39 protein-coding genes are annotated in these 47,034 nt (G+C 71.9%); 7 read left to right on the forward strand and 32 right to left on the reverse strand.

All coding sequences use genetic code 11. The features are described 5' to 3' along the window. The first annotated feature begins 415 nt into the window (after positions 1-415). Together AACH10_RS11465 and AACH10_RS11470 are read left to right on the forward strand one after the other, a co-directional pair. Positions 416-811 (forward strand): VOC family protein, encoded by a 396-nt coding sequence (locus tag AACH10_RS11465; RefSeq protein ID WP_341410548.1) that lies wholly within the window; start codon positions 416-418, stop codon positions 809-811. A 76-nt stretch (positions 812-887) separates the two neighbouring features. Beyond that, positions 888-1,274, forward strand: a complete 387-nt coding sequence (locus AACH10_RS11470) for a VOC family protein (RefSeq protein ID WP_341410549.1) — start codon at positions 888-890, stop codon at positions 1,272-1,274. 20 nt (positions 1,275-1,294) lie between these two features. On the opposite strand, the gene AACH10_RS11475 is transcribed toward AACH10_RS11470, so the two are convergent. The 5 genes from AACH10_RS11475 to AACH10_RS11495 all read right to left on the reverse strand — a co-directional run bounded on the left by AACH10_RS11475 (position 1,295) and on the right by AACH10_RS11495 (position 15,384). After that, a complete protein-coding gene (locus AACH10_RS11475) occupies positions 1,295-1,726 on the reverse strand; it encodes a hypothetical protein (protein WP_341410550.1) in 432 nt (143 codons plus the stop codon). Between the two features lie 141 nt (positions 1,727-1,867). Then, on the reverse strand, positions 1,868-2,680 hold the full coding sequence (locus AACH10_RS11480) for a hypothetical protein (protein WP_341410551.1): 813 nt from the start codon (positions 2,678-2,680) through the stop codon (positions 1,868-1,870). Between the two features lie 80 nt (positions 2,681-2,760). Further along, positions 2,761-4,287 carry a CHASE2 domain-containing protein gene (locus AACH10_RS11485; RefSeq protein ID WP_341410553.1) on the reverse strand — a complete coding sequence of 509 codons (1,527 nt, stop codon included), beginning with the start codon at positions 4,285-4,287 and terminating at the stop codon, positions 2,761-2,763. Then, entirely contained in the window at positions 4,268-13,627 is a 9,360-nt protein-coding gene (locus AACH10_RS11490) for a two-partner secretion domain-containing protein (RefSeq protein ID WP_341410554.1), read from the reverse strand. Before AACH10_RS11490 ends, AACH10_RS11485 begins: the two co-directional genes overlap by 20 nt. Before the next feature lie 23 nt (positions 13,628-13,650). Beyond that, entirely contained in the window at positions 13,651-15,384 is a 1,734-nt protein-coding gene (locus AACH10_RS11495) for a ShlB/FhaC/HecB family hemolysin secretion/activation protein (RefSeq protein WP_341410555.1), read from the reverse strand. A 217-nt stretch (positions 15,385-15,601) separates the two neighbouring features. Between AACH10_RS11495 and AACH10_RS11500 the strand changes: the two genes are divergently transcribed. Further along, positions 15,602-16,042: a gamma-glutamylcyclotransferase family protein gene (locus tag AACH10_RS11500; protein ID WP_341410556.1), complete on the forward strand. Its 441-nt coding sequence runs from the start codon at positions 15,602-15,604 to the stop codon at positions 16,040-16,042. A gap of 51 nt (positions 16,043-16,093) precedes the next feature. Further along, positions 16,094-16,732, forward strand: coding sequence for a hypothetical protein (locus AACH10_RS11505; RefSeq protein ID WP_341410557.1), 639 nt, complete (start codon positions 16,094-16,096; stop codon positions 16,730-16,732). Between the two features lie 24 nt (positions 16,733-16,756). Here the strand turns inward: AACH10_RS11505 and AACH10_RS11510 are convergent, their stop codons facing one another. From AACH10_RS11510 to AACH10_RS11630, 25 genes are all read right to left on the reverse strand, one after another. After that, positions 16,757-17,536 (reverse strand): SDR family oxidoreductase, encoded by a 780-nt coding sequence (locus AACH10_RS11510; RefSeq protein ID WP_341410558.1) that lies wholly within the window; start codon positions 17,534-17,536, stop codon positions 16,757-16,759. A 2-nt stretch (positions 17,537-17,538) separates the two neighbouring features. Next, the gene (locus tag AACH10_RS11515; protein ID WP_341410559.1) at positions 17,539-18,288 is read right to left on the reverse strand and encodes an SDR family oxidoreductase; all 750 of its coding nucleotides are present in this window, start codon (positions 18,286-18,288) and stop codon (positions 17,539-17,541) included. 26 nt (positions 18,289-18,314) lie between these two features. Continuing rightward, positions 18,315-19,751 carry an aldehyde dehydrogenase family protein gene (locus AACH10_RS11520; protein WP_341410560.1) on the reverse strand — a complete coding sequence of 479 codons (1,437 nt, stop codon included), beginning with the start codon at positions 19,749-19,751 and terminating at the stop codon, positions 18,315-18,317. A 26-nt stretch (positions 19,752-19,777) separates the two neighbouring features. Then, the gene (locus tag AACH10_RS11525) at positions 19,778-20,458 is read right to left on the reverse strand and encodes an ABC transporter ATP-binding protein (protein WP_341410561.1); all 681 of its coding nucleotides are present in this window, start codon (positions 20,456-20,458) and stop codon (positions 19,778-19,780) included. An 84-nt stretch (positions 20,459-20,542) separates the two neighbouring features. Beyond that, positions 20,543-21,295 carry an ABC transporter ATP-binding protein gene (locus AACH10_RS11530; protein ID WP_341410562.1) on the reverse strand — a complete coding sequence of 251 codons (753 nt, stop codon included), beginning with the start codon at positions 21,293-21,295 and terminating at the stop codon, positions 20,543-20,545. Next, positions 21,292-22,236 carry a branched-chain amino acid ABC transporter permease gene (locus tag AACH10_RS11535; RefSeq protein ID WP_341410563.1) on the reverse strand — a complete coding sequence of 315 codons (945 nt, stop codon included), beginning with the start codon at positions 22,234-22,236 and terminating at the stop codon, positions 21,292-21,294. The genes AACH10_RS11530 and AACH10_RS11535 overlap by 4 nt, the downstream gene beginning before the upstream one ends. A gap of 13 nt (positions 22,237-22,249) precedes the next feature. Next, positions 22,250-23,155 (reverse strand): branched-chain amino acid ABC transporter permease, encoded by a 906-nt coding sequence (locus tag AACH10_RS11540; protein ID WP_341410564.1) that lies wholly within the window; start codon positions 23,153-23,155, stop codon positions 22,250-22,252. A 39-nt stretch (positions 23,156-23,194) separates the two neighbouring features. Next, complete coding sequence (locus tag AACH10_RS11545; RefSeq protein WP_341410565.1) at positions 23,195-24,514, reverse strand: ABC transporter substrate-binding protein; 1,320 nt, start codon at positions 24,512-24,514, stop codon at positions 23,195-23,197. Positions 24,515-24,711: 197 nt separating this feature from the next. Then, complete coding sequence (locus AACH10_RS11550) at positions 24,712-25,536, reverse strand: M14 family metallopeptidase (RefSeq protein WP_341410566.1); 825 nt, start codon at positions 25,534-25,536, stop codon at positions 24,712-24,714. Then, complete coding sequence (locus AACH10_RS11555) at positions 25,533-26,096, reverse strand: hypothetical protein (protein WP_341410567.1); 564 nt, start codon at positions 26,094-26,096, stop codon at positions 25,533-25,535. The genes AACH10_RS11550 and AACH10_RS11555 overlap by 4 nt, the downstream gene beginning before the upstream one ends. A gap of 113 nt (positions 26,097-26,209) precedes the next feature. Then, positions 26,210-26,878, reverse strand: a complete 669-nt coding sequence (lepB, locus tag AACH10_RS11560; protein ID WP_341410568.1) for a signal peptidase I — start codon at positions 26,876-26,878, stop codon at positions 26,210-26,212. Positions 26,879-26,978: 100 nt separating this feature from the next. Continuing rightward, positions 26,979-27,563 (reverse strand): cysteine hydrolase family protein, encoded by a 585-nt coding sequence (locus AACH10_RS11565; protein WP_341410569.1) that lies wholly within the window; start codon positions 27,561-27,563, stop codon positions 26,979-26,981. 60 nt (positions 27,564-27,623) lie between these two features. Continuing rightward, the gene (gene xylB, locus AACH10_RS11570; RefSeq protein ID WP_341410570.1) at positions 27,624-29,114 is read right to left on the reverse strand and encodes a xylulokinase; all 1,491 of its coding nucleotides are present in this window, start codon (positions 29,112-29,114) and stop codon (positions 27,624-27,626) included. A 3-nt stretch (positions 29,115-29,117) separates the two neighbouring features. Next, positions 29,118-30,050 carry an AraC family transcriptional regulator gene (locus tag AACH10_RS11575; protein WP_341410571.1) on the reverse strand — a complete coding sequence of 311 codons (933 nt, stop codon included), beginning with the start codon at positions 30,048-30,050 and terminating at the stop codon, positions 29,118-29,120. Between the two features lie 14 nt (positions 30,051-30,064). Then, the gene (gene dalD / locus AACH10_RS11580) at positions 30,065-31,477 is read right to left on the reverse strand and encodes a D-arabinitol 4-dehydrogenase (protein ID WP_341410572.1); all 1,413 of its coding nucleotides are present in this window, start codon (positions 31,475-31,477) and stop codon (positions 30,065-30,067) included. Between the two features lie 40 nt (positions 31,478-31,517). Next, positions 31,518-32,252 (reverse strand): SDR family oxidoreductase, encoded by a 735-nt coding sequence (locus AACH10_RS11585; protein ID WP_341410573.1) that lies wholly within the window; start codon positions 32,250-32,252, stop codon positions 31,518-31,520. A gap of 13 nt (positions 32,253-32,265) precedes the next feature. Further along, a complete protein-coding gene (locus tag AACH10_RS11590) occupies positions 32,266-33,312 on the reverse strand; it encodes an ABC transporter ATP-binding protein (RefSeq protein ID WP_341410574.1) in 1,047 nt (348 codons plus the stop codon). A 14-nt stretch (positions 33,313-33,326) separates the two neighbouring features. Next, complete coding sequence (locus AACH10_RS11595; protein WP_341410575.1) at positions 33,327-34,160, reverse strand: carbohydrate ABC transporter permease; 834 nt, start codon at positions 34,158-34,160, stop codon at positions 33,327-33,329. A 15-nt stretch (positions 34,161-34,175) separates the two neighbouring features. Then, positions 34,176-35,060: a carbohydrate ABC transporter permease gene (locus AACH10_RS11600; protein ID WP_341410576.1), complete on the reverse strand. Its 885-nt coding sequence runs from the start codon at positions 35,058-35,060 to the stop codon at positions 34,176-34,178. A 95-nt stretch (positions 35,061-35,155) separates the two neighbouring features. Then, complete coding sequence (locus tag AACH10_RS11605) at positions 35,156-36,472, reverse strand: ABC transporter substrate-binding protein (protein WP_341410577.1); 1,317 nt, start codon at positions 36,470-36,472, stop codon at positions 35,156-35,158. A gap of 192 nt (positions 36,473-36,664) precedes the next feature. Beyond that, the gene (locus AACH10_RS11610) at positions 36,665-38,038 is read right to left on the reverse strand and encodes an ATP-binding protein (protein WP_341410578.1); all 1,374 of its coding nucleotides are present in this window, start codon (positions 38,036-38,038) and stop codon (positions 36,665-36,667) included. Beyond that, entirely contained in the window at positions 38,038-38,715 is a 678-nt protein-coding gene (locus AACH10_RS11615) for a response regulator (RefSeq protein ID WP_341410579.1), read from the reverse strand. Before AACH10_RS11615 ends, AACH10_RS11610 begins: the two co-directional genes overlap by 1 nt. Before the next feature lie 44 nt (positions 38,716-38,759). Then, a complete protein-coding gene (locus AACH10_RS11620; RefSeq protein WP_341410580.1) occupies positions 38,760-39,401 on the reverse strand; it encodes a cytochrome b/b6 domain-containing protein in 642 nt (213 codons plus the stop codon). 106 nt (positions 39,402-39,507) lie between these two features. Beyond that, positions 39,508-40,023, reverse strand: a complete 516-nt coding sequence (locus AACH10_RS11625) for a diheme cytochrome c (protein WP_341410581.1) — start codon at positions 40,021-40,023, stop codon at positions 39,508-39,510. Between the two features lie 16 nt (positions 40,024-40,039). Then, a complete protein-coding gene (locus AACH10_RS11630) occupies positions 40,040-40,447 on the reverse strand; it encodes a DUF1924 domain-containing protein (RefSeq protein WP_341410582.1) in 408 nt (135 codons plus the stop codon). A gap of 131 nt (positions 40,448-40,578) precedes the next feature. Between AACH10_RS11630 and AACH10_RS11635 the strand changes: the two genes are divergently transcribed. After that, complete coding sequence (locus AACH10_RS11635) at positions 40,579-40,962, forward strand: hypothetical protein (RefSeq protein WP_341410583.1); 384 nt, start codon at positions 40,579-40,581, stop codon at positions 40,960-40,962. 57 nt (positions 40,963-41,019) lie between these two features. On the opposite strand, the gene AACH10_RS11640 is transcribed toward AACH10_RS11635, so the two are convergent. Beyond that, positions 41,020-44,430 (reverse strand): AAA family ATPase, encoded by a 3,411-nt coding sequence (locus tag AACH10_RS11640; RefSeq protein ID WP_341410584.1) that lies wholly within the window; start codon positions 44,428-44,430, stop codon positions 41,020-41,022. A gap of 624 nt (positions 44,431-45,054) precedes the next feature. Here AACH10_RS11640 and AACH10_RS11645 point away from each other — a divergent pair. Further along, complete coding sequence (locus AACH10_RS11645; protein WP_341410585.1) at positions 45,055-45,825, forward strand: OmpA family protein; 771 nt, start codon at positions 45,055-45,057, stop codon at positions 45,823-45,825. 128 nt (positions 45,826-45,953) lie between these two features. Here the strand turns inward: AACH10_RS11645 and AACH10_RS11650 are convergent, their stop codons facing one another. Beyond that, complete coding sequence (locus tag AACH10_RS11650; RefSeq protein ID WP_341410586.1) at positions 45,954-46,115, reverse strand: hypothetical protein; 162 nt, start codon at positions 46,113-46,115, stop codon at positions 45,954-45,956. A gap of 278 nt (positions 46,116-46,393) precedes the next feature. On the opposite strand from AACH10_RS11650, the gene AACH10_RS11655 reads away from it, so the two are divergent. Further along, the coding region (locus AACH10_RS11655; RefSeq protein WP_341410587.1) for a hypothetical protein at positions 46,394-47,034 on the forward strand (641 nt) is incomplete at its 3' end.

Below are 47,034 nucleotides of genomic sequence, written 5' to 3' on the forward strand. Positions count from 1 at the left end.
AATCTTCGGCAGCGCCGCCGACTTCGCGGCGATCGCCGCGTTCTTCGCTCTCGTCTTGCTTGGCATACATGCTCCTGCTGGTCATGCTATGCCTCGCACACAAAATTTCGGACAGGCTCCCACGGGTGGCTGCAAGAGGCCACCGGTGGGCATTTCTGGCCACCGGTGGAAACGTCAAACTCCCGTTCTTGCCTTGCTGCTTTGTGTCGACTGGTGGCCCGTGTCGATTGACCGCCCTGCGCGCCGTCAATCGCCCGCCAGGCCGGCAGCCGTGTCTGGTCGCAAACCGGTGCCCTTGTTCGTCGTGCCCCGAGTCCCCGGCGTCCCCGCCGCAACCCAGGCGCCGCCGGCCGGCACATCGCCCGCCGCAACCGCCCTGCGCCACCCGTGAGCCCACACCGCAGAAAGCCCCGCCATGACCGACACCACCCGCCGCCTCAGCGCCATCAGCCTGTTCGTGGAAGACCTGCCCGCCGCCAAGGATTTCTATGCGCGGGTGTTCCAGGTGCCCATCGTGTACGAAGACGCCAACTCGGCCGTAGCCGGTTTCGAGAACCTGCTGGTCAACCTGCTGCAGGTGGATTGCGCGGGCGAGATCATTGCGCCGGGCAAGGTGGCAGCGCGCGGCGATGGCGCGCGCTTCCAGATCAGCATCTGGGTGGCCGATGTGGATGCCGTGTGCGCGCGGCTGCGGCGCGAGGGGGTGGAGATCCTCACCGGCCCGGTCAACCGGGCCTGGGGCATGCGCACCGCCAACTTCGTGGATCCGGCCGGCCACAGCTGGGAAGTGGCGCAGCAGCTGGCTGCCTGACGGCGCACCGCGCCTGGCGGGCGCCTCGGCGCCGTCGCATGATCGGCCATTTGGCCATCGGCCGCAGGAGAGAACCATGAAACGAGTGACGGGCATTGGCGGCATCTTCTTCAAGGCCAAGAACGCGCCGGCGCTGCAGGCCTGGTACCGCCAGCACCTGGGCATCGATGTGCAGCCCTGGGGCGGCACCGCCTTCCGCTGGGCCGATGCCGATGGCCAGCCGGTGGCGGGCAGCACCATCTGGTCCATCGGGCCCGATGTGGCCGAGGCTTTTGCGCCCAGCCCCGCGCCCTTCATGATCAATTACCGCGTGGAAGACGCGCGGGCGCTGGCGGCGGTGTTGAAGGCCGAGGGCTGCACGGTGCTGGAGAAGATCGAGGAGTCCGAGTACGGCGTGTTTGCCTGGGTCATCGACCCCGAAGGCAACAAGGTGGAGCTGTGGCAGCCGCCGGCCGGGCGGTAAGGCCTTGCCAGCGGTGCCACTCAGCGCGCGCGGCGCGGCTTGGCGGCCGAGGCTGCAGCTGCCGCCGCGGTGCGGGCCTCGCAGCTGCTGCGCAGCCAGCGCCCGCTCAGCTCCAGCTTTTGCAGCAGCGCGCGCTTGCCGCCCACGCGCACCACGGTGCCGTCCAGGGCCTGCGGCTTGGACGAGGTGAAGCGCGCGTGCACCTGGCTGCCGTCGTCACAGTGCAGCACGATGGCCCAGGCGCGGCGGCTGGCCTTGGCCGGGCCGGCCGGGCGGCAGGGGTCGTCCTCGATGGCGTCGGGGCCGCGCACCAGGTGCAGCAGGCTGCGCTCGGGCAGGCAGTGGGTTTCCACCACGGTGCGCCGGGGCTGGCTGATGCGGGTGGTGACTTCCCAGCTGCCGGTCTGGATGTCCAGGGCTTCAGCACGGCCAGCACCAGCGCCACGGTCCACAACGCGTCCATGGTTCGGGTGTTGGCTTGCGACAGGGCGCGCGCATTGTCACCGCTGGCATCGCACCCGCCAGCACCCGCCCAGCACCACGCGCCACCGGGCCCGGGCCGCGCGCGGCCGGTGACGGCGCGGGCGCGGCGCTCAGAACCCCGCGGCGCGGATCTGCTGCACCAGCAGGTCCATGTTCGGGCGCAGCTTCAGCTGCTCGTACAGCATGGCCTCCAGCATGGTGCGCTGCTGGGCGTCGGCCACCTCGGCGGCGATCTCGGCACGCCGCGCCTCCACCTCGGCGGCGGTGGCGGCCGTCACGGTGCGCCAGCGCCAGGCCTGCTCGGTGTCGCCGCGCTGCACCTGCAGGCGGTAGGTCTGGTCGGGCTGGAAGGCGCTGGCCGGCACGCGCACCGGCTGGCCGCCGGGCACAGTGATCTCGGCCACCACCTCGGTGCGCGGCTCGCCGCCTGCGGTGGCCGGCGCCACCTCGCGCAGCACACGCAGCCGCGCCTCGCTCTCGCCCACGCTGGGCAACGGCAAGCCATCGGCCGGCACGTGCACACGCAACGGGCGCTCGAAACCCACGCTGCGCATGTAGGCCGGCTGGGCCTGCTCGCGCCGGGTGCTCAGCTCGGACCACACCAGGTTCACCGAGCGCGTCTCGCTGCCCGGCTGCGGCGCACGGGCCACGCCCTGGGCCGTGATGGGCACCAGGTGCGGCTTGCCGTCGCTGCCGATCCAGCTGGCCCGCGCGGCGCCGGCCAGCAGGCGCAGCGCCTGGCAATCCTGCGTCGAGAACACCGGGCTGCGCTCGCCCTCCACGGCCTTGACGCGCGCGGTGGCGGGGCCCAGCACCATGCAGCTGACCGGCTGGGCCTGGGCGGCGGCACCGAGGGTCAGCGTGGCGGCCAACACGGCAGGAACAACATGGCGGCAGAGGAGCGAGAGCGGGTGCAGGGTCATGACGGTGCGTGACACGGTGATGGACGGGTTGAACAGCTGGGACGGATGACGATGCGGTGAGTCGGACGGGATGACTGCGTTCAGGCCGGGCGCAGCAGCAGCCAGACCAGGGCGGCCGCGGGGATCACGGTCTGCACGGCCAGGCTGGACAGCACCAGCGCCGCCTCGGCGGCATTGCGCCAGTGGGAGGGGCCTGGCGTGGCTGCGGCCGCCGGAGCGGACTCGGTGCCGGGCGCCGCAAGGCCGCGGGCCCGGTGCCAGCAGTCGCGCAGCGATTGCAGGTCACGGCGCAACGGATCCATGGCCGTGACCTCCCAGGCCTGTGACAGGCTGTTGAAGGTGCGCACCTTGTTCTGGCCCCAGCCCCAGCCCAGCGTGGTGCGCACCAGCACCAGCGCGGCGGCCGGCGCCGTGGCCACCCACAGGCCGGTGTGCGCATGGCACCAGGCCAGGGCCTCGGCCACCGCCAGCAGCCAGGCCAGCACCAGCAGCACCTGCACGCCCGGCCACAGGCGCTGGGCGGCAAAGGCATGGCCGGGCCAGCGCGCCTGCAGCGCCGGCTGCGTGCCCCAGGGGCCCAGGCGGGCCTCCATCAGACGTTGCAACAGTGCCAGCACCACCCCCAGCGCCGACAAGGCCAGCCAGCCGACGGTCAGCCGGCCGATCAAGCCCACGCTGCGCTCGCCGTCCAGCCCGCCCTGCAGGCCGGCGGCATGCACCATCAGGCCGTAGCGCAGGCCGGCCGGCGTGTCGATGCGGTCATGCGGGCCCCACATGCCGCCGATGACCACCCAGCGCGGCGGCTGCGCGGCCAGCAGCTGCACGCTGTCCTCCACTTCGCCCGAGAACGGCACCACCAGGCCCTGGCTCAGCGTCGTGATGGCCAGTGGCGCCGCCAGACGCGCAGGCATGCCGTCGGGCTGGCGCGCTGCCGCCGCACGCGCCTGCTGCCAGGCCTGGCAGCTGCCGCCGGCCGGTGCCGGCGCGGCCTGGCCGTCCACCGCCAGCGCCACCTGGGCCAGCGAGCCGCTGAACTGCCAGGCCCCGTCGGCATAGCCGAAGGCCGTGGGCACCAGCGGCAGGCCCAGGTACACGCCGGCGGCGCACAGCCGTGCGCGCCAGGCCTGGCGCAGCGGCGTGTCGTCGGCATCGCGCAGCACCGGATCGGCCAGCACCCAGCGGCCGGGGTGGCGCAGCAGCACGGCCAGCACCGGATCGGCCGGGTCGTCGCTCAGCGGCGCCAGGTCCAGGTCGATCAGGAAGCCGCGGGTCTGCGGCAGGGCCTCGTCCAGGGCCTGCAGCAAGGCCGCCAGCCGCGCGCGGTCAAGCGGCGAGCGCCCCCCGAACCAGCTCTCGTAGCCCGCATCGTCGATGCCCAGCACCGCCACCGCGGTGGGCGGCTGCGTGGCATGGGCGGCGGCGCGGCGCAGGTCGTGCGCATCGAAGCTGCTCTGGAAGTAGCGCCAGGCGCCCCAGTTGGCCAGCAGCGCGGCCACCACGCCCACCAGCAGCGACGCGCGCAGCGTGGTGGTCAGCGCCTCGTGCAGGAACTGGCCGGCCAACAGGCCGGCCAGCCGGCGCAGCCGCTCACTTCGCACGCTGGGCATCGGCCTGCGCCAGGGCGGCCGCCTGGGGTTCGAACACGAAGTCGGCGCCGCGCTCATGGCCGGCGTCGGCGGCGGCGCCGTACTGCGGCGTCTGCGGCAGCTCGCTCTGCACCGCGGTCTTCACCTTGGCGAAGATGCCGGCGCCCGAGGCCCAGCGGCCCAGGCCGCGCAGCCGCTCCACCAGGTTCCAGGCGAACACCGAATGCCCGTGGCGGCCGGTGTCGGCCACCGGCTCGTCGCCGCCCGAGGTCATCACCGTCACCGCCCGCTGCGCGCGCAGGCGCTGCGGGTCGTCGCCATCGCCAGCCGCGGGCTCGATGCGGCCGGTCTGCGCGAAGCGGCCCGAGAAGCAGCTGTCCGACACCACGGTGATCTGCCGGCTGGCGCTGGCCGCGAGGATCTTGTTGAGATCGCGGTTGGACACCCAGCCGCGCGGGTCGTCGGCACGGCCGTCGCGCGGGATCCAGTAGCCCAGGTCGGTGGTCTCCACCATCTCGCCATGGCCGGCGTAGTAGACCAGCAGGCTGTCCTGCGGCCGGGCCTGGCTGGCCAGCTGGTTGAGCGCGGCGAACACCTCGGGCTTGCGCGCATCGGTGACGCGCATCACGTCGTAGCCCAGGGCCTCGCGCAGCGTGCGGCTGACCAGATCGGCATCGGGCACCGCGCCCACCAGCTGCGGAATGCGGCGGTCGTCGTAGCGGTTGATGCCGATGACCACGGCCAGGCGGCGCGGCGGCGGCCCGGCATCGGCCACCGGCGGGGCGGCCGGCGTGGCGACCGGCGTGGAGGGGGCCGGAGCGGGGGCGGTTTCGGTCGGGGCCGCGGGGGACGCCGAGGTCGCCGAGGTCGCCGAGGTCGCCGAAGGCGCGGAGGCTGTCGGCGGCGTGGCCGGCGCATTGCCCAGCGCGGGTCGCACCGGCTGCCAGGCGCACTGGCCCTCGGCGCCGGAGACCCCCTGCGCGCACACCGGCAGATCGGCCAGGCCGGGCTGGCGTGCCAGCTGCTGCACGGCCTCGGCGAACAGCGCCTGCTTGTAGGCGCGGCGGGCGGCCAGCGTGTCGCGCAGCTCCTGCCCCGACATCTCGGCCACCGGCAGCACCCGCAGGTAGGTGCTGGCCATGTCGGCGGTGAGGAAGCGGTAGGCGGGCACGGTCGGCCGTGACGCCTCGGCCACGCCGTCGCTGCCGGCGGCCGGCGGCGCGCCCAGCTCGCGGCCGGCACGCGACTCGGCCAGGCTGAGTGCCGCGGCGTCGCCGCCGGTCGACGGCGACAGCGCCAGGTGGCTGAGGTCGAGGATGGCGGTGGACGCACCGGTCATGCGCCAGTTCTCGGGCGCCAGGCCCGCATCGGCAGGCAGCTCGGGCGCCGCCGCCGGGGCCGCGCCCGCCACGCGCACCCGCGCCACGGCGTCCTGGCTGGCCAGCACCAGGCCGGCCGTGACCGGCGCCGTCTGCGGGCCGGTGAGCGGGGCTGGCGCGGGGGTGGGCACGGGGGCGGGTGCGGGTGCCGGCGTTGGTGCCGGCGTTGGTGCCGGTGCCGGTGCCGGTGCCGGTGCCGGTGCCGGTGCCGGGACCGGTACAGGCGTGGGCGCAGGCGCCGGGCTGGGAACTGGGGCTGGGGCCGGAGCCGGCTCGGGCGCGGGTGCCGGCGTCGGTGCCGGCGCCGGGCCGGGCGCAGGAGCCGGCGCGGGAACAGGCGCTGGCTCCGGCGCAGGTGTGGGAACTGGCGCAGGCGCCGGGGCCGGTTCGGGTGCTGGCGCCGGGCTGGGCACAGGAGCCGGGGCCGGGGCCGGGGCAGGCTCCGGCGCTGGCGCTGGCGCTGGCGCTGGCGCAGGTGCAGGTGCAGGTGCAGGTGCAGGTGCAGGTGCAGGTGCAGGTGCAGGTGCAGGTGCAGGTGCAGGCTCGGGCGCTGGTGCAGGGGCCGGAGCCGGTTCTGGCGCAGGCGCAGGCGCAGGCGCAGGCGCAGGCGCGGGTGCGGGTGCAGGTGCCGGCGTAGGTGCCGGCGCGGGTGCGGGCTCCGGTGCAGGAGCTGGCGTCGGTGCAGGTGCGGGTGCCGGCTCGGGCACCGGCACGGCGGCCTGCAGGCTGGTGGCGCGCTGGCTCCAGCGCAGGTCCCAGCCGTCGGCTGCCGTGGGGGCCAGCAGGCTGGCGAAGCTGCCGCTGCTGCTGCCGTACTGCAGCAGCATGAAGGCATCGCCCGCGGCCGGCGTGAAGCCGCCGTAGGGCAGCAGCTGCAGCGCGCCGTCCAGCGTGGCCTGGCCGCTGACCTGCAGCGTGCTGTGGCCGGTGCCGGGCGTGGTGCCGCCCACGGCCAGGCGCAGCAGGCTGGCCGGGCTGAGCAACAGGTTGCCGTCGATGGCCAGGGCCCCGGGCGAATGGCCCGGCGCCACGGTGGCCGCGCCCACGCTGACCGAGCCGCTCACCGTGCCCGAGCCGCTGAGTTCACCGCCCAGCAGCGCATAGCCGCCGGCGCCCACGCGCAGCGCACCGGGCTGGCCCACGGCCGTGCCCAGGCGCAGCGCGCCGGCGGTCTGCTGCAGGCCGCCGTCCAGCGCCAGGCCGCTGCCCTCCACCTGGGCCGTGCCGGCCAGCGTGGAGAGGCCGCCCACGCGTGTGACCGCGCCGAGGCCCTGGTGCAGCGTGCCCCCGGCGTCGATGCCCAGCGTGCCGCCCAGGCTGGCGCTGCCGGCCTGCAGGTCGAGCAGGCCGCCCGCGGCCACCACCGTGGCGCCGCCGGTGCCCAGCGTGCCGCCGGTCTGCGTCAGCGTGCCGGCCAGGGCCAGCGCATCGGCCTGCAGGCTGCCGCGCAGCAGGCGCACCTGGGCACCAGCCTGCACCTGCAGCGCGCCGGTGAAGCTGCCGCCGTCCAGCGTCAGGCTGCGGCCGCTGGCCAGGGCGGTGGGGCTGGCCATGGCCATCGCGGCGCTGTCCTGCAGCAGCAGGTCGCCGTTGAGCGTGCCTGCGCCTTCGACGCTGCCGCCCTGCAGGCGGAAGCCGCCGGCATCGGCCTGCGCCTGCGCGCCAGCGGCCACGCTGAGCGCGCCGCCGCTCTGGCGGTAGCCGCCGGCAAACCGGGTCTGCCCGCCGGTGACGTTGACGTTGCCGCCCAGGTTGTCGAACGCGGCGCTGAACACCAGGCCATCGCCCGCCTGCAGCTCGCCGTGATTGCTCACCGCGTTGGGCAGGCTGCGGCCGGCCAGCAGCAACTGGCCGTGGTTGACCAGCGCGCCGCTGGCCAGCCATTGCGCGCTGCTGCCCGCCGGCAGCTCGATGCGGCCACCGGCCGCCACGTTCAGCGCGCCGCTGCCGTCGAACACGCCTGCGCCCAGGCCCAGCGTGCCGCCGATGCCCAGCGGCGCGTTGTTGAGCAGTTGCCCACCTTCCACCCACAGCGCGGCGCCCGACGGCAGCTGGTTGCCCGCGCCACCGGCGGTGGCCAGCGTCACGCGGCCGGCGCGCAGCACCAGCGAACCCGACGGCAAGGTCGCGTCGGTGAAGGTATAGGACAGGCCGGGGTTGTCGAGCACGCGGTTGCCGCTGCCGGCAAACACCAGGCTGGCGCCATCGGCAAAGCCCAGCGTGCCCTGGCCGCCGAGGGTGCCGCCCTGCCATTGCAGCGTGCCGCCCTGCTGGACCAGCTGCGCCCCATCGGCCAGCGTCACGCTGCCGCCCAGCAGTTGCGACGCGGCCCCCTGCGCCGTGAGCCGGCCATCGACCGTGAGCGTGCCCTGGTTCACCAGCCCGCCGCCCAGCACCGTGCCACCGCCCAGCTGGGCCTGGCCCTGGTTGGTGAAGCGGCCGGCCAGCGTGACGCCCTGGCCGCGCACCTGGCCGGTGTTGGTGAGGTTGCCGCTGCCGCCGAAGGCCAGCGCGGCCAGGTCCAGCGGCTGGGTGGTGCCCAGCAGCAGGCCGCTGCCCGCGCCGTCCAGCATCAGCTGCGCGCCGGGCTGGCGCGTGTAGTGGCCAGCACCGGTCCAGCGGCTGCCGTCGCCAAAGGTCTGTGTGCCGGCCGCAAAGTCCAGCGTGGCGCCAGCGGCCACATCGAAGCCGCCACTGTGGCGGCCGTCGCCTGCCAGCGCCAGCGTGCCCTCGCGCACGGCCAGCGTGCCCTGCACGTCGAGGGCCTGGGCGATGCTGGCGCTGCCGGTGCCGGTCTTCTCGGCCCGTGCCGTGCCGGCCAGCACCAGGCGGCCCGCGCCGCCGATCTGGCCGGACTGCAGGTCCAGCGGGCCCTGCAGCGTCAGCACGCCAGGGTTGTCCAGCGTGCCGCCGGCCAGCGTGACGCGCTGTTGCCAGGTGGTGTCGATGGCGGGCAGGCCCAGCGCGCCACCACTGGCGAGCACCAACGGCGCATCCAGCTGCAGGCTGGCCGGGGTGGCCACGGCGCTGTCCACCGTCACCGCCTGGCCGCTCACCACCACCGCCTCGTGCCCGCTGCCGGGCACGCCCCGCGTCCACAGGCCGGCATCGGCCCAATTGCCGGCCACGCCGGCCGTCCAGCGCGTGATCGAGCGCGTGGTGTCCAGGATGCCGGGGGCCCCATCGGCGTTGAAGCTGAAGGCCACGTCGGCGGCCCAGGCGCCCAGCACGCGCTGCGCATCGAAGCGGCCGGTGATGCCCACGGCGCCGTCGTTCACGCTCAGCAGGCGCGGGAAGGCGTCACCCAGGCCGGCGGCGAAGCCGCCCACCTCGGCCACCGCCAGCATGCCGGCCAGATCGGCCGTCAGCGCGATCGGCTGCGTGGCCGCGCCGACCGCGTCCTTCAACGCCAGGCGATCGTACTGGCCGGCGGCAGTGCCGGCCAGGTCGGCATGCAGCACGCTGCCCGGCAGCATCTGCAGGTGGCCACGCAGTGTGAGCGTGCCCACGGCGCCGGCGCCATCGCCGGGGTCGATGGTGCCGGCATTGCGCAGCGTGCCGGGCGGCAGGTCGGGGTTGCCGAACAGGCCTGCGGCATCGCCCAGGTCCAGTGTGCCGCCGCCGGTGACGGTGCCGCTGGCCTGGTTGACCAGGTCCTGCCCCAGCGTGGTGAGTGTTGAGCCCGCGGCCACCTGGATGGTGCCGGCATTGGCCGCCAGGCCGTTCACCGCCACCAGGCCCAGGCCGTTGCTGATGATCTGGCCCTCGTTGCGCCAGGCCGTGCCGGTGAGGCCCAGCGTGCCGCCCAGGCCGATCAGCGTGCCGCGGTTGAGCAGGCCGGTGTCGTCCTGCCCCACGCGGGCCATGCCGCTGAGCGGGCCGTAGACGGTGATGTCGCGGTCGATGGTGAGGGTGGCGCCGGGGGTGGTGGCGGCGATGGCTGCCGCGATGTTGGAGGCGTTGACGAAATAGACGTTCGCGCTGCCGGTCAGCAGCGGCGTGCCGCTGGGGCCGGTGAAATTCAGGCGGGCTTCCTCGTCCAGCGTGATCCAGCGGCCGTTCTGCACGTTCAGAGCACCGGGCACATTGGCCTGGCCGCGAATCAGCAGATCGGCATCCAGCGTCACGCCGTCCAGCGTGGCGGATCCACCCACCACCAGTTGGGCGTCATTGGTCGACCGTACCGTGCCACCCAGGATGCTGCCCCCCGCCAGCACCAGGCTGCCCATACCGTCGAGCGAGAGCGTCTGGCCTGCGTTGTCCAGCACGCCCGACAACTCGAACCAGCCCGCACCGGACTGGCTGGTGCGCCCCAGCGTGGCGGTGCGGGCCGTGCCCCTCAGCCAGACCGCCCCGCCCGAGGCCGCGAGCGTGCCAGACACGCCGTCCGCGACACCGGCGTAGTCGCCCTGGATCTCCACCACAGCGCCTGGCCGGGCCTCGATCAGGCCGGTGTTGCGCAGCCCTGGGCCGATGAACCGGCCCTGGCCGCTGTCCACGCGCCAGGTGCCGCGGTGCGTCAGTTCGGCATAGGGCGCGTACACCGCCGACACGCCGGTGCCGGCCAGCGTGATGCCGGCGCCGATCTCGTTGGACACCGAGCCGTTGAACTGCAGCTGCGCGCCACTGGCGGTCAACAGCCGGCCATCGCCCATCAGGCGCGCCTGACCCGAGGCGTCTTCGGCGATCGTGATGCGCGAGTTGCTGCCCATGGTGAGGGCATGTCCGCCGCTCAGCGTCAGCAGGCCGTTCTGGACCTGCAGGCCCGATCCGGCCGCCATGGTCAGGTCAGCCGCCAGGTCCACGCGGTCCAGGTAGGCCACGGCGTTGCTCCACAGGCGCAGGCCCTGGCCCCCGGTTCCCGCCTGCACCCGGCCGTTGCGCAGCGTGGCTTGGTCAATCCACAGCTCGCCGCTGCGGCCCAGGTCCAGCACGCCGCCCTGCATGTCGATCACGCCGCCCCATTCCAGCGTCACGCTGCCGGTGGCGCCGCGCTCCACCTGGTACAGGGTGGCCGGCGTGATCTCGCCCAGGAAGGTGAGCTGGCCGTTGCTGTTGACGGCCAGCGTGCCGTTGGCGGTATCGAGGGTGCCGCCGAGCGCGAGCACGCCGCCACGGGCCTCGAGCCGGCCCAGGTTGTGAACGGCGCGTGTTGAAAGCTGCAGCAGCCCGCTCTCCGAGCGGATCGTGCCTTCGTTGGTGATGGAGCTGCTGGCCCACAGCCGTGCCGAGCCCTCGCCCGCCGACTGGCCCAGCACGGTGATGCCGGCGCCCACGCTCAGGTGCGCGTTGCCGCTGTAGGGCTGATCGGCCACGATCTGCGTCACCTTGCTGTCCTCGACCACCAGCGTCACTGTGCCGTTGCCGCGCAAGGCCGGGGCCGTGCCGTCGCCAGTGAACTGCAGCGTCGATCCGCCCCGCAGCGTGAGGCTGCCGCCATCGCCCAGGGTCAGGGCCGCGGGCACGGTGACGGTGACGTCCTGCTCGACCTGGGCCGCCGCCTTCAGCGTGACGCCCTGCAGGCTGGGTGCGCCCAGGCGGTCGTTGCGCAGGCTGAGTTGCTGGCCGTTGGCGCTGGTGACGGTGAGATCGCGCAGCGTGCCGCCATGCAACGTCAGGCCGCCCATGGGGTCCAGATCCAGCACGCCGGTACCGGCGCCGGTGATCGTGCCGCCGCTGAGCATGAAATGGCCCGCACCGCTGCGCATCAGCGTGCCCAGCTCGCTGCTGAGCACGCTGCCGTTGATCTCGATGTCGCCGCCGTTCGCGGCGATCAGGCCGGTGCTGCTGAAGGCGCCGCCCAGCCGCACCGTGCCAGTCTGGCTGTCGACGGTGCCCTCGTTGCGCCAGCGTTCGGGGGCCACGATCAGTTCACCACCGCTGGCGCTCAGGCGCCCGCGGTTGACGAGGCTGGCGAGGGTGCCCGCAGTGACCATGTTGACGCCCGAGCGGGCCGTGATTTCGGCGCCGGCCGCGATCGTCAGGCTGGCGCCATCCCCCACCGACACCATGGCATTCGACAGCGCCACCGTGCCGACCGACAGTTGCGCGTCGCCGGCGCTGCCGTTGAAGTGCAGCGTGCCGCCGCTGACGCTCAGCGTACGCGACCGATCGTTGGCGCCCAGCGTCAGCGTGTCGTTCACCTCCAGGCGCTGGGCCTGGCCCACGGTGGTGTCCAGGTCCAGCGTCACCCCCTGCAGGATGCTGGTCTGCACGGCCACGTTGGCGCCGATGCGGTCGGGCAGGCGCAGGCCGTGGCCGTCGCTGCTGCGCAGGGTCAGGGCTTCCAGCCGGCCGCCCAGCAGCCAGGCATCGGCGCCCCGCACGTCCAGCACACCGCCGTTCAGCGCCACGCCGTCGTTCAGGCGGATCTCACCGCCATTGCCGCCCAGCGCGGCCTGCAGGCTGAGGTTCAGCGCGCCGCCGACGGTGTCGGCCGCGATCGGTGCGTTCAGCACGATGTGGCGGTCGGCCTGCAACGTGAGCGTGGGCGCGCCGGGGCCGGTGGGCGTGCCCACCAGGATGGGCGCGGTCACGGTGATGTCGCCCGCCTGCGGCGTGCCGGTGCCGCTGCCAGCGTAGCGGGTGGCCAGCGTGACGCTGGTGCCCTGGCGCAGCGCCTGCGTGATCTGGTCGGCGCCGACGGTGGCGTCCGGCCCCGTGGGTGTGAGGCTGCCCCCATCGCCCGCCACCACGGTGACATCGGCAATGTCGGTCACGCTGATGGCGATCGGATCAATCAACCACTCACCCGCCCGCCCGGCCGCCGCACTGGCGTTCGGCGTGCGGTACACCCGCAGGCCGCCGGTGGTGGAGGTCTCGATGAAGCCGCCATCGCCCTGCTGCGCGCCGCCGCGTGCGCTCAGCGTGCCCGTCATATTGAGCCGGGCATCGGCCGCGGGCACCTCGGGCGCCGCGGCCGTGGGCTGCGCGAACACCACGATGCGGCCGCCGTCGCCGCGGCCCAGGCCATCGGCCAGCAGTTCGCCGCTGGCGGGCACCGTCAGCAGCGGCGCGCGCGCGTCCACCGTGCCGGCGCGGCCGGCGGCGCTGGCGTCCACGCGGCCGGCGATGTCGAGCTGGCGGCCGGCGCTCAAGCGGATGTCACCGCCTGCCGCCTCGGTGCGGCTGCCGGCGGCCAGCGTCAACGTGTCGGCCGCCACCAGGGTGATGCGACCCTGCGCGTCCACGGCCAGGCCGCTGGCGCGCACACTGCCGCTCTGGTTGACTACCGCGCCCTGGACGTCCACCTGGCCGGCCTGCACTGTGCCGGCCTGCTGCACCTGGCCATCGGCCACCGGCACGCGCACGCGCACGAAGGGCGCGGCGGTGTCCACCAGGTCCAGTGTGCGGCCGCTGGCCAGCGCGGCCTGGCCACCCGGCGCGTCGATCAGGCCCTCGTTGCGCACCTGGCCGCCGGCCAGCAGCACCTGGCCGCCCCAGGGCGTGCGCAGCGTGCCCAGGTTCAGCACGCCGGCATCGGCCGGCGCACCATCGGCCGCGCTCAGCGTCCAGCGGCCGGCCAGGAAGTCGGCCGGGCGCAGGTCCAGCGTCGAGGCCACCAGGCCCGCCACGTCCACCCGCGCATCGCGGCCGAACAGCACGCCGTTGGGGTTGAGCAGCCACACGCGGCCATTGCTCTGCAGCGTGCCGAAGATCTGGCTCGGGTCCTGGCCCGTCACGCGGTTGAGCACCACGCTGCCGGCGCCGGGCTGGCGGAACACCACGCCCATGCCGGCGTCGATGGAGAAGCTGCGCCAGTCGAGCGCGGTGCGCTCGGTGCCGGTGGTGACGACCAGCGACTTCCCCTGCTGCGCCGCCTGGGCCTGGCCACCCACCACGCTCATGCCGGTGGGCAGGCGATCGGCCGCGCGGCCGGGCGCCGCGGCGGTGGCCGCAAAGCCGGCGGCCAGCGCCAGGGCCAGCGGACGCAGCCGGGCCTGCGGGACGGAACGGGTGACGATGGGGGTGCGGCGGTGCATGGTGGGTACTCCGGGGCGGCGGCTCAGAAGCTCTGCCGCAGGCTCAGGTGGCCGCGCCAGTGGCCGGCAGGGGCGTGGTCGGTGGCTTCGCCGGCGCGCGCCGCGTCCAGCCGCAGCTGGCGGTGCGCATCGGCCCACTGCAGGCCCAGGCCAACGCCCCAGGCGCCGCACTGGCTGTGGCCGGCGCGGCAGCTGGCGCCAGCGCGCTGCGCCACCAGGCCGCCGTCGATGAAGGCCGACAGCTGCCAGCGCTGCCAGCCGCTGTCGCCAGCGGCCGTGCCGGCGCTGCCGGCGCCCAGCAGCGTGGCCAGCCGCGTGCCCAGCTCCAGCGAGGCGCTGACGCCGCGGTCGCCGGCCAGCGCGCGCTCGCTGTAGCCGCGCACCGAGCCCGCACCGCCCAGGCCGAACTGCTCGGCCGAGACCAGCGCGTCATCGCTGAACTGCGCGCTGGCCCGCCATTGCAGGCTGACCTGGCGCGCCAGCAGCGCCTGGCCCGACGCGTCAACGCGCAGCAGCCGGTAGTGCGGCCGGGCGCCAGCGCGGGCGGCGTCGAAGGCCGCCGCATCGCCCGCACGGCCGGCGCCCAGGTTGGCCACGGCCTGCAGCATCAGCTGGGCCTGGCCGGGGCGCTGCAGCGACCAGCTCAGGGTCAGCGGCAGCACGTCCACCGGCGCGGCGGCGGTGCCGCAGCCCTCGGTGCCCAGATCGCCCACGGCGCAGTCGTTGCGGTAGCGGCGCGCCTCCACGCCCACCGCCAGCTGCTGCTTGGCCTCGGCCAGCGCGGCCAGGGTCCACAGCGCGCGGGCGCCCACCGATTCACCGCGGCCGGCAAATCGCAGCTCGCCGGCGGGCGTCTGACTGGGCGCGTTGCGGGTGTTCGAGCCCAGCGCGTTGAGCTCGATGAACAGCCGCGCCGCATACAGCGGCACGCGCAGCGAGGCGCTGGCCACCTGCACCCGCTCGGGCGCACTGGGCGAGGTGACGTAACGCAGGCCGCCCACGATGTCGCGGTCCAGCAGGTTGGCATGCTGCACATCGGCGGCCAGGCGCCAGGGCCCGGTGCCCTCGGAGCCGGTGTTGTCCAGCGCCAGGTGGGCGCGCAACGGCGGCTGCTCGTCCACCACCACCAGGGCCTCCACCTGGCCGCGCTGCTGGCCGGGCTGGAACACCACATGCGCCGACTTGGCCGGGTTCTCGTTGACCATCAGCAGCTCGGCGTCCAGCCGGTCCAGCCGCGGCGTGCGGCCGGCCTGCAGCGACGGCAGGCCGCGCAGCACGTTGTCGCGGCTGAAGCCCTGCGCACCGCTGACGCTGATCTGGCTGAGCCGGCCCTCGATCACCTCGATGCGCACCACGCCCTGCTGCGGCGCCTGCGCGGGCACCTGCACCACCACGGCACCGTAGCCGGCGGCTCGGTAGGCCTGCTGCAGCCGCTGTGCGGCCGCCTCGATGTCGGCCAGCCGGTGCTCGCCCGGCGGCAGGGCCAGCGCGGCCTGCACCGTGGCGTCGTCGAGCAGGCTGTTGCCATCCACCTGCAGGCGCTGCACCGCCAGGCGCAGCACCGGGGCGGCCATCGCAGCAGGCCCCGCGGCACCCGCGGCCGTCACGGCTGCCTGCGCCAGCGCCCCCATCGGCAGCGCCACCATCAGCGCACCGGCCACACCGGTCAGAACCGGCCGGCACGAAGCCTGTTTCCCCATCGGCCGGTGGGCGCGCATGGCCACCCCGGGCGTCTTGTTCTGTTCTTGACTGCTCATCCAACCCCGCCACCGCGTGTCGGCCACGTCGGCGTTCCCTCGCGTCGTCCCCCGCAGCGCGGGCCTTGTGGGCCCCGCCGCGCCTGATGCACCGAGGATAGCCATGGCAGCGCTTGCAAACGGTCGCAGGCGCCCCTGAATCCCCCCATCAAGGGGGATGCGAACGGACGGCAGCGCGGCGCCTGTCACACCCCGCGCCGCCTGCGATCATCCAGCCATGCCGATCCGTCTGTTCGTCTACGGCACCTTGAAGGCCGGCTTCCCCAACCACCACCTCAACACCGGCCGCCGGCTGCCGGGGCGCTACATCACCTGCCAGGCCTTTCCGCTCTATGTAGTGCGGCTGCCGGCCGAGGACCGCGCGCCCTGGCTGATGAACCTGCCCGGCCAGGGCCATTGCGTGACCGGCGAGGTGTACGAGGTGGACGCGGCCGACCTGCCAGCCATCGACCGGCTGGAAGAGGTGGGCCAGCCCACCGGCTACGAGCGCGTGTCCCTGGCACTGCGCAGCGCCGACGACCCCTCGGTGCAGCTGCAGGCCCAGGCCTACCTGAAGCCGGCCGCGCAATGGCCGCGTTGCCTGGCGCACGAGGGCCCGTATGCCGAGTACACGCTGGATCATGCGGTGGGCTACTACCTGATCCAGGACGGCTTCTGACGGCCCGCGGCCATGGCCGCCGTATGCTCAGCGGGCGCACTGGAGACCGCCATGACCCGAACGCCCGATCCGCAAGCCGACCGCCACTGCCGCCGGCCCGGGCGCCACCGCGCGCTGCGTGGCGCCTGCGCCGCGCTGGCGGCTGCCTGGCTGGGCACGATGGCCGCGGCAGGCGCACAGGCCCAGCCCGTGGCCGCGCTCGATGGCGAACGCCGCATCGTGCTGGTGGCGGCCGACGGCACGCGCACCGAGATCGGCACGGTGCGCTTCACGCCCACCGGCGACGGACCCACCTCGCGCGTGGCCGTGGCCCTGCACACCGAGCGCTTCACCGATCACTTTCTGTCGATGCGCGAGTTCAAGTGCCTGCCCGGTGGCACCGAGCTCAGCTGCCATGTGCCCTACCCCTATGCCAACCCCGGCACCGTGGCGCCGGGCCAGCTGGCCTGGCTGGAGCACCGGCTGCTGTTCTTCTTCAAGAAGCCGGCCGACTTCGGCGCCAAGTTGTGGAACGGCATCTACTGGCAGCTCAAGCCCACGCCCACCGGCTGGGTGGGCACGCCGCAGGCCATCGACCTGAACCGCATCGGCGCACCGCCCGACCAACCCAATGAACCGCCCTACCGCCCGGCACTGCGCGACGACCTGCCGGCCGATGCCCGCTGGTTCAGGCAACTGCTGATCGAGTGAGGCGCGGCGGCGTCACGGTGGTGATCAGCCGCGCCTGCCGAACTCCTCGCCGCCCACGTAGATGCGGTTCCACACCGGGCTGATCACCAGCTCGTTGATGCACACATGCGGCGGCAGCGTGGCGATGAAGCCGATGGTGCGACCCAGGTCGTCTTCCTGCAGCATGCGCGCCTTCTCGGCATCGCTGGGCTCCACCGGCCGGCTCTTCAGGATGGGCGTGGCCACCTCGCCGGGGCACAGCGCAGTGGCGCGCAGGCCGTGGCGGCCGTTCTCAATGTTGAAGTCGGCGGTCAGCGCGCGCATTGCGGCCTTGCTGGCGGTGTAGGCCGGGCCGGTGAGTGCGCTGTAGTGCCAGCCGGCGAACGACGACACATTGATCACCGTGCCCTGCCCGCGCGCGCGCATGCCCGGCAGCACGGCCATCGTGCACCAGGCTGCGCCGTTCAGGTTGACCGTGGTGACCTGGTCGAAGGCCTCGGGCGTCACCTGCTCCCAGGCACGCTGGCGCACATTGATGCCGGCCGAGTTGACCAGGATGTCCACACGGCCCAGGCGCTGCTGGATGTCGTCGGCCACGCGCGCCACGGCGGCGCGGTCGGCCACGTCCAGCGCGACGGCGCTCACGGTGCCATCGGGCGCGCCTTGCAGCGTGGCCTGCACCACGGCCGCCTGCAGCTTGGCCGCATCGCGCCCCGAGATCACCACCTGGGCGCCGGCCCGCGCCAGTTCGATGGCGCCGGCCAGGCCGATGCCGCTGCCGCCGCCGGTGATCCAGGCCACCTGGCCTGACAGCGCGCCGCTCATGGTCAGACCGTCCGCCCGCCGTCGACCGGGAACTCCACGCCGGTGATGAACTCGGCGTCGTCGCTGGCCAGGAACACAGCGGCCTTGGCGATGTCGAGCGGTGTGCTCAGGCGGCCCAGCGGGATGGTGGCCAGGAACTTGGCGCGGTTCTCGGGCGTGTCGGGCATGCCCATGAAGGCTTCGAGCAGGCCGGTCACGCCCATCACCGGGCAGATGGCGTTGACGCGGATGTTGTCGGGGCCCAACTCCACGGCCAGGCTCTTGCTCATCAGGTTCACGGCGCCCTTGGAGCTGTTGTACCAGGTGAGGCCCGGGCGCGGGCGGATGCCGGCGGTGGAGCCCACGTTCAGGATCACGCCGCTCTTCTGCGCGCGCATCTGCGGCACCACGGCATGCACCATGTGGAAGATGCTCTTGACGTTGATGGCGTAGACCTTGTCGAAGGTGTCTTCGTCGACGTTGAGCAGGGGCTGGTTCTTGTGCGTCCAGCCGGCGTTGTTGACGACGATGTCCACGCGGCCGAATGCCTCGGTGGTGGCCTTGACCAGGGCGTCGATGTCGGCACGCTTCGTCACGTCACAGGTCACGGCGATGGCGTTCGGGCCCAGTTCGGCCGCCACCTTCTTCGCGCCCTCGCCGTTGATGTCGGCCACGGCCACCTTGCCGCCTTCCGCCACGTACTGGCGAGCGATCTCGGCACCGAAGCCGCTGGCCGCGCCGGTGACGATGGCCACCTTGTTCTTGAGTCTCATGCTGTCGCTCCTTTCGTGTGCTGGGTTCATTGGCCGTGGTACTGCACCACGGTCTTGACGGTGCAGAACTCCTCCAGCGCCATGAAGCCCTTCTCGCGGCCGTGGCCGCTGCGCTTCACGCCGCCAAAGGGCAGCTCCACGCCACCGCCGGCGCCGTAGGTGTTGATGTAGACCTGGCCGCACTTCATGGCCTTGGCCACGCGGGTCTGGCGGCCGCCGTCGCGCGTCCAGATGCCGGCCAGCAGGCCGAAGTCGGTGGCGTTGGCCAGCGCGATGGCATCGGCCTCGTCGTCGAACGGGATGGCCGCCAGCACCGGGCCAAAAACCTCGTCGCAGGCCAGCTGGTGATCACGCGGCACCGGGCCGAACAGAGTGGGCGCCACGTAGTAGCCGCCCGGGTGCGTGCCCGCGGCCACCTGGCCCTGGGCCAGGATGGGAATGCCCGAATCGGTGGCGCGGCGGATGAAGCCCTCCACCCGCGCCTTCTGCGCCGCGTTGATCAGCGGGCCGCAGTCGCGGTCTTGCGCCGGGGTGCCGGCCGCGCTGGCCTGGAAGCGCTCGGCCACCGTGGCCATGAAGCGGTCGTAGATCGAGCGCTGCACCAGCAGCCGGCTGCCGGCCGAGCAGGTCTGGCCGGCGTTCTGCGTGATGGCCTTCAGGATGAAGGTGGCGGCGCGCTCCAGGTCGGCATCGTCGAACACGATCTGCGGGCTCTTGCCGCCGAGTTCCAGCACCACCTTCAGCGTGCGGTCGGCCGCGGCCTTCTGCACCAGCGTGCCCACCTCGGGGCTGCCGGTGAAGGTGACGAAGTCGATGTCGCGGTGCGCGGTGAGCGCGGCGCCGGCTTCCTCGCCCAGGCCGGTGACGACGTTCAGGGCGCCGTCGGGCAGGCCGGCCTCCTTGGCGATGTGGCAGAAGGCCAGCGGCGTCATGCAGGCGTCTTCGCTGGGCTTGAGCACCGCGGCATTGCCCATGGCCAGCGCCGGCACCACCGAGCGGCCGAACATCTGCGCCGGGTAGTTCCACGGCAGGATGTGGGCGGTGACGCCATAGGGCTCGCGCACCACCACCACGTGGAAGTCGTTCAGGTACGGGATCTGCTCGCCGTGCAGCTTGTCGGCCGCACCGCCGTAGAACTCGCAGTAGCGCGCGGCCACCGTGATGTCGTTGCGGGCTTGGCCGATGGGCTTGCCGGTGTCGCGTGATTCGAGCTGGGCCAGTTCTTCCGCGCGCTCCAGCATCAGCGCGCTCATGCGCAGCAGGATGCGGCCACGCTCGGTGGCGTTCAGCTTGCCCCAGGGGCCGCTGAGCGCGGCGCGGGCGGCGGCCACCGCGGCATCGATGTCGGGCGCCGTGCCGCGGGCCAGCGTGTCGAACACCTCGCCGGTGCTGGGGTCGATGACGGGCAGGGTTTCGCCGTTGGCGGCGGGCACCCATTGGCCGTTGATGAAGTGCTGGGCCAAGCGGGCCTCCTCGGGTTCCTGGGGGATCAGTGGATGGCGGCGGCGCGGGCCTCGTCGTGCACCAGCGCGCCGCGTTCGAGCACCAGGGTCTCGGTGGGGATGTCCTTGAGCAGGCTGCGGTTGGACTCGGTGATCACCACGCACAGCTCGGGCCGCACCTGGTGCAGCCGGTGCAGCGAGGCCGAGTACTGCTGCGCCAGCACCGGCGCCAGGCCCTGGAAGGGTTCGTCCAGCAGCACCAGGCGCTCGCCGGCCATCACGGCGCGGCCGAGTGCGGCCATCTTGCCCTGGCCGCCCGACAGCGCGGCGCCCGAGCGCGCCAGCATCGGCTGCAGCTCGGGCACGATGGTCAGCGTCTCGGCCAGGCGTTCATCGACGGCCTTGCGGCCCATGCCGATCACCTCGCAGGGGAAGCGCAGGTTCTCTTCCACCGTGAAGCTGGGGAACATCACGCGGTCTTCGGGCGCGTAGCCGATGCCCAGGCGCGCACGGTCGCGGGCGGGCACGCTGGCCAGGTCTTGCCCGTCGAGCAGGATGCGCCCGCCGTGGCCCGGCATGAAGCCCATGATGGTGCGCAGCAGCGTGGTCTTGCCGGCGCCATTGCGGCCCACCACGGCCACCGTGGCGCCGCGCGGCAGCGTGGCGCGGATGCCGCGCAGCACCGGGATGCCGGCGATGGTGGCGGAGACGTCTTCGAGGGTGAGCATGTCAGGCCTTTCGCCGGGCCGCCCCAAGGAAGGCCTGCGCCCCCTCGGGGGGCAGCGAACGGAGTGAGCGTGGGGGCGCCATCTCTACTCTCCGATCACGTTCTTGATCACGACCGGATCGCGCAGCACCTCGTCGGGCTTGCCATCGGCCGCGATGCGGCCCGCGATCCACGCCGCCAGCCGCGTGGCATAGCGGCGCACGATGTCGATGTCGTGCTCGACGAAGATGCTGGTCACCTGGCGTTCATCGAGCGCCTTCATCACCACCGCCATCAGGTCGTGCTTCTCGTCGCTGGACACGCCGCTGGTGGGCTCGTCCATGATCATCAGCTTGGGCCGCAGCACCAGGGCCATGGCCACGTCCAGCAGCTTGCGCTGGCCTTCGGGCAGGGCGCCCGACAGGTCGTGGGCGCGCGGCATCAGCTGCAGCAGTTCCAGCGTGGCGTCCACCTCGTCGGCGTTCACGGCTTGCGCCAGCGGCCGCCACAAACCGCCCGGCCTGCGGTGCACGGCCGAAGCGGCCAGCAGCAGGCATTCACGCACGGTGTGCTCGGTGAACACCTGCGGCAGCTGGAACGAGCGGCCCACGCCCAGGCGCGTGATGGCACGCGGGCTCTGTCCGGTGACGTCTGCGCCGTCGAAGAACACCTGGCCGCCATCGGCCTTCAGGTAGCCGGTGCAGATGTTGATGAAGGTGGTCTTGCCGGCGCCGTTCTGGCCCACCACGGCCAGGCGCTCGCCGGGCATCAGGTCGAAGTCGATGGCGTCGGCCGCGATCACGCCGCCGAACTTGAGCGACAGGCCACGCGTCGAAAGAAGTCCCTTCGGCGCGTTCATGCCTTCGCCCCCGCCGCCGGCAGCAGCCGCTTGGAGACCAGCCCGAAGATGCCCGTCGGCGCCACGAACACCATCACGATCAGCACCAGGCCCAGCGCCATCTGCCACGCACCGGTGAGCAGCGAAGCGGCATACAGCTTGACGAACTCGAACACGAAGGCGCCGATGAAGGCGCCCAGCGGATGCGCGCTGCCGCCCAGGATGGCGATGAACACCACCTCGCCCGAGCGCACCCAGTAGCCCATCTCCGGCGTGACCAGGCCTTGGGTCAGCGCAAACAGGCTGCCACCCAGGCCGCACAGCGCGGCCGACAGCAGGTAGCCGCCCCAGAACACGCGCTTGGCCGAGATGCCCAGATACTCCAGCCGCGTCTCGTTGGTCTTGATGGCCGCCAGCGCCTGGCCGTTGGCGCTGGCGAAGTAGCGCTGCACGGCCCAGCCGGCCGCAAGCGCCAGCAGCAGCGCCAGGCCCAGCAGCGCGGTCTCGAAGCCCTCGCGCTCCATGGCCACGAAGCCGAAGGTGGGCCGGTCGAAGCGCAGGCCATCGGTGCCGCCGGTGACGCCGCCGAACTTGCCCAGCACCGAGAACAGCACCATCGAGAACGCCAGGTTCAGCATGCCGAAGAAGATGCCGCGGTAGCGCACCATGAACACGCCGATCAGCGCGCCAGCCACCGTGGCCAGCAGCGTGCCGAGCGCGATCAGCAGCAGCGCATCCAGGTGCCAGGCGCGCGCCGTGAAGGCCACGGTGTAGCCGGCCAGGCACGCGAACATGGCATGGCCGAACGACACCTGGCCGGCGCGGATCAGCACGATGACACCGGCCACGCTCAGGCCGTTGGCCAGCGCCAGCAGCACCGGCGTCTTGAGCCAGGGGGCGGCGGCGGTGGCACCGGCCACGGCCAGCACCAGGGCCAGCACGACGAAGGAGAGACGACTCATTGCAGCCCCGCCGTCAGATACGGCGTGCAGCCGTGGTGGAGAACAGGCCTTCGGGCCGCAGCAGCAGCACGCCGACCATGATCAGGTAGGGCATCAGCACTTCCGCTTCAGGCAGCAGGTAGACGGCGAACGAGCGCGCCAGGCCGATCATCAGCGCCGCCAGCGCGGCGCCGCCGATCTGGCCCAGGCCGGCCGTGGCCACCACGGCAAAACTCAGCACCATCATGTCGGCGCCGATGCCGGGCGTGAAGCTGGTGGTGGGCGAGGCCAGCGCGCCGCCCAGCGCACCCAGCGCCCCGCCGATGGCAATCGTCAGCCAGGTGACGCGGTTCGTGTTGACGCCCATGGCCGTGGCCACCTCGCGGTGGTGCGTGACGGCCGTGACCTGGCGGCCCAGCGCCGTGCCACCGAGAAACCAGCGCAGCCCCAGGAAGGCCGCCACCGCCACCACCGGCAGCACCAGCAGCTGGTAGCGGGTGTAGGTGACACCCACCACCTCCAGCGTGCCCAGCTGCTCGACCACGGTGGACACGAACACCGGCTGCACGCCCCAGATCAGGCGCTGCAGGTCCTCCAGCACCATGAAGGCGGCGAAGGTGACCAGCAGCTGCAGGATCGGGTCCTTGTCGAGGATGCGGCGCAGCAGCGCGAACTCGAGCACCGTGCCCAGCAGTCCGCCGATGACCAGCGCCGCGGCGAACAGCGCCGGCAGCGCCAGCCAGGCCGGCAGCGCGAACTGCGCGATGCCCAGGCCCAGCGTGGCGGCGAAGTAGCCGCCCCAGGCATACAGGCTGCCGTGCGCGATGTTGAGGATGCGCATGACGCCGAAGATCAGCGTCAGCCCCAGCGCCACCAGGAACAGCAGTGCCGCATACGACACGCCGTCCATCAGCGCCAGCACGATCAGGTTGGCGTCCATCCGGGCGGCAACTCCTTCAAGCCTTGGGAACGCGCGACGTCACTTGAAATCGTGGGTCTTGAGCTGGTCGGACGTGAGCACCTTCAGCACCGCCGGGTTGATCGACTTCACCCAGTTCGGCGACTGCTGGCCCACCGGTGTGGTCACCAGCTCGGCCGGCACGATGACCATCTTGTCCATCACCGCGAACGGGTACTTGGGCGTGCGCTTGGTCACGCCCAGCAGCTGGGCTTCCAGGCCCTGGCCGTCCTCGCGCATCGTCACCTCGCGGCCGTAGGCCTTGAACTTCATCTTGCGCATGGCCTCGGCCACCTGCTCGGGGCTGGGCCACTTGCCGCCGTTGGCCTTGATCGCCGCCTCGTAGCCGGTCTTCAGGCCCACCAGGGCCTGGGCCATGTGGTAGGTGGGATAGATCGGGTAGGCGCCGGTCTTGGCCTTGAACTTGGCGATGAAGTCCTTGTGTGCCGGGTCGTTCTGGGTTTCGGGGTGCAGCCAGTAGTGGTCGCCGCGGGCGCCGACGATCACGCCCTCGGGCAGCGCATCGCCCAGGCGCTCGAAGCTGCTCTCGGCCAGCGGCAGCACGAACTGCGTGCCGCTCTTGAGCAGGCCGCGCTGCGCGGCCTGGCGCACGAAGGTGTCCAGATCACCGCCCCAGCTGGTGTTGAGCACCACGTCGGGCTTGAGCGCCTGCAGGCGCGAGATCTCGGTGGAGAAATCGGACGCGCCCAGCTTCGGGAACATCTCGGCCACCACCTTCACGTCGGGCTTCAGGGCCTTGAGCGTGTTGATGAAGATCTCCCAGCTGTCACGGCCCCAGGCGTAATCCTGGTTGACCACGGCCACGGTCTTGAACTCGGGCTTCATCTTCAGCAGGTACAGCACCGTGGCCACCATCTCGGTGGTGGCGTTGGCCTGGGTGCGCACCACGTACTTGAAGCGCTTGTTCTCGAGGATCTTCTCGGTGCCGCAGTCCCACATCACGTTCAGGACCTTCAGGTCCTCGGCCACCGGCGCCACGATGTTGCAGTTGCCGCTGCTGATGGCCGACAGCATCACCTTCACGCCCTGCTCCTGCACCAGGCGGCGGTACTCGCTGAGCATCTTGTCGCCGCCGATGCCTTCGTCGATGAAGGTGGGCACCACCTTGACGCCACCGATGCCGCCCTTGGCATTGATCTCGTCGATCAGCAGCTCGGCCGCGGCCTTGCCCGGCACGCCGAACACGCTGGCCGCGCCCGAGGTGAAGGTGGTGATGCCCACCTTCAGTTCAGCCGGCTTGTCCTGCGCGGCGGCGGGGGCCAGAACGGCGGCCGACAAGGCCAGCGCGGCCAGGGCCTGGGACAGGTGGGAAAGGCGCATCGGTGTCTCCTGCTTGTACGGGGAGCCGGGCGGCATCGGGGCCACGCACGGCGTTGCCTAGGCCCCTTGCCGGGGCTGGCCGGCGCAGTATGCAACCGGCCCCTGGCCGCACCCGTTCGCCTTTGTGGAAGCGCGCCTTTGCCCGGCCGGAAGGTGCCCGGCGGGCTGTCGCAGGCTGCGACAGCAGGCCCGGGGCCTCAGCCGGGCGCGCGCTGCGCCAGGAACTCCAGCACCATGGCCGCCTGGGCCTGGGTGCGGCGCGCGAAATCGGCCCGGCCCGGCGTCTCGATGCAGGCCGCCACGGCCGCGCCGCATTCGGTCATCCAGCATTCGAACGAGCCGTCGAAGTGGTTGTGGATCAGGCCACCGCGCACGGTGCAGCCATCCACGTCGCCATCGGGGGCCAGGGTAAACCAGCGGGCGCCGGCGGCCACCAGGCACTGGCTGAACGGGCCTGGCGTGGCCTGCGGCTCGAAGCTGTAGACATAGGCCCAGGGCCGCGTGAGGTCTTCGTGGCAGGCCAGCACGCCGTCGCGCGCAGCGGCGGCCAGGCGCTCGCCATGGCGCAGCAGCACCTCGCCCTCGGCCGAGGGCGCATGGGCACCGCCGTGGCCACCCATGCCGCGGTTGGGGTTCTGGCCCAGCGCGTTGAGCCGCCGGCCGGCGGTGAAGCCCGAACCGCTCACCAGGGGCAACAGGCTCAGGTGCACGCGCGCCAGCAGCGCCTGGGGCAGCAGGCGCAGCGCCAGCACCAGGCCCCAGGGGCCGGCCGACTCGTTGCCATGGAAGCCGCTGGCGATCAGCAGCCGGGGCGCGCCATCCGGCGCCGCATCGGCCGGGCGCTGCCACCGGGTGATGGCATGGCCCAGCGCGTCGCCCAGCCGCTCGGGTGCGAAGCCGCGCGCGGTAGCGATGGCGGCGAACTCGGCCTCGAAGGCCGCCAGGTCGTTGCTGGCGCCGCCCTCGGGCCGCGGCCACACATCGGGTGGCGGCAGCGTGCCGCCGTCGGGCGGCGCGCTCACCGGGCCACTCCGGGCGCCGAGGCCGCGGGCGCCGACGGCGGCGCCGGCACCGGGCAACCGCGCGCCTGCCGCAGGCCCTTCAGAAAGCCGCGCCGCACGCCGCCGGCGGCTATGGCCGCCGCCACCTGGCGCGAGCGGCGCTCGGCGCCGCTGAGCTTGCGCACCCAGCCCCGGAAGGGCACCACGCCCTCCACGGTGCGCTGCAGTGCGCCGAAGGCGGCGTCGGTGGCCAGCGTGGTGCCGCGCTCGATCAGGCCGGGGTTGTCGGGGTTGGGCGGCGCGTCCAGGTCGGGGCCCAGGGCCTCGTCCAGCGCGTCGATCTCGGCCTGCAGCGGCAGGCAGCCGCGCGCGTCGGCGCTGCCGGGCAGCGGGGCGTCGGGCGGGCCGTAGGGCGACTTCTGCGCCGCCTGCAGCACCTCGGGAATGATGGTCTGCATCAGGTTCAGGTCGACCAGCGGCGAGGTGGCCACGGCCTCGGCGCGCTGCGCCTCGCGCGAGGCGCAGCCGAGCAGGGCCAGGCTGCCGCCCACCAGCAAGGCGACGCGGGCGGCGCGCCTCATGCGCGCCGCGCCGCGCACAGGCGGGGTGGCGGCGGGGTCAGGGTGGGCAGAACAGGTACGGGCATCGGGCGGTCTCCAGGCCGGGCGGCGTGCCAGCGCACGGCCCGCCAGTGTCATTGCAACACCGACAGCGTACGCCCCAGGCGCGGCAGCCAGGATCCGGTGATGTCCGCAGACACCAGCACATGGTGGGCCCGGCCGATCAGCAGATGGCGCGGCACGGTGCCGATGTAGCGCGAATCCTCGCTGTTGTCGCGGTTGTCGCCCAGCACGAACACATGGTCGGCCGGCACCGTGACCGGCGCAAAGCTGCGCCGCGCGCCCACGCTGGGCAGGAACTGCACCGTGTGCTCGTGGCCGTCCAGCTGTTCGCGCGCCCGTGTGGCGGGCACGTGCACGGCCGGCGCCAGCGGCTCGCTGTGCTGCTGGAAGCCGGCATAGCGCGCGGGCTGGTGGTTCACGAACAGCACCTCGTCGCGCATCTCCACCACATCGCCCGGCAAGGCCACCACGCGCTTGATCAGCCGCGTGCCGTTGGCGGGCGAGCTGAAGGTGACGATGTCGCCGCGCCGCGGCTCGCCCAGGCGGGCCAGTGCCCGGTCGGTCAGCGGCAGCTTCAGGTCATAGGCCAGGCGGTTGACCAGCACCACATCGCCTTCGACGATGGTGGGCCGCATCGAGCCGGTGGGCACCGGGTTCCAGTCGGCCACCGCGGTGCGGAAGAAGCCGAAGCACAGCAGGAACACCAGGAACGCGCGGTTCTCGCGCAGCCATGTCGTCATTGCACACTCCCTCGTCGGTCTGGCGTGCCCCCCTTGGCCGCCCGCACGACAGACCCGGCTGGTGCGCGGAGGTTCCGCGGTCGGCAGCGGCTTCAGACGTTCAGCCCCAGCGCGCCCGCTGCGGCGGGCCGCTGAAGTCCAGCTGCGCCACCGGCACCGCCGCATTGGCGCGGCCGGGGTAGCGCAGCCAGGTGATCGCGGTGTTGAGGTCGCGCACCACGCCCTCGGCCTCGATGCGCTGGCCGTCGGGCAGGGCCAGGGTGTCGGTGCTGTGGGCGTCGCTCACCAGCGTGAGGTCATAGCCCCGGTCGAGCGCGCCATAGGCGGTGGCGCGGATGCACCAGCCCGTGGCGGCGCCGGCCAGCACCAGGTGCGTGGCGCCCAGCTCGGCCAGGCGCGCTTCCAGCGGCGTGTCCTCGAAGGCCGAGTTGTACTGTTTGGGGATCAGCGTCTCGCCGGCCGCCGGCACCAGCTCGGGCACCCACTGCCAGGCCGGCGTGCCCGGCTGCAGCTCGTCGTTGGCGTGCTGCACCCAGATCACCGGCACGCCCTGCGCACGCGCGCGGTCCACCGCGCGCGCCATGTTGGCGATCACCCGCGTCGCCTCCCAGGCCTGGGCCATCACGCCCACTTGCGCATCCACCACCAGCAGCACTGCCCGGTGCCCGTCACGCACGCTCGCCATGGTCACTCCCTGCAGCGGCGATGGCCCATGCCACCGGCCGTGCGCGCAGTGTGCCCGAGCTCAGCCTGCGCGGCCGTTCAGGCGGGGATACAGCGCCCTGAAGCGCGCGTACCGCGCCATCAGCCCGTCGCGCCAGGCCGGCACCGGCTCGAAGGCCTGCTTCACTGGCGCCGCAGCGCAGATGGCCGCCTCGTCGGCCTGCAGGCCCTGCTCGGCCAGCCAGCCCAGGCGTGCGGCGCCCAGCGCTGCGCCAGTCTCGCCCCCCTCGCGCAGCACCAGCGGGCGTTCGATCAGCGTGGCCAGCAGCCGCGCCCAGTGCGCGCTGCGTGCGCCGCCGCCCACCAGCGACAGCTGCTTCGCCAGCGCGCGCTCGTCGGCGTCCAGGGCCTGCCAGCCGTCCAGCAGACCGAAGCCCACGCCCTCCAGCACCGCCTGCGCCAGGTGGCCGCGGCCGTGGGCGTGGGTCAGGCCGATGAAGGCGGCCTGGGCCTCGGGGTTGTTGTACGGGGTGCGCTCACCGCCCAGGTAAGGCAGGAAGATCGGCGCGCGCTCGCGCTCGGCGGGGCTCAGGGCTTCGGCCTCGGCCACCAACTCGGCCTCGCTGGCCGCGCCGGTGGCCTCCTTGGCCCAGCGCAGCGCGCTGGCGGCCGAGAGCATCACGCTCATCTGGTGCCAGCGGCCCGGCAGCGCATGGCAGAAGGCATGCACCGCCGCCGGCGGGTTGGGCCGGTAGCGGCTGCCGGCCAGGAAGATGACGCCGCTGGTGCCCAGCGACACGAAGCCCTGGCCCGGCGCGGTGGCGCCGATGCCCACCGCGCTGGCGGCGTTGTCGCCCGCGCCACCGGCGATCGGGATGCCCGCCGGCAGGCCCCAGCGCGCGGCCAGCGCATCGCTCAGGTGGCCGGCCACGTCGCTGCCTTCCACCACGCGCGGCATCTGCGCCTCGCTCAGCCCGCAGGCGGCCAGCACGGTGGGGCTCCAGCGGCGCGCGGCCACATCGAGCCACAGCGTGCCGGAGGCGTCGCTGGCGTCCATGGCCTTCTCGCCCACCTGGCCGCCCCCGCTCAGCTCGAAGCGCAGCCAGTCCTTGGGCAGCAGCACGGTGGCCACGCGATCGAACAGCGCCGGCTCGTGCTTGCGCACCCACAGCAGCTTGGGCGCGGTGAAGCCGGGCATGGCCAAGTTGCCGGCGATCTGGTGCAGCGCCGGCACGGCCGCTTCCAGCTCGGCGCATTCGGCGCCGCAGCGGCCGTCGTTCCACAGGATGGCCGGGCGCAGCACCTGGCCCTGGGCATCCAGCAGCACGGCGCCATGCATCTGGCCCGACAGGCCGATGGCGCGCACCTGGGCCAGGGCCTGCGGCGCCTGGTGCTTCAACTGGGCCATCGCCGCATCCAGCGCCGCCCACCAGTCGGCCGGGTGCTGCTCGCTCCACAGCGGCTGCGGGCGCTGCAGCGTCAGCGGCGCACCGGTGGTGGCGACGATGCGGTGATCGTCGGCCAGCAGCAGCAGCTTGATCTCCGAGGTGCCGAGGTCGATGCCGAGGTACATGGATTAATTCGATCCCGCGAAGCGGTTGGCCGACTGCTTGCGGAAATCGCTGGGCGTCATGCCCTTGACTTCCAGGAAGCGGCGGTTGAAGTTGGCCACGTTGTTGAAACCCACCTCGTAGCAGATGTGGGTGATGAGGCGGTCGCTCTCCATCAGCAGCTGGCAGGCGCGGTGCACGCGCACGCGGTTGACGAAGTCGACAAAGGTGTTGCCGGTGGCGCGGCGGAAGAAACGCGAGAAGCGGCTTTCGCTCATGCCCAGCTCGGCCGCCACGTCGGCCAGCGTGATGGGGTCGGCGATGTGGTCGGTGATGCGGCTGACCACGGCGTGGATCTGCGCGATCGCCGCATCGTCGCCATCGCTTTGCAGCTGCACGCTGGACAGCAGGCGGTAGTCGGTGCAGGCAGCCAGGTCGGCCAGGTAGTCGCAGAAGGCGGTGATGCGGCGCAGGCCACGCGAGGCCTTGACGCGGCGCCAGTGCGCTTCAGCGCGATCGGACAGGCCGAAGAATTCGATGCCGTTCTTGGCCCGCTCCAGCAGCGGCAGCACCTCGCGCAGCTCGGGGATGGTGTCGGCCGCGCGGGCCAGCGGCTCATGCGAGAACTGGATCACCAGGTCGCGCTCTTCCACGCCGCCGGCGGGCATGTCCAGGCTCACCCAGTTGTGCGGCAGGCGCGGGCCGGTGAGCACCAGCTGCCCCGGCTGGAACGGCCCGATCCAGTCGCCCACGAACACCTTGCCGCTGGTGCTGGTGATCAGGTGCAGCTCGTACTCGTCGTGGTAGTGCCAGCGCGCCAGCGGCGTGGGAAAGCCGTGCGACAGGCAGCGCACGAAACCCACCTCGCTGGACGACTCGTAGCCCAGGTCGGGCGAGCGCGCGAGCTCATGCTCCAGCTCAGGCCGGATGTCGCGGGGCAGGCTGGGCTTGACCGACATGAAGGAACCGTTCTTCAGCCAGCCGTGCGGCGTGCAACGAAGTCCTGCACGCGGCCATCGGCCACGCGCAGCGCGTCCACCAGGCGCGCATCGCCGGCCAGTTCGCCCCACAGCGGGCGGTCGGCGGCGAAGGCCACCACCGGGTCGGCGGCCTCGCAGATGGCGTGGGCCACGGCCGGGTCCATGGCCTGGTCCTGGTAGGTGTACGGGATCTGGCCGCGGTGCCAGCGCTGCAGGTAGGCCAGGAACAGCGCCGGCAGCATGCTGACGCTGGCGATGCCCTCGCCGCGCGCCAGGCGCTCGCGGATCGTCGGCGCGATGAAGCCGGGGATCTTGCTGAAGCCGTCCATGGCCACGCGCTGGTTGGTGTCCTGGATGGCCGGGTTGCCGAAGCGGTCGAGCACCGTGTCGCGGTAAAGGGCCAAGTTCAGCGGGCACGGGTGCTCGGGCGTGTCGAGCACGGGAATCGTGTCGTCGGTGACGTAGTCGAACGCGAGCTGGCGGATCTCGGCGTCGTGCGTGCCTTCGTGGATGTAGAGCATGCCCGCCAGCGTGCCAGCCCAGGCGATGCAGCTGTGCGTGGCGTTGAGCAGGCGGATCTTGGCTTCTTCGTAGGCCTGCACCGAGGCCACCATCTCCACGCCCACGGTCTCCCATGCGGGCCGGCCGGCGATGAAGCGGTCTTCGATCACCCACTGGATGAAGCTCTCGCCCATCAGCGCGGCCGGGTCGTCCACGCCGGTGGCGGCCTTCACACGCGCCGCCACCTCGGGCGTGGGCCGCGGCGTGATGCGGTCGACCATGGCGTTGGGGCTGCTGGTGTGGGCCTCCACCCAGGCCTTCAGCGCGGCATCACCCAGCGCATCGATGAACTGCAGCAGGCCGCTGCGCGAGCGGTCGCCGTTGTGGCGCAGGTTGTCGCAGTTCAGCAGCGTGACGGCACCGGCGCCGTTGGCCATGCGCGCGCGCAGCAGGCGCACCAGGGCGCCGTAGATGGTGTGGCCACTGGCACTCACCGTACCGGCGCGCACGGCCTCCAGGTCGGCTTTCAGCTCAGGGAAGCCGGCCCAGTCGAGCTGGTTCTTCGCATCGAGGTAGTAGCCGGCCTCGGTGACGGTGAAGGACACGATGCGCGTGGCGGCATCGGCGCCCACGGCGATCAGCGGCGCCAGGTCGGGCTGGTAGCCGATGACGTGCTTGATCGAGGTGATGCGCGTGTAGCTGCGCTCGCCCTGCGGCGTCACCGTCTCCAGCGTGTAGGCGCCGCCTTGCGCCTGCAGCGCGGCGATGGTGTCGGCCATGTCGGGGCGCAGGTTGCCGCCGGCCAGTTGCCAGCGCGTATCACCCGCCTCGCGCAGCTGGTGGATGTAGAGGGCCTGGTGGGCGCGGTGGAACGAACCCAGGCCGAGGTGGAGCATCGTGAACATGGTCGGGCCTTGATGGTCAGGCAGGAAAGGGGAACAGCAATCAGAGGTCGAAGTTGGTCGGCATCATCACCACGTCGCGGATGGTCATGCCGCGTGGCCGGGTCAGCATGAACAGCACCACCTCGGCCACTTCAGCGGCCTCGACCAGGCTGCCATTGGCCTTGGCCTCGGCCAGCTTCTCGGCCGGCCAGTCGGCCAGCAGCGAGGTGATCACCGGGCCGGGCGAGATGGCGCCCACGCGGATGCCGTGCTTGAACACCTGGCGCCGCACGGTCTGCACGAAGCAGTCCACCGCCCATTTGGACGCGGCGTACACCGGCTCCCACGGCGTGGGGAAATGCGCCGCCAGCGAGCTGGTGACGATGATGTCGCCCCGGCCCTGGGCGATGAAGTGCGGCAGCACGTTGTGCACGTTCTTCATCACCACGTTGACGTTGAGCGTCAGCATGCGGTCGATGGCGTCGGGTTCGGCATCGACCAGGTCGCCGCCGATGTACAGGCCCGCATTGGCGTGCAGGATGTCCAGCCCGCCGGCCAGCGCCAGCACGCGCTGCAGCAGGGTCTTGCACTGGGCGGCGTCCAGCAGATCGAGCACCAGCGGCAGCGCGGCCTCGCCGATGCTGGCGCAGGCGCGGGCCAGCGCGGCCTCGTCGCGGTCGATCAGCACCACGCGGGCGCCGGCCGCGGCCAGGGCCGTGGCGCTGGCCAGGCCGATGCCCGAGGCTGCGCCGGTGACGGCGGCCACCTGGCCCTGCAGCTTGCCGAAGAAGGTCATCGCCGGCCCCCGCTCAGGCTGCGGCGCGGCCGGGCACCACGCGACCGGCGGTGTCGAACCAGTGCGCCTGGCGCGTGTCCAGCGTCAGGCTCACGCGCTCGCCGGGGCGCAGCGTGCTGCGGCTGTTCTGGCGCGCGGCGAACTGCGCGCCAGCCGAGGTGCGCACGTACACCAGGGTCTCGGCGCCCAGCGCCTCGATCAGCTCCACGCTGGCTTCCACCGGCGTGCTGCCGGCCGGCTGCACCACGATGCTCTCGGGCCGCAGGCCCACCGAGCCACCGGCCGCGCCGGCGGGTGCCTCGCTGCGCACCAGCGTGGGCGTCTGCTCCAGCGGCACCACGTTCATCTGCGGCGTGCCGATGAACTGGGCCACGAACCGGTTGGCCGGGCGGTCATAGAGCTCCAGCGGCGAGCCCACCTGCTCGATCAGGCCGTCCTTCAGCACCACCACGCGGTCGGCCAGGGTCATGGCCTCCACCTGGTCGTGCGTGACGTAGATGGTGGTGGCGCCCAGCTCGCGGTGCAGCTTGGCGATCTCCACGCGCGTCTGGCCGCGCAGCGCGGCGTCCAGGTTGGACAGCGGCTCGTCGAACAGGAACACCTTGGGCGAGCGCACGATGGCGCGGCCGATGGCCACGCGCTGGCGCTGGCCGCCCGACAGTTCCTTGGGCAGGCGCTTGAGGTAGGCGCCCAGGTTCAGGATCTCGGCGGCGCGGCCCACCTTCTGGCGGATCTCGGCCGGGTCGGCCTTGGCCAGGCGCAGCGCGAAGCTCATGTTGTCTTCCACCGTCATGTGCGGGTAGAGCGCATAGCTCTGGAAGACCATGGCCAGGTCGCGCTGGCTGCTGGGCACGTCGGTGATGTCGCGGCCGTCGAGCACCAGGCGGCCCTCGTCGATGCGCTCCAGCCCGGCAATCAGCCGCAGCAGCGTGCTCTTGCCGCAGCCCGAGGGGCCGACGAAGACCACGAACTCGCCGCGCTCGATCGTGAGGTCGACGCCCTTGATGGTGTGCACCGGGCCGAAGCGCTTGTGGATGCCCTGGAGTTGGAGGAATGCCATGGGTGTCTCCGGAATTACTTGACGGCGCCGAAGGTCAGACCTTGGACCAGTTGTTTCTGGCTGAACCAGCCGAACACGACGATGGGGGCGATGGCCATCAGCGAGGCCGCCGACAGCTTGGCCCAGAAGAGGCCCTCGGGGCTGGAGTAGCTGGCGATCAGCGCCGCCAGCGTGCCGGCGTTGGCCGCCGAGAGGTTCAGGCTCCAGAAGGCCTCGTTCCAGCTGAGCACCAGGCACAGCAGGCCGGTGGAGGCCAGACCGCCCATGCCCAGCGGCACCAGCACATGCCGGAACTCACCCCACAGGCCGGCACCGTCCATGCGCGCGGCTTCCAGGATCTCGTGCGGGATCTCCTTGAAGTGCGAGTACAGCATCCACACCATGATCGGCAGGTTGCTCAGTGCGAACACGATGGTCAGGCCCAGCGTGCTGTCGAGCAGGTGGGTCTTCTGCGCCATCACGTACACCGGCACCAGCGCGCCCACGGCGGGCATGAACTTGGTGGACAGCATCCACATCAGCACGTCCTTGGTGCGCTGGGTGGGGAAGAAGGCCATGGCATAGGCCGCCGGCGCGGCCAGCAGCAGGCCCAGCAGCGTGGAGCCGACGCTGGTGATGATGGAGTTCTTGGCGAACAGCAGGTAGTCGCTGCGCTCCTGCACTTCGTGGAAGGCCTCCAGCGTGGGCGTGAAGAACCACAGCGTGGGCACCTCGATGGCCTGCAGCTCGGTCTTGAAGGCCGTGACGAACAGGAAGATCAAGGGGAACACGTACAGCAGCGACACCAGCCAGGCGGCCACGGTGCGCAGCGCCTGCAGCCAGTCGAACGGGACGGGACGGGTGGACATGGTGGGGCTCACTGCTTACTTGTCGAGGCTCTTGCCGATCAGGCGCACCAGGAAGATGGCCACGATGTTGGCCAGCAGCACCGCGAACAGCGCCCCGGCGCTGGCCACGCCGGCGTCGAAGTTCAACAGCGCCTGCTTGAAGATCAGGAAGGCCACGTTGGTGCTGGCATCGCCCGGGCCGCCACCGGTGGTGGTGAAGATCTCGGCGAACACGCTCAGCAGGAAGATCATCTCGATCATCACCACCACCGCCACCGGCCGCGCCAGGTGCGGCAGCACCAGGTAGCGCAGCTGGGCGAACCAGGTGGCGCCGTCCATGCGTGCGGCCTCCATCTGCTCGCGGTCCAGGCTTTGCAGCGCGGTGATGAAGATCAGGCAGGCAAAGGGCAGCCACTGCCACGAGACCATGATGACCACCGCGGTCATCGGCCAGTCGGCCATGAAGTCGACGGGCGTGGCACCGAAGAACTGCGCGATCTGGGCGAACACGCCATAGATCGGGTTCATCATCATGTGCTTCCACATCAGCGCGTTGACCGTGGGCATCACGAAGAACGGGCTGATCAGCAGCATGCGCACGATGCCGCGGCCGGGAAACGGCTCGTTGACCAGCAGCGCCAGGGCGACGCCGCCCACCACGCTGATCGCGATCACGCTGCCGATCAGCAGCAGCGTGTTGACCACCGCCGTGCCGAAGGACGGATCGGTGATGAAGAACTCGTAGTTCGCCAGCCCGATGAAGCCGCTCTGGTCGGGCTGCATCAGGTTGTAGCGGATGGTGCTGAAGTACAGCGTCATCACCAGCGGCACGATCATCCACAGGAAGAGCGTGACCACGGCGGGCGCCTGCAGCAGACGCGGCACCAGACGGGGTGCGGCTTGGGCAGCGGTAGAAGACATCGGGCGACCCGGAAGAAGGAAAGGAGTCGGGCACAGCACCAGGCTGTGCCCGACGGCTCACAGGTGATCAGCGGGCGGCCGAGGCCGCCATCCGATCACTTGTAGTAGCCGGCTTTCTTCATTTCGCGGTCAGCGGTGGCCTGGCTGGCCTTCAGCGCGGCGTCCACCGTGCTCTTGCCCGACAGCGCGGCGCTCATCTGCTGGCCCACGGCCAGACCGATGGCCTGGAACTCGGGGATGGCGGCGAACTGCACGCCCACGTACGGGCTCTTGGGCAGGGTGCTGTCGTTCGGGTTGGCGCTGTCGATCGCGGCCTTCTCGGCGGCGGCGAACTTGGCGGCCTTCTGGAACTCAGGCGAGGCGTAGGTGCTCTTGCGCGTGCCGGTGGGCACGTTGGCCCAGCCATTGGTCTTGGCGACCAGCTGGATGTAGTCCTTGCTGGTGGCCCACTGGATGAACTTCTGCGCCTCGGCGGCCTTCTTCGAGCCGGCGGGAATCGCCAGGTTCCAGCTCCACAGCCAGTTGGCGCCCTTGGGCGTGGCCTTGGTCGGGGCGTTGGCGAAGGCCACCTTGTCGGCCACCTTGCTCTGCTTGGGGTCGGTGATGAAGCTGGCGGCGATGGTGGCGTCGATCCACATGCCGCACTTGCCGGCGTTGTAGAGCGACAGGATCTCGTTGAAGCTGTTGCCGGCCGAGCCCGGGGGGCCGTAGTTCTTCAGCAGGTCGACGTAGAAGGTGATGGCGTCCTTCCAGGGCTTGCTGTCGATCTGCGGCTTCCAGCTCATGTCGAACCACTGGCCGCCGTAGGTGTTCACCAGCGTGCTCAGGAAGGCCATGTTGTCGCCCCAGCCCGGCTTGCCGCGCAGGCAGATGCCGTACACGCCGTCCTTGGGGTTGTGGATCTTCTTGGCCAGGTCGGCGATCTGGTCCCAGGTGGGCTTGTCGCCCACGGTGACGCCGGCCTTGTCGGCCAGGTCCTTGCGGTACATCAGCATGCTGCTCTCGCCGTAGAACGGCGCGGCGAACAGCTTGCCGTCGATGGACAGGCCGTTGCGGATGGCCGGCAGCAGGTCATCCACATCGTAGGCGGCGTCGGTCTTCAGCTCTTGCAGCCAGCCCTTCTTGCCCCAGATCGGCGCCTCGTACATGCCGATGGTCATGATGTCGAACTGGCCGCCCTTGGTGGCGATGTCGGTGGTCACGCGCTGGCGCAGCACGCCTTCTTCCAGCGTCACCCACTTCAGCTTGATGTCGGGGTTGGCGGCCTCGAAGTTCTTGGCCAGCTTCTGCATCTCGATCATGTGGCCGTTGTTCACGGTGGCGATGACGAGTTCGGTGGCGGCATGCGCGCCGGTGGCGGCCAGCGAGGCCAGGCCGACGGCCAGGGCGAACGAGAGCTTGGACAGCTTCATGGTCTGTGTCTCCTCAAGGGGGGAACGAAGGTCTTGGCAGGTGGCGCGGCGCAGGGTCCAGTTGCACCGACGACAGGGCGCAACGATAGGCCCGCAAACAGCGGGAATCGGTACTTCACCCGGCTGCTTGTGTACTTTCTTGCATCGAAAACCTAGGGTTTTCCTTGAATCGATGCAAAAGCGTATCGGCCTTCAGCCCGCCGGCCACTGCACCGACACCGCCAGCCCGCCCAGCGCGGCCGAGCGCCCGGCCGTCACTGCCGCGCCATGCACGTCGGCGATGCGCCGCACAATCGACCAGCCCAGGCCACTGCCGTCCTGCCCGTGGCCCAGCACGCGGAAGAAGCGCTCGCCCAGCCGGGCCAGGTCGGCCTCGGACAGGCCGGGGCCGCTGTCGTCCACCCGCAGCTGCACCCCCTGCCCCGGCGCCGCGGACAGCACCGACACCTGCACCGCCGCACCGGGCGGGCTGTAGCGCAGTGCGTTGTCCACCAGGTTGCGCAACAGCACGGCCAGCAGCGTGGCGTCGCCCGGCACCGGGCACGCCGACGCAGGCGCATCGAGCGCGATCTGCCGGTCTTGCGCGATGGCCTCGGGGGCGGCGTCGGCCACCACCTGACGCGCCAGCGCCACCAGGTCCACCGGCTGCAGGGCCGGCGCGTCGGCAGCCGCCTCCAGCCGGCTGAGCGTGAGCAGCTGCGCCACCAGGCGCGTGGCGCGGTCGCAGCCGTCCAGCGTGGCGGCCAGGGCCTGGCGGCGCTCGGGCTCGCTGCTGGCGCCCAGGGCCACCTGGGCCTGGGCGCGGATGGCGGCGATGGGCGTGCGCAGCTCGTGCGCGGCGTCGGCGGTGAAGCGGCGCTCGCCCTCCACCAGCGCGCCGATGCGCGCCAGCAGCGCGTTGAGGGCCTGGACCATGGGCTGCATCTCGGCCGGCGCGTCGGGCAGGGCCACCGGCGCCAGCGCCTGCGGCTCGCGCTGCGCCAGCTGGGCCTGCAGCTGGCGCAGCGGCGCACTGCCGCGTCGCACCGCCCACCACACGCCCAGCGCCAGCAGCGGCACGGCCAGTGCCGCCGGCGCCAGCAGGCTGCGCAGCACGGCCCGCACGATCTCGCTGCGGGCAACCATCTGCTCGGCCACATAGACCTGGATGTCGTGCTCCGCGCCGCGGGTGGCGAACACGCGCCAGCGCAGCCCGTCGCGCTCGACGGTGTGGAAGCCCTGGTGCCGCGCCACCACCGCCTCGGCCAGCAGCGGCTCGGCCGGCGCACCGGCCGAGCGCAGCGCCAGGCGGTTCTCGTGGAACACCTGGAAGGCGACGCGCGGCGCGTAGCGGTGCAGCACCGGCGCATCGATCGCGCGCTCGTCGCGGCCCTCGTGCGCATCGTCGAGCTCGCGCGCCTGCTGCGCCACCAGCAACGCGGCGGCCTGGGCCAGGTGGCCGTCGAGCAGTTCGTCGAGCTCATGGCCGGCATCGCGAGCCACCAGCACCGCCGTGGCCAGCCACACCGCCCCCACCAGGGCCAGCACGCCCAGTGTCAGGCGCGCCTGCAACGATCGCGGCGCCATCACGGCCGGTCCGCGGGCCGCTCACGCGGCATCAGGTAGCCCACGCCGCGCACGGTGCGGATGGCGGCGCCACCCAGCTTGCGCCGCAGGTGGTGGATGTGCACCTCGATGGCGTTGCTCTCCACCTCCTGCCCCCAGGCGTAGAGCTGCTGCTCCAGTTGCTCGCGGCTGAGCACGCGGCCGGCGGCCAGCATCAGCGCATGCAACAGGTCGTGTTCACGCGGCGCCAGCGCCACTGGCTGGCCGGCCTGGGTGACGCTGCGGGCGGCCGGGTCCAACGCGATGTCCTGCACCCGCAGTTGCTCCTGCGGCGCCCCGGCCGATCGGCGCACCAGGGCGCGCAGCCGGGCGGCCAGCTCATGCAGGTCGATCGGCTTGACCACGTAGTCGTCGGCGCCGGTGTCCAGGCCGCGGATGCGGTCGGGCACCGCGTCGCGCGCGGTCAGCACCAGCACCGGCAGCGTGATGCCGGCCTGGCGGATGGCGGCCAGCACGTCCAGGCCATCGCGCCGCGGCAGGCCCAGGTCGAGCACCGCAGCGGCATAGGGTTCGGCGCGCAGTTCGCGCTCGGCGGCCAGGCCGTCGCGCACCCAGTCGACCTGGAAACCCAGCTGGCGCAGGCCGGCGCGCAGGCCGTCGCCCAGCAGTGCGTCGTCTTCGGCCAGCAGGATGCGCATGGGCTCAGTATCGGGTGTGGCGCGACGGCGGCACCCACGCTGGCTCAATCATCGTCGCCTTGCGAGTGCGCGGCGGTGATGTCCGCGGCCGGCGCGCTGTGCCACTGCCAGGCCCAGAAACCCAGCACCGCGGCCAGCACCACGGCGGCCACGCCACGCCAGGGGCGGCGGATGGCGTCGCCGGCCGCGCCGGACTGGCGGCCATCGACCATCGCGCGCACCAGGTTCTCGCGGTGCAGCCGGCTGCTGACGACCACCGCCGCCACATGCACGCCCACCAGCGCCAGCAGGCCATTGGCCAGGGCCTCATGCAGTTCTTCCAGCGCGTGGCCACCCAGTTCGTTGTACAGCGCCCAGCCCGAGGCCGTGAGCAGCGCGCTGCCGCCCAGCAGGGCCAGGATGGCCAGCGCGCCGGCCGGGTTGTGGCCGGGCGTGTGCGTGCCGTGACCACCCAGCAGGCCGCGCAGGTAGGCCAGCACCGCCGCCGGCCCGCGCACGAAGCTGGCAAAGCGCGCATGCCGCGTGCCGACCAGCCCCCAGACGATGCGAAACGCCACCAGCCCGGCCAGCGTGTAGCCGGCGCTCACGTGCAGCAGGCGCCAACGCTCGCTCTCGGCCGTCAGCCAGGCGGCGGCGAAGCTGGCCACCATCAGCCAGTGCGTGACGCGCACCGGGGCGTCCCACACCAAGACCCTGCGATGGCGGCCGGAGGCGGCCTCAGCCCCGCCGGGCCGCCCCAAGGGGCCGAGCGCCCCCTCAGGGGGCCGGAGCGCAGCGACGTGGGGGCTCGGCTCAGCGGGGGATGCGGATGTCGTGTTCATTGAAGCTTCCTTGGTCGGCGCGCGTGTGGCACGCGGCGCAGTTGGACGGGCTCTTCACGGCCGCCAGCTTCCAGGTGGCGGCGCTCACCTCGCGGTGCTCGCGCTGGAACCAGGCACTGCGGGTGATGCGGTCGTCGGGCGGCGGGGTGGGATCGCGCCGCACGCGCTTGGCGGTGCCGGCGTTGGCCGACAGCCAGCCCGACAGTTCCTTCAGCGTGGCGGCATCCACCGAGGCATCGGTGCCGAAGTGGCACGGCAGGTTCGTCATCAGCCGCTGCCACGAGGCCGCCGGCAGCAGCCCGGGCGGATAGGCCACATGGCAGGCCGAGCACTCCTGCTTGTAGGCCGGCAGCAGCGGCACGGCGGCACTGCGCGACTCGTCGGCGCGGGCCGCGCCGGGGAGTGCCAGCGCCGCAGCGGCCAGCGCCGCAGCGGCCGGCAGCAGCCATGCCGGCACGGCGGCGCGAAAGGACATTGCCTGGGTCATCGTGGGTTCTCCTGGGTCAGGGCTTGAGCGTCAGCAGCCAGGCCAGCACGTCGGCCTTCTCGCCGGCGCTGCATTCGCGGCCCATCACGTCGTTGCAATTGCGGCGGAACCACTTCTCGGTCTTGGCCGCATCGGTGAAGCGCTCGGGGTTGAAGGCCGGGGCCAGCGCACCGATGGGCTTGCCGGTGGCGGCGTGCTTGCCCGCCTGCGTGGGTGCCTCGCCGTGGCAGCTGGCACAGCGCCATTCACGCCCCTGCGGGGTGGTGAAGAGCTTCTGCCCGCGCGCCGCCGAGGCCGGCACGCCAGCGGCAGCGGTGTAGCCGGCCAGCAGATCGGCCGGCGTGGCGGCCTGCACCGGCGACAGGAGTGGCGAGGAGACGGCCAGCAGCAGGCCCGCGGTGCGGAGGAAGGTGGCGCAGTTCATGACAGGCATCGTGCGCGCCGGCGCTTAGGGCTTTCTTAACCCTGAGCCCGTCGCGGCGGCCGAACTGCGCGAGCATCCCCCCGGTTTTCAGCGCAGCGCCGCGCACTGCCCGCCCGCACACTGGCTGAGCCATGGCCCACACCCCACCACCCCACGCCACGCTGGCGCCGTATGCGCCGCCCTCCCTGCCCCGCACGCTGCTGGCGGTGGGCCTGGCACCGCTGCTGGTGCTGCTGGTGTTCGCGCTGGTGGTGCTGCGCGTGATGGACGTGGACACGGCCTTCGCCTGCTTCATGGCCAGCGCCGTGTGGGTGGCCGCCGAGATGCACGCCTGGCAGCGCGCCACCGACGGCTACAACGCCGAGTACGTGCAGCGCCACCTGGTCTGGCGCAGCAGCGACACGCTGGCCGATCTGGCCGGCCAGTCGGCCACCTGCCCCGCCACGCGCGAGTTCGTGCTGCGCTACCTGGCCGACGACCGCGTGCTGCGGCCCGACGGGCCGGTGATGCAGTAGAGCAGCCTTGCGGTCGGCCCGCCGCGCGGCCCGCCGGCAGCGCCGCCGCCCGGCACCTCAGCCTTCCACCGGCACACCCAGCATCAGGCTGCGGTGCACCGGGTTGCGGTGCAGAAAGCTGTCGCGAAACGCCTCGGGCACATGCGGCAAGGCGGCCCGGATCCAGCGGCAGCCTTCGGCTTGTGCTGCGGCGGCCAGCGCGGCGTCGCCCACCGCTGCAGCCGTCTCGTGCACCAGCCAGCAGTAGCTGCTGTGATCCAGGTCCAGCAGGGCCGGCTCGCCACCCGGGCCCCAGGCCTCAGCGGCCAGGGCGCGCGCATACTCATGCTGGCCCAGGCGCGCGCAGCAATGCGCCTGGCGCGCCAACGCATGCCGGCGCGCTGGCAAATCACTCGCGGCCAGGGCCTCCTCAGCCACCTGCGCTGACAGCGCCAGGCCGTCGTCGGCCGGCAGATGCGCCGCCAGCAGCAGATGCAGCGCACGCCGGTCCATGGCCGACAGCCGCGGCCCGAAATCAGCCAGCGCCTGCCGCAGCCGCGGCAGTACTGCATCGCCACGCTGGTGCGCGATGCGGCACGCCACCATCACCCGCATCGCGGCGCGGCCGGCATCGTCGTCATCGCCCAGCGGCGTCAGCACCTGCAGCGCGCGGGTGTGCTGGCCCAGGCGCAGATAGACCACGGCCAGGCGGTGCTCGGTGATGATGCGCCAGCCCGCCGGACCGCTTTGGCGCCAAACCGCCAGCGCCGATTGCAGCCGCTCAATGGCCTCGGCAAAGCGCCCGCGGGCCGCATACAGCGCGGCCAGCTGCACCATTCCCGACATGGCCGACACACTCTCGGGCCGGCCCAGGCGCTGCCACAGCACCAGCATGTGCTCGCCGGCCCGCAGCGCCTCATCGCGCTGGCCCAGCGAGCCCAGGCAGACCATGCGGTTGTTGGCCTGCTCCAGCGCCTCGCCCAGCTCGCCCAGAGATTCGGCCAGCCGCAGCGTCTGCTCGAAGGCCTGCAAGGCGCCCGCATAGTCGCCTGCCTGGTGCAGCGCATAGCCGTGCGCGCCGAAAAAATCCAGCCGTGCACGAGGGTCGGCCACCGCCTCGATCCGGCCGAGCATGCCGCGCAGCAGCGCCAGGCCCGGCGCCACGCGCCCATTCAATACCCTGGCCAGACCCAGCCAGCCCGCAGCCCTGAGTTCGGCCGCGGCATCGGACAGCTGCCGGGCCAGCACCAGAGCCCGCTCGGCCACCGGCAGCGCTGCATCGGCATCCGAGGCATTGATGGCGGCACGGGCCTGCGCCTGGGCGATCAGCAGATGCTGCTGGTCGTGGCGCGCCAGCGCGGCGAGGCTGGTAATGCGCTGGTGCAGGCCCTGATCGGTGTCCAGCAACAGCGCCACGGCCAGGCCGCAGTGCAGATCGGTCCACTGCGCCTCGGGCTCGCCGGCCTGTGCCGCCGCGGCGGCCGCGGCATCGTGGAAGGCCAGCGCCTGCTGCAGCCGGCCACGCAAGTGCGCAGCCTGCGCCGCGGCACGGTAGGCCTGCGCCGCCTGGGCAAAGCAGGCGGCGGCGGCCCAGTGCAGCGCCACGCGCTCGGGCGGTGCCGCCGCATCGGCCAGCGCCTGGGCCAGGCGCTGATGCAGACGCACCGCCAGCGCCGTGGGCAGATCGGTCTGCACGGCCTCGGCCACCACGTCGAAGGCACGGCCGTCGTCGTCCAGCACCTGGGCTGCCGCCAGCTGGCGCCTGGCCTCGGCCAGATCGGGCCCGTCGAGGCCGCAGGCCTGCAGCGCCACGCCATCGGGCACATCGCCACCGGCCAGCGCCAGCACCTGCAGCAGGCGCTGCGCCAGCGGCGGCAGGTGGCCGACGCGGCGCACCAGCAGCGCGCGCAGCCGGGCATCCAGGCCGGCGGCAGCATCGGCGGCCGCCGCCACGCCGGCCTCACGGGCGCCACGGGCTTGCGGCACGCGCGCGCCCGGGCCCTGGCGCAGCATCTCCAGCACGATGTACGGATGCCCGCCGGTGCGTCGCAACAGCGACTGCACCTCGGCGGCCGGCGCTTGCGCCGTGCCTTGCTGCAGGCTGGCCAGCAGATCGGCCAGGCCTGCGGCATCCAGCGGGCCCAGATGCAGATCGAGCACGCTGGCGGCCACCGCAGGCGTCGGCACCGGGGCCGTGGCTGAAGTGGGGGACGCCGTTGCGCCGGCGCGATCAGACCGGGCCGCTTGCGCATCCGCGTTCATGGCACCCTGGCGGGCCAGCAGCCAGCGGCTGAGCACCGGGGGCACAGATTGCGAGCGCACCGCCAGCACCACCGGTGGCAGGCCGGCGGTGCCGGCCAGATCCAGCCATGCCAGCAGCAGCGCCAGCGACGGGTCATCGGCCCATTGCAGGTCGTCCACCACCAGGCAGGCGTCGCTGCGCCGCGCCCAGGGCGCCAGCAGCGCGGCCAGGGCCTGGGCCAGGCGCCGCGGCTGTTCGGCGCCCGGCGCCGCCGGGCCCCAACCCCACTGCGGCGGCGCCACCAGCGCCAGCGACTGGATGGCTTCAGCGGGCTCAGGCACCGCCAGGCCCAGGGCGCGCCAGGCTTCCAGCCAGGCCAGGGCCAGCGAATAGGGTAGGTGCCGTGCCTCGGGCGCCGGACGCAGCACCAGCGCACGGGCATGGCTGCGGCCGAAGTCGCCCACCAGCCGGCTCTTGCCGATGCCCGGCTCGCCGCGCACCAGCACCGGCAGCCGGGCATGGGCGGCTGCCTGCAACCGCGCCCACACTGCGTCGCGCCCCACCAGCCGCGGCGGCCGCAGCAAGGCCACGGCCGGCGTGAGCGCGCCCGCAGGCGCACGCCCTGGCAGACGTGCTGATTCCACCAGGCGTGCCAACTGCTCGGTGTCATCGTCGGGCGCCAGCCCCAGATGGGTGCGCAGGTGCACGCGGCAGCGCTCGTATTCGGCCAGCGCCTGGCCGCGGTCGCCCAGCAGATAGAGCAGGCGCATGCAGCGGCGCACCGCGCGCTCGCTGGCCGGCTGGGCCGCGCGCAGGCGCTGTGCGATGTCCAGGGCGGCCGTCAGTTCGCCCTCGCCCTCCAGCGTGTCGGCACGCGCCTCCAGCGCCGCCACGCGGGCCTGCAGCCAGCGCTCGCGCAGCGCCAGCAGGCGCTCGGACAGCGCCTCGCCCGGTGGATGGTGATGCCCGGCCAGCAGCAGAAACTCGGACGGCGAGGCCGACGCGCCAACCAGTTCAGCCGTGGCATGCAAATCGTGCGCCACCCCATCGGCCAATTGCAGCGCACCATCTTCGCTCACCAGCGCATGGCCCACCACGCGACGCAGCCTGTAAAGCCGCTGACGCAGGCTGCTCAGGGCCTTGGCCTGCGGCACGGCCGGCCACAGCAGCGCGGCCACATCCTGACGCGCCTGCGGGCCATCCAGCACCAGCAGCGCCAGCAGCGCGGCGTCGTGCCGCTCCAGCATCACTCGCCCGCCATCTGGCAACAGCACCGCCGGCGCACCCAGCAGCACCAATGTCGGCGCTCTGTTCGCCGATCGAATCGAACCTCCCAACGTCAATCCTCCCCGTACTCACTTTCCCCAAATCTAACGCGTCAGTCACGCACGCTGTGGATAGTCAGACAAAACGTCCCGACCTCCTGGCCGAGGAGACTCACGATGATCGCTCAGGGAATGTGACGCGTCATGAAGTCGAAATGGTCTGAAAGGCTGTGCTGCGCGGGCTTTGCGGAATGCAAACGGGACCTGCCGTGCAGCGCGCAATCCAACGCGTAATCAACAGCGTTCGCCAACTCAGGATTGGCTTGGTCAAAGGCCAAGGGTGACAGACGTCGCGTCACTCGCTCCGAATGGCGGGGCCTTGGAACCGTCCTGCCATGCCCTTCCCCGCATTCGAGTGCCACGAATCTAACGCTGCAGTCACGCATCGCCGATCACCATTGCTTGCGAACCGGAGCCATTCGACTTGCGTGCGCTCTGCCTCCATTGGGCAGTCGCCCCACGTTGTTTGCCACTTCCCAGTTTCAACCCACAGGCACCTCACTGGCACGGTGCCCCACCGCCCGACCAAGAGAAAGCATCCTGACCATGGAAGTTCCGCGCACCTCGAACACTCTTGCCTCGTCGAATCTTCGTCGCCGCCCCTCACCGCCTAAAGATCGACTGACCGTCTCTTGCAGTTCGAGTCGCGGCATCGGCATCGTGCTGGCGCTGTCGATTGGGCTGAGCGGCTGCAACACCATGCCACTGGCCAGCGCAGGTGCTGGCGCAGCCAGCACGGTTGCCAGTGGCAGCGGTACCGGGGGCTGCAGGCCACTGGTTGAAGCGCAACAAGCCACGGTGGGCGGCGCAATCGCTGGCGGGATCATCGGGGCAGCACTCGGATCGCAACTGTCCAACAAGCCATCGGTTGGCGCTCGCAACGGCATGCTGCTGGGCGCATTGGCTGGCGGACTGGCCGGTTCTCAGTTTGGCAGCAGCATCAAGACCACACAGATGCCCGATGGTTCGGTGAAGCTGGACATCCCAGGCTCGGTGCTCTTTCCCAGTGGCAGCTATGCAGTCAGCGAGGGATTCAAACCCACGCTGAATCAGGTCGGCCAGGTGATTCGTGAGTATTGCGGTCTGACGGCCGAAGTGGTCGGACACACCGACAACGTCGGCGCAGCAGCGGAGAACCAGAAGCTGTCAGAGAACCGCGCGTCGTCGGTGGTCAGCTATCTGCGCAGCACCGGCATCGATGGCAGCCGATTGCGAGCCGTGGGCTATGGCCACTTGCGGCCTGTGGCCGAGAACACCACGGAGTCTGGTCGCCAGCAGAACCGCCGTGTCGAGATTCTGGTCAGGCCGCCGGCCTGAGCGTCATCTTGGAACGGCTCGCCGGGCGGATGGCAATGGCCGGCCAACAGGTTGAACTCGGATGGCGAAGCCTGGGTATCGTCCGGAGCGGCCTGCGGGTTCAAGTCATGTACCACGCCATCGGCCAACTACAGCGGCCCATTGTCAGTCACCGGCGCATTCCCCACCGCACGGCGCAACCTGAACAGCCGCTGGCGCAGGTTGGCCATGGCCTTGGTCTGCGGCATGGTCGGCCACAGCAGCGTGGGTACGTCCTGCCGTGCCTGCGGGCCATCCAGCAGCAGCGCCATCAAGGCCGCATCGTGTCGCTCCAGCGCCACGCAGTCGCCGCTGGCCGATACCACCGCTGGAGAACCCAGGAGCACCAATGTCGGCGTCTCTTGCGCCAATCCATTCGAGCCACCCAATTCAGGACTCCCCCTTGTTCTGATGCCGTGAATTTAACGCGCCAGTCACGTATCCCTCGCGATCATTGCTGGTGGGTGGGCGTGCGGGTTGCGTGCGGGGTCCGCATCGACCCGATCATGGCCTGAGGCCGCTCGTCAAAAAGCTCAGGGAGGGAGTTCAGATGTCCGTCAAGTTCACCGGCATTTTCCGGTTTCAGGTATTGTCCACAGCTTGCGCCAGACGTGCGGGCTGCCATGCTCGATCGGGTCCGGGCCTGCGCCCGGCATGGCGCTGGCATGCCATCGCGCTGGCCCTGGCCACATGGCAATCGCCGGCCATGGCCATTGACTATGTCTGGCAGGGAGGGGGTGGTCTGTGGTCCGACAGCAGCAAGTGGACGCTGCTGGGGATTCCAGGTGCCCAGGACACGGCATTGATCAGCGGCAACGGTGTCTCCGTGATCCTGGACGGCAACGTTGACGTGTCCGGGCTGACCCTGAGCGGCGGCGCCACGCTGAAGGGCACGGCCACGCTGAGTGCTCAATCACTGGTGTTCAACTCAGGCACGCTGTCGTCGGGCACGTTTCTGACCGGCGGCACGACGAACGTGCAAGGTGCGACCAACTTCAATGGCCAGGCCAACCAGGCCCTCGTGTACAGCTACACGCTCAACCTCAACGGCGACAGCACCTGGACGGCAGGCAACGGCCGCATCAGTGTTGAATCGGGCTACTCCTCGGGCAGCACCTCCTACCCCAGCAGCGTGCTGCACATTGCCAGCGGCACCACCTTCTCTGACCTGGGTGCTGCCAGCAGCGCCGG

The organism is Pseudaquabacterium inlustre (assembly GCF_038066595.1).
Taxonomy (GTDB): domain Bacteria; phylum Pseudomonadota; class Gammaproteobacteria; order Burkholderiales; family Burkholderiaceae_C; genus Pseudaquabacterium; species Pseudaquabacterium inlustre.

Coding starts and splice junctions, on each gene's coding strand:
- AACH10_RS11465 (WP_341410548.1), top strand. CDS start 416: ATGACCGACACCACCCGCCGCCTCAGCGCCATCAGCCTGTTCGTGGAA.
- AACH10_RS11470 (WP_341410549.1), top strand. CDS start 888: ATGAAACGAGTGACGGGCATTGGCGGCATCTTCTTCAAGGCCAAGAAC.
- AACH10_RS11480 (WP_341410551.1), bottom strand. CDS start 2,680: ATGACCCTGCACCCGCTCTCGCTCCTCTGCCGCCATGTTGTTCCTGCC.
- AACH10_RS11485 (WP_341410553.1), bottom strand. CDS start 4,287: ATGCCCAGCGTGCGAAGTGAGCGGCTGCGCCGGCTGGCCGGCCTGTTG.
- AACH10_RS11490 (WP_341410554.1), bottom strand. CDS start 13,627: ATGCACCGCCGCACCCCCATCGTCACCCGTTCCGTCCCGCAGGCCCGG.
- AACH10_RS11495 (WP_341410555.1), bottom strand. CDS start 15,384: ATGAGCAGTCAAGAACAGAACAAGACGCCCGGGGTGGCCATGCGCGCC.
- AACH10_RS11500 (WP_341410556.1), top strand. CDS start 15,602: ATGCCGATCCGTCTGTTCGTCTACGGCACCTTGAAGGCCGGCTTCCCC.
- AACH10_RS11505 (WP_341410557.1), top strand. CDS start 16,094: ATGACCCGAACGCCCGATCCGCAAGCCGACCGCCACTGCCGCCGGCCC.
- AACH10_RS11510 (WP_341410558.1), bottom strand. CDS start 17,536: ATGAGCGGCGCGCTGTCAGGCCAGGTGGCCTGGATCACCGGCGGCGGC.
- AACH10_RS11515 (WP_341410559.1), bottom strand. CDS start 18,288: ATGAGACTCAAGAACAAGGTGGCCATCGTCACCGGCGCGGCCAGCGGC.
- AACH10_RS11525 (WP_341410561.1), bottom strand. CDS start 20,458: ATGCTCACCCTCGAAGACGTCTCCGCCACCATCGCCGGCATCCCGGTG.
- AACH10_RS11530 (WP_341410562.1), bottom strand. CDS start 21,295: ATGAACGCGCCGAAGGGACTTCTTTCGACGCGTGGCCTGTCGCTCAAG.
- AACH10_RS11535 (WP_341410563.1), bottom strand. CDS start 22,236: ATGAGTCGTCTCTCCTTCGTCGTGCTGGCCCTGGTGCTGGCCGTGGCC.
- AACH10_RS11540 (WP_341410564.1), bottom strand. CDS start 23,155: ATGGACGCCAACCTGATCGTGCTGGCGCTGATGGACGGCGTGTCGTAT.
- AACH10_RS11545 (WP_341410565.1), bottom strand. CDS start 24,514: ATGCGCCTTTCCCACCTGTCCCAGGCCCTGGCCGCGCTGGCCTTGTCG.
- AACH10_RS11555 (WP_341410567.1), bottom strand. CDS start 26,096: ATGAGGCGCGCCGCCCGCGTCGCCTTGCTGGTGGGCGGCAGCCTGGCC.
- lepB (WP_341410568.1), bottom strand. CDS start 26,878: ATGACGACATGGCTGCGCGAGAACCGCGCGTTCCTGGTGTTCCTGCTG.
- AACH10_RS11565 (WP_341410569.1), bottom strand. CDS start 27,563: ATGGCGAGCGTGCGTGACGGGCACCGGGCAGTGCTGCTGGTGGTGGAT.
- xylB (WP_341410570.1), bottom strand. CDS start 29,114: ATGTACCTCGGCATCGACCTCGGCACCTCGGAGATCAAGCTGCTGCTG.
- AACH10_RS11575 (WP_341410571.1), bottom strand. CDS start 30,050: ATGTCGGTCAAGCCCAGCCTGCCCCGCGACATCCGGCCTGAGCTGGAG.
- dalD (WP_341410572.1), bottom strand. CDS start 31,477: ATGTTCACGATGCTCCACCTCGGCCTGGGTTCGTTCCACCGCGCCCAC.
- AACH10_RS11585 (WP_341410573.1), bottom strand. CDS start 32,252: ATGACCTTCTTCGGCAAGCTGCAGGGCCAGGTGGCCGCCGTCACCGGC.
- AACH10_RS11590 (WP_341410574.1), bottom strand. CDS start 33,312: ATGGCATTCCTCCAACTCCAGGGCATCCACAAGCGCTTCGGCCCGGTG.
- AACH10_RS11595 (WP_341410575.1), bottom strand. CDS start 34,160: ATGTCCACCCGTCCCGTCCCGTTCGACTGGCTGCAGGCGCTGCGCACC.
- AACH10_RS11600 (WP_341410576.1), bottom strand. CDS start 35,060: ATGTCTTCTACCGCTGCCCAAGCCGCACCCCGTCTGGTGCCGCGTCTG.
- AACH10_RS11605 (WP_341410577.1), bottom strand. CDS start 36,472: ATGAAGCTGTCCAAGCTCTCGTTCGCCCTGGCCGTCGGCCTGGCCTCG.
- AACH10_RS11610 (WP_341410578.1), bottom strand. CDS start 38,038: ATGGCGCCGCGATCGTTGCAGGCGCGCCTGACACTGGGCGTGCTGGCC.
- AACH10_RS11615 (WP_341410579.1), bottom strand. CDS start 38,715: ATGCGCATCCTGCTGGCCGAAGACGACGCACTGCTGGGCGACGGCCTG.
- AACH10_RS11625 (WP_341410581.1), bottom strand. CDS start 40,023: ATGACCCAGGCAATGTCCTTTCGCGCCGCCGTGCCGGCATGGCTGCTG.
- AACH10_RS11630 (WP_341410582.1), bottom strand. CDS start 40,447: ATGAACTGCGCCACCTTCCTCCGCACCGCGGGCCTGCTGCTGGCCGTC.
- AACH10_RS11635 (WP_341410583.1), top strand. CDS start 40,579: ATGGCCCACACCCCACCACCCCACGCCACGCTGGCGCCGTATGCGCCG.
- AACH10_RS11640 (WP_341410584.1), bottom strand. CDS start 44,430: ATGCTGGAGCGGCACGACGCCGCGCTGCTGGCGCTGCTGGTGCTGGAT.
- AACH10_RS11645 (WP_341410585.1), top strand. CDS start 45,055: ATGGAAGTTCCGCGCACCTCGAACACTCTTGCCTCGTCGAATCTTCGT.
- AACH10_RS11650 (WP_341410586.1), bottom strand. CDS start 46,115: ATGGCGCTGCTGCTGGATGGCCCGCAGGCACGGCAGGACGTACCCACG.